The following is a 57,671-nucleotide window of genomic DNA, read 5'->3' as shown; positions in this document are numbered from 1 at the left end:
ATATGGTTGGGGCGGAGCGAATCGATAACTGGCGACGCCTTTTAAGTGCTCAATGCGCTCGATGCCATGACAAGTCATGCAACTGACGCCTTCCTGCAGATGGCCTGGCGTATCGAGCTTACCGCCCGTGGTTAGTTGTCCGCTCAACAATGCCGCCGGCGCGTGGCAGCCTTCGCAATAGCGAGTGGCTTCCATGTTTTTGCGCTCTGAAAGCAGCTTGATATTGGTTTGGTAGGTTTTGTCGGAAGCGGCCTGGGAGTGAATCGATGCCTTCCACTGTTCCGCGATCTCGCGATGACAACTGGCACACCGCTCGGAAGCCCCTATCCGCCGGGGATCGAAAAAACCGCCGGTACTGGTCTCGGTTTGACTGGGCCGAAAAGGATGTTCGCCGTAGCTGTAGAGATAAGGCTCGACGGCCGGCGCGTCCCGATAAGGGCTTGTGCGCCATTGATAAGCCGCGCTAGCCACCAGCACCGCTATCGCCGCGACAACCACCGAGCCGATGACCGCCTTTGTCATTCCGCCGATTAGCGAGGGAAATCGGCTAGGTTCGTTTCTCTTTCTGCGTTCCGGCAAAGACACCACATGAAACGACACATGTCCAAGCGTCATTAGCAACACACCGACCGACAAGCCTACGTGGGATTCGAAAATCCAGCGTCCGGCTTCCGACTGGCCTTGCCAAGCAATCTGAACTCCGGTCAGCGCAAGCGCCAAAAACAGCAGCGCGGTCAAGATGCCGGAAAACGCAATCCAGGAGCGTCTGAGACCTATCGTGCGCCGAAAATGCAAGATCAAATATGGCGCCAGCAACGCCGCGACCACCAGGCCCAACAAGGTATGCAGCAAATACAGCCATTGCTCGGTTACCGAGAACCCAGGCCAGCACCAACTGATATATCCGCTCAACGCCAACACGGCCGTCACGGCGACCAAGGGCCGGGCGAAGCGGCGCTCGGCGATCATTTGGCTATTCGAAACGTTCATAAGCTTCCCCGCGTGGTGTTATCTGTACAGTATGTCCAGCGCAGCCTGATCACCGTTGCGCAGTAAAAACTCGACGGCCAGGAATCGAATTTCAGGGTCTTCGCTAGGATTGTCGGCGATTTTCCGCGCAAAGGCGACCAACGATTCCCCATCAAACGTCAACAACTTCTCTATTGCCGCGTGGCGTAACGGATCTTTTTTGGCCTGAGCCAGAGCAAACACGACATTCAGCGCATCCGGCTCGAAGACCGGCGTCAACCGCGCCAACACCGCCTGACGTGAGGATAAGGCCGTCGAACGGTCTGCTAACAATTGCCCGGCAAGCCGACGGCTTTCGGCGTTCGAATCGGCGAGCAACAATACCGGGCAAAGCGCTTGAATTCGCATGTCGGGACTGCCGCAAACCGATGCCAATGTCGCCGGTTTGCCGGCCATTGGAAACACCACCGACAGCGCCTCTAGCAAGCGCGACGAATCTCCGGGCAAACCCTGCTCCATCCAGGCATCCACAGCCACTTCTCGCCAGTCCGAATTCTTTAAAATCGACTGGTACTCGTCGCGAGTCAAGTCGATTTTTCGCTTCAAAAGTTCGATGAGCGCCCATCGGCGAATCGACTCGTCCGGGTCGCGCCAGGCTTGTCGCAACAACTCGCTGTCCCGCGGGTTTTGAATCGATAGCGCCGAGAAAGCCCTTGCGCGGAAATCCGCTTCGGCGGCCCGGGTTTGAGCCACCAACCAAGCCGAACCCACCGGGTCGGCCACATACCGCCAAATAGAAATCCAACGCGCGCGCAACGCGGTTTCAGTCGGCTTCGTTCGCCCGAAACTTTCTCGAACCAACGAATTGATTTCATCGGCATTAAATACCGCCGCTTCGTCGCCAAGCGCCAGCAAACATTCGAGCGTCGCCAACCGCTTGTCTTGCGCCAAGCCCGAGAAATCGCCACGTCCACCAATGTAATCCGACAATCTGCCGGCATTTTCCGTATCGCCCAATCTCTTCAAAGCTACGAACACATTGGCGACGACCTGTGATTCCTGCGTTTCATCGGTTAGTAGCTTAGCCAGTTTTGGACTAGCCTCGGTCTGCCTTATCAATCCCAAGGCGCGGACGAATTCCGCCCGGACAGAGGCATCGCTGTCGCTCAAGCCGGCAAGCAAGGCATGCACACCCCGAAAGCGTTCAGCATTCGCCAAGGCCCGCGAGGCGGCGACGCGCGCGCTCGGCTCGGCGTCCTCCAGCAGGCGAATCAAATACGGCACCGCCAAATACTTGCGGTAAACCACCGCCTCTTCTTCCTGAAAGAAATAGGCAAAGGTATCGGCGAGTGCGATTTTGACCTCGGCGCTGTCCCGCGAGAACGCCCTGAGCAGCCAGCGCACCGACGCTTCGTCCTCGAGACTTCGCAGGCCGGCGACCGCGGCGACCGCATTGGCTGGCTCGGAATCTTCCAGGGCCTGGATCAGCAGGCCTAATCCCCGCCCATTGCCGGCTCGAGCCGCGATATCGATAGCCGCGCGTCGCACTGCGGGCTCCGGATCGCGCACGCCGGCCGTCAATTCCGGCCAAATATCGGCTTCGGACTGGCGATGCTCTAGCAGGTGCAAATAGCGAATCCGCAGTTCCGGACGGTCGGCCCCCAATTTCAATCTCAGTTGCGGCCGCACCGGTGGACCGGATTGCGATCCGCCCAATGCGACGAGTTCTTCGCTCCCCTCGCGTATCAACCAATAACGATCGATAGCGGTTGGACGCAGAGTCTGGCGAAGGCCGCTCGGCCACGCGATTTCCAATCTTTCGACCGCAGCGGTGTCTCCCAACCCAAACACCAAACGCTTGTCGCTATCGGACAAAAATCCTTCACCGCTAAGCACCGATTTGATTCGAACGCGTCCGGCCGCATACACACGGACAACCGCACATAGCGCATCGCGGTTGGATTTTTCGCCGACCAATTTCAAGCCTAACCAATGCCGAGGCGGCGACTCGTTCGCTAAAAACTGGCCCAAATCGTTGTTATGACTGACGTAGACGTCGATATCCCCATCGTTGTCGAAGTCCGCGGCCACCGCGCCGCGCGCCGACTGAGCGTCTTTCAGAGCCAAACCCGCTTCGCTACCCGCGTCTACAAATTGACCGTTGCCGTCGTTTAGCCAAAGTTGTTTGGCTTGCCCTTGGCTGATTCGGGTGGTGTCGGGATCGGGCTCCAAATGTCCGGCGGCCAGAAGCAGGTCGTCAAACCCATCGTTATTGAAATCGTGAATCAACGGCGACCAACCGGACAGACTGAGATAGCGATTGGCGCCGATGCCGTTTTCCTTGGCCTTATCCTTAAAATGCTCGCTCCCATCCGCCGCCGTTTCCCGGATTAACGCAACCGTATTTTCACCGGCGGCGCTGGCCACCGCCAGATCACCACGCCCATCGCCATCCAAGTCACCGGAGGCGATACCGCGATTGCCCAACGCCGACCGCAAGCCCAAGGCTTGGCCTCCGGCTTCGAACCGCTCACCACTCCGGTTCAGATAAGCGCTGTTAGAGCCGGTGCCGCGATCGTTACTCACCAACAAATCCGGCCAACCATCGCTATCCAAATCTTGCCAGCTCACATCCAGGGTGCGGCCGTCGGCATCCCGAACTCCCGCGGCCTCGGCGATTTCCCGGAATTTAAAGCCGCCGTCATTCAAATACAGACGGTTGGGTAGCGCCGGATACAGACTGGCGTCGAACACGCCTTTTTTTTCGCCGACAAATTGGCTGTTGGCTTCGAAGGTTTTCTTACCTTTCTCGAAATCGACGAATTGGCCGACGTAGAGGTCCAACAGACCGTCGCGGTTAAAGTCGGCCGCCGCGGCCGACGTCGCCCACCCGTCGCCGGCAAACCCGGCATCGGCCGTCACGTCGACGAAACGCCCCGCGCCGCTATTGCGGTAGAGCAGGTTGCCGTCTTTGCCGGTCACCAATAAATCGGTGTTGCCATCGTTATCCAAATCAACCGCCAAACAGCCCATACCCCAGATTGTCCTGACCAATCCGCTCTCTTCGGTGGCATTTCTAAAACGACCGCCTTCATTCAAAAAAAGCGCATTGCCCTCGGCCTGTTGCCACCAATACGCTTTGCCGTAATAACGGGTTTGCCCGGAGCCGTTCACCAGAAACAAGTCCACATAGCCGTCGTTATTAAAATCCGCCGCGCACGCTCCCGAACCTAAAGACTCGTCGATGCCGGCCAGATGTTCGTCGCCTTGTTGATGGGAAAACATCAATCCCGACTCCCAGGTCCGATCGGCGAACGTCGCCGCCGACGGATGCGCCGCCTTGACCAATTGGGATGTCGGTATGGCCTCGGCCCGGAATGGAAAGCCATCCGGTATGTCGACCGGCGTCAAAAAGATCACCGCGCCTAGCAATGCCACCAATAAAACGGTACAAAATACATCGAGCGGCGTCAAAACTGAGCGGACTGGCATGGGGCAACTCTCGGTCGATGGAGATGGGAGTGAGGTTCGACGCTACTATCGCAACCGAATGAAACATCCTAAGTGCTCCGGCCGATAAAGACCGATAAAATCTAACCTAACCGGACCGAAAAAGAAATGAAGTTACTCACCCGTCTGCGGCAGCTTTTACCAGAAGCGCCGACGAATAGACGATGGAATATCAAAAAAGCGCTTGACGGCCGACTGAACCACTCGCCGGTTACCGAAACCCCAATACCAAAGGCTTATGCCATCCAATTTATCCGCGCCGATCTCCATAACGACTCTCCGCGATCTCAGCCAGCAATTCAGCGCCACGGGCCGTATCGAAGCGATCATCTTACGCCCGTTGCGCCGGGAACCGGCGCTATCGGTCGGCGAGGCCATCGCCGAACCGGGACGAGGCTTGCTCGGCGACCACCGAGCTACCCGCCGGCAGGCATCGAAGCGCGAATTGACGTTGTTCCAAGCTGAACACTTGCCTCTCGTTGCCAACTGGTGCGATCTTGCGACATTGAACCCGATTCGCTTGCGGCGAAATCTGCTGGTGTCCGGCATAAATCTGATCGGAATGCGCTCACTGTTTCCGGGTGTCTGGTTGGAATGGGCGATAGGCGAGGAAGTTCGCATGCAAGTGACCGGTCCTTGCGATCCTTGTTCAAAGATAGCGGCCGAGTTGGGCATGGGGAGTTATAACGAGCTGCGAGGGCATGGCGGCGTCACGGCGCGGATCTTGACGGGCGGCAAAATTCGCGTCGGCGATTCGGTTAACTTGATCCAGGTGCGGACCGAATCGGCGAATCAATAAATTCGGCTAGACGTTCGCGCCGAACTACGTCAAGCTCGTTGCCGCTGTAAGGCTTGCGCGGTCTTGCCGAATAGTTGCAGTACCGGCCCGGCGCCGGCAATCGCAACCGCATCGACCAGACAATACCAAGCCGCGACGCCGCTGGGCGGATTACCTTGGGGCAAATGCGAGGCCGGGTCGATCTCGGCCCAAGCCCAGGTGCCCGCGCCGGTACCGACAATTTCCAGCCATGAGGTAATAAAGAACGCGCCGAGATAAACCATCGGCGAGCGACCTTTAAACAGATAAGCTAAAAACACCAAAAACAGCACTGCGCCGATGATGTCCAGCCGTACCAAGCCGCTCAGACCGACCGCCGCCCAACCGCCGCAAGCAGCGACCACCAACACGGCGATCCGACGAGCGTGGCGTTGAAACAATCCGGAGCGCCCCAAAGCCACGGCAGTCAAGTAGACCAGACCGTGCCCGGCCGGCACGTAAGCCGGTACGTTGCCGAAACGGTAGATGTAGCCCTTCATGTAGACCGACGCGAAATATTCGCCAATCACCGCAAACGTCACGGCGACCGCAACCTGGGTCCGCACGTATTTACATTCGCCGCGCAACCAGGCAAACAAAAACAGCCAGCCGAAAAACGCCAGTAGATATTGCATGAATTGCGGCGCGAAGCCGTCGGTGGTCAGACAGATCGTGGTAGTCACGAACGTGAATGCGGCGATCTGGTAGTCGCGCGAGCGGTGTTCAGCCTGACAGTCGACCGACGGAAAATGAGGGAGCGAGAAAAAACTCATAGGCGATCAAACGAAAACGTAAGCCACGGCAATATAGCGCAGCACTTTACCGAAAAATATCGCGGTCAGCGAGGCCAAAAAGGATAACCTCAACCAGCCGGCGGCAAAACACAGGCCATCGCCAATTAAAGGCAACCAAGAAAGCAGCAAGGCCCAAGCCCCCCAGCGCCGGATCGTTTGCAACGATCTTTGCCGATCTTTGACCAGGGATTCAGCCGGGTATTTTTGCGCCCCCCACTGTCCTAGCCACCAGGTGGTCAGCGCCCCCAGGGTATTACCGACACTCGCGATCGCTACCAGCTCTAGCACCGAGTGGCCGTGCCGGCTCACCAAATAGGCCAGTACCGCTTCGGATCCGCCCGGCGCGACGGTCGAGGAGATAAAGGCGCTAGCGAATAAACCGATCAGGCCCCAGGAATCGAACGGCATGGTGTTTTGTCCCGCAAAAAAGCCCCTGAAACCGCAAGTTTCAGGGGCTTGATAAGTAACGAATTATTTATCGGGGAGCGGAATCGCTTTTTTGCCACCGACCAATTTGATCAATTTAGCGATAAACTCTATCGCGACACTCACTAAATGAGCGGCTTGCTCAATCAATGTCGCGACGATTTCGCCGGCCGACATGCCTTTAAAGCGCTTGACCAGCCAGGGGGCCAATACCAGACCGATTGCCAAGCCGATCACGGAGCCGCCGGAGATAAAGCCGGGCTCCGGAGCGGGCGCGGCGACTGGCGCGGCAGGCTGTGCCGGCGGCTGAGCGACGGCAACCGGCGTCACAGGAGCGTCGACTTTAGGATCGTAAACCTTTCCGCTGTAATCGTCCGGAAACACCGCTGGCGTCACGCCGGGAATACTCGGCAAATCTTCACTGCCCTTGCCGACTTTCAACTGGCCTTTCATGCCTTTTTCCATATGCTGGGCAATGTCGCAATGCACCAGATAGGTTTTATCGCCGGGCGGCAAAATCAAAGTGCCGGACACTTTACCGGGACCACTGACCTCCAGGTGAAACATGCCTTTCGGGTACAAATACTTAGGCAGACCGTGCATCATCCATTGATGGCGAATTTGGTCCTCATTGATGAAGTGAACGGTGAGTTTGGTACAAGGCTCGAAGTGAAACTCCTGCTGATCGAACGCGTACATCGTTCCAGGAAATTTCTCCGAATACTTGTGCCCAGCCCGAACCGTAATTTCTTTGGTAGCGGCGATTTTTTCGCAGCCGCCGGGCAGTGTATCGGTGTTTTGTCCCATCACCATGGCGCCTTCCATGTCCATCAGATGCCCGTCGCCGTGATTCATCATCTGGTTGTGATCCTCGATCTCGACCGCGCGGGCCGTGGATAGCGAGAGCAGGCAGATTAACGGGGCTAGGAATGCGAGTTTGTTCTTTTCGAACATGGCGGGTTTACCTCTGAGGGGCGAATCTTAATACTGTCCATCTACTGTTCCGACGCGGGCATACTCGTGTGTAATGCCCAAGCCATTCCGCCGCGTAGCACCGACGGAATGGCGGATACCGCAAGCCTTAAAACTCCTTGGCTTTACCCAACAATCCGTCGATTTGACGTTTGAAACCGGCGTTGGACAGATAAAGAATGTACAGACCGGCAAACAAAACCAAGGCGTACAACCCCATGCTACCTTTGCTAGTCGGTTGACCTGCTCCGGCTTTAAAGCCCATGTGAGCATCCAAACGCTCGCCGTTATCTTGCAGCAGCGTGATATGAATCAGGTATTTGCCTTGCTCGGGCACGCCCTGCGGCAACGACAGAACGACGGTACCGGATTTGTGTTTCTCGGCGCCTTGGAAAAACACCCGTTTGCCTTCCGGCTCCTTGGTGACTTCGAATTCCACCGCCATACCGCGATAGCGTTGATCTTGATAGTCAAATACCAATTGAGTCAACGTAGCAGTATCGGGGATATTGCCGCAGAATTCTTCGGCGGGATAAGCTTGGGGCTGATAGGCTGTGTAGTGGATCCAGTGGTCTTTCTCCAGCTCGAATTTACATTGGTCCGTATCGGTACCGGCCGCGCCACCGTGCGCCCAAAGCGCGGAGGAAAAAAACAGACCCCACAATACCAGCAAGCCTTTTCTAACTATGCGTGAGTTTCTCATATACACCCTTCCCGTGTTCTAATATCATTTTTTATTATAATTCATGCGCTTAGGCACGAATATCGTTAAAGCCGCCGTGCAAGAAATCCGCTCGAATCGGCCTTAAACCGGCGCTAACTCTAGCACATCACCCTATCCAAAGAAAGGCAATAGTTGGCGACCGGCTATGTTCAATTTTTTTTGTCAGCAATCAAAGACAATCTTTATAATGGGGTTATGAATTCTCTCCCAAACTGCGCCGATCTGTTCTGATCAGCTGAAAGAATCTCTCATCCTGTCTCACTAATATATGTCCAAACTAATCGAATCCGCCGAATGGAAAGCCGTCAAACAACACCACCAACAAATTGCCGGCAAATTTTGCATGAAGGATGCGTTCGACAAGGATAAACATCGCTTCGACAACTTCTCGGTGACCTTCAATGATTTACTGTTTGATTACTCCAAGAATCTCATCACCGAGGAAACGCTGCCGCTGTTGATTCAGCTTGCGGAACGCGCCAAGCTGAAGGAAAAAACCGAGGCGATGTTCTCCGGCTCCATCATTAATACCACGGAAAAACGCGCTGTCTTGCATACCGCGCTACGAAATCGCAGCAACACGCCGGTTTATTTTCGCGGCGAGGACGTCATGCCCGAAATCAACGCCGTGTTGTCGCGCATGCGGGTATTCACCGAACAAGTCCGTTCCGGCGCCTGGACCGGCTATACCGGCAAGGCGATTACCGACATCGTCAATATCGGTATCGGTGGCTCCGATTTAGGGCCAAAAATGGTCGATACCGCGTTAACCCCCTACGGCAAGGAAGGCTTGAAAGCCCACTTCGTTTCGAATGTCGATCAAACCGACATCGTCGAAACCCTGGCGCCGCTAAACCCGGAAACCACCCTGTTTTTGATTTCATCCAAAACCTTCACGACCCAGGAAACCATGACCAACGCACGTTCGGCGCGCAACTGGTTTCTCAAAACCGCGCGCGACCCCGGACACATGGCCAAACACTTCATTGCGATTTCCACCAACGAAGAAAAGGTCAAGGAATTCGGCATCGACCCGCGGAATATGTACGAATTCTGGGACTGGGTCGGTGGCCGCTATTCGCTGTGGTCGGTGATCGGCATGTCGGTCGCGTTGTACATCGGGATGGACAACTTCGAGGAGCTGTTGATGGGCGCGCACTTGGCCGACCAACATTTTCGTACCGCGCCCTATCAGCAAAATATCCCGGTCATCATGGGCCTACTTGGGATTTGGTATAACAACTTCTTCGAAGCCGAAACCTACGCAATCCTACCGTATGCGCAATCGCTAAAATACTTCGCCGACTATTTCCAGCAGGGCGACATGGAAAGCAACGGCAAGAGCGCGACGGTCAATGGCGACAAAGTCGATTACAACACCGGCCCCATCATCTGGGGCCAGCCCGGCACCAACGGCCAGCATGCGTTTTTTCAGTTGATCCACCAAGGCACCAAACTGATACCCGGCGACTTTTTGGCGGCGGCTCAGAGCCAGTACGATTTGCCGGATCATCACGACATCCTGATTTCCAATTTCCTGGCGCAGGCCGAAGCGCTAATGCGCGGCAAGACCGAAGCCGAAGTCCGTAACGATCTAAGTCACGAACCTAATCTGGACGACGCGCTGATTGCCTCGAAAATTTTCGAAGGCAATAAACCGTCCAATGCCTTTTTATTCAAAAAGCTGACGCCGAGAACGCTAGGGATGCTGATCGCGTTTTACGAACACAAAATCTTTGTGCAAGGCGTGATCTGGAACATCAATTCGTTCGACCAGATGGGCGTGGAACTCGGCAAAGTGCTGGCTCGCGCCATTCTTCCGCAATTGAAGAATGAGGATGTCATCGACGACCACGACTCTTCTACCAATGGTTTGATCAACGCTTACAAACGCTTACGGAAAGCTTGATACAAAAAAGGCTCGCCAAACTGGCGAGCCTTAGATCCTCAACCGACGCCGCAATTTACCGATACCAATCGCGCAACCGATAGGGTTCGTTGCGGCAAGTCAACTGGTTGGCGCAACGCTACTCCAGAACCTCCGCCGTTCGTCGCCCGATGCCGAAGCTCTCCAACACCATCAAGCCAACGCCGACGCAGATCGCCGAATCCGCAATATTAAAGACGGGCCAGTGCCAATCCCGGTAAAAAACATCGAGAAAATCGATCACATAACCATAGGCCACTCGGTCTATGAGGTTGCCTATCGCGCCGCCCAACACCAGCGACAAGGCCCAGGCCATCATGGTTTCGTGCCGTTTCAGCCTGTACAGCCAAATGCCGATAATACCGCTCATCACTACCGCCAGTCCGGCGAACAGCCAGCGCTGCCATCCCCCGACCTGGGCCAGAAAACTGAACGCGGCGCCGGTATTGCGGGCGTAAGTCAAATTGAAATTCGGCAACAGCGGAATTGATTCGTAGAGCTGAAAGTGGGCGTCGATCGCCAGTTTGCTGGCCTGATCGAGCACCAACACCAATACGGAAACCCATAACCACTTAAGCATACAATCGCGTCTCGCCTACGCCCGCCACATTCTCGACGCATCGGCCGCACAATTCCGGATGCTCCGGATGCTCGCCAATGTCGTAGCGCTGGTGCCAGCAGCGCACGCATTTTTGTTGTTCGGAAACGCCGACCTTGACCTTCAAACCGTCGATGTCGGTCGCGACCGCATCGTCCGGGCAGAATCGCATATCGGAAACGCCGGCGTTCGACGTAATGAAGATGAAGTGCAGCTCCTTGCCCAGCTTGTTCAATTCCGCGCCGTAGACCTCGTCGCAGTAAAGTTCGACTTCGGAATTCAACGACGCACCGATGGCTCCTGCTTTACGCAGAGCTTCCAGCTCCTTGGAAACCGCCGCTCGCACCGCCATGACCTTGTCCCAGGTGTCGCGGTTGATCGTCGCGTTCGCTTCCAGCGGGAACAGCCCTTGGTACCAGGTTTCCAGGAATACCGACTCACTGCGTTGGCCGGGAATGACAGACCAGATTTCGTCGGCGGTATAGCTGGTGATCGGTGCCAGCCAGCGTACCAGCGCCTCGACGACGTGATACATCGCGGTTTGGCCGGAACGGCGCGCCAGACAATCTTCCTTGGCCGTGTATTGCCTGTCCTTGACGATGTCCAGATAAAAGCCGCCCAAGTCGATGCTGCAGAAGTTCAGCACTTTTTGATAGATCACCTGGAATTGGTAATCGTCGTAAGCCGTTTTGATTTCTTCCTGCAACTGCCAGGCCTTGTCGACCGCCCAGCGGTCCAGTGCCAGCAGGTCGTTTTTACCGACCAAATGCTGAGCCGGGTCGAAGCCGTCCAGATTTGCCAGCAAAAAGCGCGCGGTATTGCGCAAGCGGCGATAGGCGTCGGAAGTGCGTTTCAAGATTTCGTCGGAGACCGACATTTCGTAACGGTAATCGGTGCTGGCCACCCAAAGCCGCAGCACGTCGGCGCCCAGCGATTTCATCACCGTCTGCGGCAGCACCACGTTGCCCTTGGATTTGGACATTTTCTTGCCTTCGGCATCGACCGTGAAGCCGTGGGTCAAGACCTCTTTATAAGGCGCGACATCGTTCATCGCCACGGAAGCCATCAGCGACGACTGGAACCAACCGCGATGTTGGTCCGAGCCTTCCAGATACAAATCGGCCGGAAATTTCAGTTGCTCGCGCCGTTCCAACACGGCGGCGTGGGTCACGCCGGAGTCGAACCAGACATCCAACGTGTCAGCGACTTTTTCGTAGTCTTCCGCTTCGGCACCCAATAACTCAGCCGCATCCAGCTCGAACCAGGCATCAATGCCGTGTTGTTCGATACGCTGCGCGACTCGTTCGATCAATTCGGCACTGCGCGGATGCAGCTCGCCGCTTTCTTTATGCACAAAAAAGGCAATCGGCACACCCCAGGTGCGCTGGCGCGAGACGCACCAGTCCGGGCGATTGGAAATCATCGCCTCGATGCGTGCCTGGCCCCAATCCGGCACCCAATCGACGCGCTTGACTTCGTTCAATGCAGTGTCGCGCAGACCATTTTGGTTCATCGAAATAAACCATTGCGGCGTGGCGCGGAAGATGATCGGGGTTTTGTGCCGCCAGCAATGCGGGTAGCTGTGTAGCAAGGCATGGTGGTGCAACAGCTTTCCGCGTTCGCGCAACACGTCCAGTACTTTGTCGTTGGCACTGAATACGTGTAGGCCGGCGAATAACTCGGTACCGGGCAGAAACACGCCGTTACCGCCGACCGGATTATCGACCGGCAGGTCATATTTCATGCCGACCACGTAGTCTTCCTGGCCGTGGCCGGGGGCGGTATGCACGGCGCCGGTACCGGCATCGGTGGTGACGTGTTCGCCGAGGATGATAGGCACTTGCCGGTCATAGAACGGATGCTCCAACAACAAGCCTTCCAGCGCGTTGCCCTTGCAGTAGCCGACGATGTGGTGCTCACCGATACCGTAACGCAACACGGCGTCTTTCAACAAGGCCTCGGCCAATAGCAGGCGTTCGGTTTGGCCGTCGATCTCGCATTGCACCACGGCGTATTCCAGCTCCGGATTCAAAGCCACGGCCTGGTTGGCGGGCAAGGTCCACGGCGTGGTAGTCCAGATCACCACCGACAGCGGGCCTTTACCTTCGCGGTCGCCGGCGTGATGGCATTTTTCCATGAAGGCATGCTCGTCGACGACGGCAAAGCGCACGTCGATCGCCGGCGAATGCTTGTCCTCGTATTCGACTTCCGCCTCGGCGAGCGCCGAACCGCAATCGGTACACCAATGCACCGGCTTGAAACCCTTGCTGAGATGGCCCTTGGCGGCGATGCGACCCAAGGCGCGGACGATGTCGGCCTCGAACGCGAAATCCATGGTCAGATAGGGATTGTCCCAATCGCCCAATACCCCGAGACGAATGAACTCTTCTTTTTGAATGCCAACCTGTTTCTTGGCGTAAGCGCGGCATTCCTTGCGAAATTCGGCCGGCGAAACCTTGACGCCGGCCTTGCCGACCGACTTTTCAACCATCAATTCGATCGGCAAGCCGTGGCAATCCCAGCCCGGCACATAGGGCGCATCGAAACCGGCCAGGGTCTTCGATTTGACGATGATATCCTTCAGGACCTTATTGACGGCATGACCGATGTGGATCGCGCCGTTCGCGTACGGCGGGCCGTCGTGCAACACGAACTTGGGCCGGCCGGCGCAAACCTCGCGAATTTTTTGATACAGCTGGTTTTCGTTCCACTGTTTCAGCATCTCCGGCTCGCGCTGGGCCAGATTGGCTTTCATCGCGAACTCGGTCTTGGGGAGGTTCAGGGTTTGTTTGTAGTCCATGCTCGTATCTGGATGGGCGAATCGACGCCGAGCGAGCGAAAAGCGCCGGTATCGATTAGCCTGATGAATTAAATGGCATAATTGAACGAGCGATTCTAGCATCATTAACTGACCGCTAGAAAGCGTGGACTGCGGTTATCCAGCCGAATGACGGCCGGAATCCGACGGGCGCTATCCGCTTGACGCGGATGTCAAAGAGAGAGTCGTGTCAGACCCTGTGTCGCAACCAGTACAGCCAGTAGACGCCCGCAATCAAGGCGCTGACGGCGACCGCGGTAAACGGATGGTCGTAATCCAAAAGGTTGGACATTCGCAATGCGGCGGAATCCCCCGTTATCGCGATGGCGGATTCGGCAAACTGCGCCACAATAAAGGCCATACCGAAATAAATCATGGTCCAAAAGTGAGTGCTTTTTGGCATGATGAACCCCCTTCTCGTTATTATAATTTTGATTCGCTATTATATTAGCGCTAATTTCGGTTTTTGCAAGTCACTTCCCTACACCTGCAGCAAGGAGTCGAGATGTCCAACAAACCCGCCCTCACCTCGGTCGCCATTCACCCACTGATCGCCCAACGCTGGAGTCCCAGAGCTTTCGCCCCGGATCGTCCGGTATCGGCCGAAGACCTGACCGCGTTACTGGAAGCCGCGCGCTGGGCGCCCTCCTGCTTCAACGATCAACCCTGGCGCTTCGTGGTTTGCGACAAATCCACCCACCCGGACGCTTGGGCGCGGGCTTTGGAAATCATCAACGACAAAAATCGGCTATGGGCCCGCCACGCGCCGGTACTAATCCTATCGGTCGCGATGGCGAACTTCAACCACAACGGCCAAGCCAACCGTTGGGCGATGTACGATACCGGGGCGGCGGCCTTAAACCTATGCCTGCAAGCCGGTGCGCTGGGCCTGGCGAGCCATCAAATGGGCGGTTTCGACGCGGCGGCGGCCCGGCAAGCTTTCGGCCTACCCGAGCAATGCACGCCGATGGCGATGCTGGCGATCGGTTATCAAGCGGACGCCGAGGAACTTCCCGAGGAATTTCGAACGGCCGAACTGGCGGTTCGGAGCCGCGCTGAACTGCGGCAACGTGCATACTTCGGCCACTGGGACGAATAATCCCGGCGCCAGGCGGGTAAAATCGCCGTTCGAAGAATCTAACCTCAAGGATTTCGCGCGTCCAGACCAAGCGCGCGTCTAGCCGCCTTATGTCGCGCGTCGCAGGGAGCGCCATATCGTCGTCGCCGGAGCCCATGCCATGAAACATTCTAGAAGCTCTTACGCCCGCAGCCTGATAGAAGCCAGTTTGGACCCCTTGGTAACGATTAGCGCCGACGGCAAAATCATGAATGTAAACCGAGCTACCGAAAAAGTCACCGGCGTCCCACGAAAAGCCCTGATCGGCAGCGATTTTTCCAATTACTTCACCGAGCCACAGAGAGCCCGAGACGGTTATCAGCTGGCCTTCTCGCAAGGCACGGTGATGGACTACCCGCTAGCAATCTGCCACGCCTCCGGCAAAATCACCGAGGTGCTCTATAACGCGTCGGTATACCGGGACGAGGAAGGCAATGTTGCCGGCCTATTCGCGGCGGCGCGCGACATCACCGCGCTGAAAAAAGCCCAACGGGAACTCGAATCGGCGATCGCCCAAATGCAATTGATTCGGGAAATGACGGACTTGTTGCAGAGCTGCCAGAAAACGGACGAAGCCTACCCGATTATCAAAACGGCGCTGGTCGCACTGTTTCCCAACACCGAAGGCGGGGTTTACATCATGGAACCGCAATCCCGCGCACTGACTCTGGTGGATCAATGGGGCCGGACGGACTTGGAAAAACTGTTCATGCCGAACGATTGCTGGGGCATGCGGCGCGGCCGAATTCATATCGCCGGCGACGGACGCGCCATCAATCCAATTTGCCGGCACGTTAAGCAAACGACCGCCGCTTATATTTGCATTCCGCTACTGGCCCACTCTCACGGATTAGGCCTGATTCACATCGAGTACCACTTAGGCGGTATGGACCCGGAAGAAATTCAGCGCAAATTCTCGATTGCCGAAACCGCGGCCGACAGCGCCCGTCTGGCGCTCGCCAATCTGACCTTGCGCGAGGAATTGCATGCGCTATCGATACGGGATCCGTTGACCGGACTGTTCAATCGCCGTTTTCTAGAAGAAGCAGTGGATCGGGAGCTGGTCCGTATGCACCGAGCCGACCAAACGCTGGCAATCGCCATACTGGACATCGATCACTTCAAGAGGCTGAACGACACTTACGGACACGACACCGGCGACGAGGTATTAAGGCAAGTCGCGCAATTGATGAGTCGCTTCCGGCGCGGCAACGACATCGTCTGCCGATACGGCGGCGAGGAATTCGTCATCGTCATGACCGAAATCGCCGTGGACGCCGCCGTCGAACGCCTGAATTCGCTACGGTCGGCGGTGGAAAGCCTGTCTTACAAAACCGAAGCCGGGACCAGAACGAGCGTCACGGCCTCGATCGGTATGTCGCTCTATCCAGAGCACGGCGATAACCGCCTGAATTTGATTACCCGCGCGGATCAGGCCCTGTATCTGGCCAAAAACGGCGGCCGCAACCGGGTTGTCGTCGCGGATTGACGCAAAGTACTCAATGCTCCGCGCCGACGCGCGGCGGGTAGGCAAACGGTTTGGCCAGCGGCTCGCCGACAAAAATGCCTTGACCGGGTTGCGCGACGCTCTTCCAATAAGCCTCGATCAGGCTGCTGCCGCGTAAATAAAAGTACATTAGTACGCCGGGATTGGAAAACTTGGCCGGAAAATTACACGGCTCGACCACCGCGCCGTAACTGCCGGTCGCCCCGGCCCGCAACCATTCCTGAATATTCATTTGATCGCTGCCCGACATCACGCCGCCCGACGACGTCAAATGATCGGCCACCGCGCCGGGCAAATAGCGGTTATCGGCAATATGCGGCACTTTGGTCAAGCCGGTAAAATAGAACATCACATCCTGCCGACCGGCAATGTAATCCTGTTCCAAATAATACACCGGCCAAAACTGGCTCAAACCCTTGGCGATTTCCGGAAACAAAACGGCCCGCGAGCTGCGCGCCTTATCCGAGGTTTTCAGCAAATAGGCCGCGCCCTTGGGCTGACTGTAGTCGGCGGCGACACCGGTATCGATCAAGCGCTTGGCCTCCTCGAACGTCGCACCGGCCACCGCCATCGTCGGTCGCCAACCGTGCGCCTTAAAAGGACGATCGGTTTCGGACGCGTAATACGGATTCCCACGGGTTTGCTGACAGCCTTTCGCGCAAAACGCCGGATCGAAACCGGCCGCCAGCGCGGTCGTGATCGACATGCATTCAACCCGGAACGGTTGCAACCAAGTGATCGCGTAAGCTTGCACGGCTTCCGGAGTCCGCTGGTCCAGCTTTTGTTTCAGCGCCGTGAATTCCTGCTTAGACATGACCGGTCGATTCGGCGCGAAGCTGACATGAATGATCTGATCGGCCGGGATACGCCGCTTGACCTGATAATATTCGCCAATGCGCCGGCTCAACGGATCGGCGTCATTTACAATGACCGCCAAATCGGCCGCCTCCAGCGCCGGCGACGGCTGATAGAGCGGCGAAATCGCCGCCAGCCCGGCCCGCGAGCATACGCCGCTCGCCAATAAAGCGATTAACGCCAAGTTGAGGATTCGAAGATAGGACACCGGGGAACTCCAGAAAAGACGACTGCCGACGAGTAAAGCTAAACCGCCAATGTAGTCGGCACTGGCCTAAATGCAACCAGGATTTGTAAAATCCCCAAACCAATGCGCGGGCCACAAGATAGCTGTTCGATCGCTTAGCCGACCGAATAGTTCAGGCCCCACCTTCGGTCAAAATACAATTCATTCGCGGAAAAAATCAGATGGACGCCATAGACAATATCCCCACCGTCGCCCACGTTATCCAACAGGCGGTTGCCCCGGTGTTTCTGCTGACCGGTGTCGCCGGCTTGTTGAGTGTCCTAACTAACCGGCTTGGCCGAGCTGTAGACCGGTTTCGGACGCTGTCCAAGCTGGCCGGAGAGGAAGGCGACAAACACTATGCCGAGATGCAAACACTGGCCAGACGCGGCCTCTGGATTCGCTGGGCGATTACGTTGTGCACGGTGTGCGCGCTATTGATTTGCTTATCGATCGTCACGATGTTCCTAGGCGTCCAGGTCACGGTGGATCTGTCGAATTTGGTGTCGACGCTATTCGTCGCGGCGATGCTGGCATTGATTGCCGGATTGTTATGCTTTTTGCGGGAAATTTCACTGGCGACCGGCATTATCGCGCCGCGCCGCCGGCAGCGGCATCTGAATAAATAAACGGACTAATGACCGTTCTCGGTCACAATCACGCCGATGCCGTTTTTCTGCAGCAATTCCTTGATCGTCGATACGCTGGCCGGGTTATCGTAGGGGCCAATCTTGACACGGTGCCAAATGGTTTCGCCGACCTTCGCTTTCTCGACGCGAGATTCTATCCCCAACAAAGCCAGCTTGGCCTTATGCCGCTCCGCTTCCGCCGCCTCTCGAAACGAGCCTGCCTGCATCACGTATTTGGTCGCCTTGGTCTTGCCGACCAACTGCTCGCGCACCCGTGTCTTGATTTCGTAATCGGGGACCACGACTTCGGCCTGCGGCAGGATGGTATAAAACTCGTAACGCGGCTCTTCCGGCTCCGCCGGCGCGGCCGTTTCGGCTTTAGCCTCCTCGGGCTTGGTCTCTTTCGAATCCGCCTTGGCCGGCGTCGGCGATTGCACCGGCAATTCGCGCTTGACGATCTCGGCGGCCGGCGGCGTCGCCGATTCCGGCTTGGCGGCGGTCAGTTCCGGCACCATTTTGCGGATCATATTCAAAAACACCACAAAAGCCGCCACCAAGCCGATCACAACCAACCAACGCCACGGCGCTATCCCTTTTTTCTGGGGGCGCCTGCGGCTATTGGCATAACTGGCCGACTGGACGCGATGTTTGTAATCTCTGGCCATTTACATCGCTTCTGGAGCGTTAATTTTCAGCAAGGTCAAACCATTAACCAGCACCTGCTTGACCGCGCAAATCAAATTCAGGCGGGCATTGCATAAGCGCTCGTCATCGACCAGGAATTGGTGGGCGTTGTAATAAGCGTGGAACTGGTTGGCCAACTCGCGTAGATACTGAATCAATTGGTGCGGTTCATATTGAACGGCGGCCTTTTCCAGCACCTCCGGATACTTAGCCAAGGTGGTCAACAACGCGCTTTCCTGTTCCTCGGTCAGCAAGTTTAGATTGGCCAGGCCCAATTGCGGATCGCGGCGGCGGCCTTTCTCGTCCAACTGCCGTAACACGCTGCACACCCTGGCGTGCGCGTATTGCACGTAGTACACCGGATTTTCGTTGGTTTTCGAGGTCGCCAATTTCAGGTCGAAATCCATATGCTGCTCGGACTTACGCATGACGTAGAAAAAGCGGCAGGCATCCCTGCCGACTTCGCCGCGAAGCTGGCGTAGCGTGACGAACTCGCCGGATCGCGTGGACATTTGCACCTTCTCGTCGCCGCGATACAACACCGCGAATTGCACCAGCAGCACTTTCAATTTGGCCTCGTCGGCGCCCAGCGCCTGCATCGCCGCCCTCACCCTCGGAATGTAACCGTGATGGTCGGCACCCCAAATGTTGACGATCCGGTCGAAACCTCGATCCAGCTTATTCATGTGGTAGGCAATATCGGAGGCAAAATAGGTGGTCTGCCCGTTATCGCGCACCACCACTCTATCCTTCTCGTCGCCGAGCCGACTGGACGCGAACCAAGTGGCGCCGTCCTGCACGTACAAATACCCGGCGTCTTCCAAGCGCTTCAATGCGGTTTGCACCGACTGGTCGTCCATCAGCGAGCGCTCGGAAAACCAGTGCTGGTAACCAACGCCGAATTCTTCGAGATCGTCCTTGATGTCAGCCAGAATCTCATTCAGGCCGGCATCGAATACCGCGCCGTAAGCCTCGGCACCCAACAAACTTTTAGCGCGTTCGATCAGCGCATCGATATGCTTTTCCTTATCGCCGCCTTGCGGCTCGTCGGCGGGCAAATCCGCCAGCACTTGCTCCACTGGCCGACGGTAGGCCTCGCCGGCATTTCGCTGCAGATTCGCCGCGATGTCGCGAACGTATTCGCCGCGATAGCCGTTGCTCGGAAACGTCAAGACTTCGCCTACGGCCTCCAAATAGCGTAGCCAGACGCTGGTGGCCAAAATATCCATCTGTCGGCCGGCATCGTTAACGTAATACTCGCGTTCGACCTCGAAACCGGCCGCTTCGAGCAGATCGGCCACCGCCGAACCGTAGGCGGCTCCCCGTCCGTGCCCGACATGCAAGGGCCCGGTCGGATTGGCGGAAACGAATTCGACCTGTACCCGCTGGCCTGCGCCGATCGTGCTCAAGCCGAAACCGGCGCCGGCGTCCAGGACTTGTTTGACGACTTCGAACTGACTGTCGGGATTAATGAAAAAATTGATGAAGCCGGGGCCTGCGATCTCGACTTTGCTAACCAACGTATCGACAGGCAACGCTGCCACGATTTTCTCGGCCAGAACTCTGGGAGAGGATTTGGCCGGCTTGGCCAACAACATCGCTAGATTGGTCGCGAAATCGCCATGTTGGGCGTCCTTGGTCCGCTCCAGATTGATTTGAGCTTCAAAATCGCTGTCGAGTAGGCCTTCCGCTTTCAGTGCGTTAACGGATTGTTGTAACAGAGATTCCAGCGTTTGTTTCATTGCGTCGGTCGATGCGGATTCGTCGAAAAATGTTCGCCATTATCCACGAAAACCCTAGCGAAGGCTAGAACGCTCGCCGAACAGCGCCGTGCCGATCCGCACCAACGTCGAGCCTTCGGCGACCGCGGCCCGCAAATCGCCACTCATGCCGTAAGACAAGGTATCCAACCCAGGCAGATTCAACGCCTGAACCGCCGAGCAAAGCGAGCGGTAAGGCTGGCATTGCGCGGCATAGTCGGATTGCGGCTCGGGTATGGCCATCACGCCGCGCAACCTCAACCGGGGCAACTTCGCCACTTGTTCGACCAACGCCGGCAGCTCGGCCAGCGCCACACCGGATTTACTGGCTTCACCGCTGATGTTGACTTGCAAGCAAACATTCAACGGCGGCAGATAATCCGGGCGCTGCTCGCTGAGCCGCTCGGCGATTTTCAGTCGATCGACGCTATGCACCCAGGCGAAATGCTGGGCGATCGGCTTGGTTTTATTGGATTGAATCGGACCGATGAAATGCCAGGAGATCGCAAACGCCGACAATGCCTGCTGCTTTATCAAAGCCTCCTGTAGGTAATTTTCGCCGAAATGGCGCTGCCCCCAACGATAGGCGGCGGCCACGTCGGCGGCGGGTTTGGTTTTACTGACTGCCAACAAACGCACGCACCCGGTCGCCCGGCCGACGGCGATCTCGGCGGCACGCAATTCGGCGGTCACCGCCGCGAAACGCTCTGCTATCGTCGTCATGACGACTCATCGCTCCGCTTACCCACGAACAAACGGGAAAACAACAAGCCGGACTCGAACAGCATCCACATAGGCACGGCCAACAAGGTTTGCGACAAAGCATCCGGCGGCGTCAAAAACATCGCAACCACAAACACACCGACGATGACGTAAGGACGCTTTTCGGCCAAACTTTCCGGCGAAACGATGCCGGCCCAAACCAGTACGATCGTAAAAATCGGCACCTCGAAGCAAACTCCGAACGCAAAAAACATCCCCAATACAAAATCGAGATAGGTGGCGATGTCGGTCATCACAGCGACCCCGGCCGGCGCGGTCGCGGTCAAATAACCGAACACCAACGGAAACACCAGAAAATACGCAAATGCCGCGCCGCCGTAAAACAACAAGGTACTGGCAACCAATAGCGGCAATACCATCAGCTTTTCATGACGGTATAAACCCGGCGCGACGAAGCCCCAAAACTGATAGAGAATAAACGGAATAGCGGCGAACACCGCGACGACGAAGGCCAGCTTGAACGGCGTGAAAAACGGCGAAGCGACGTCGATAGCGATCATCGAGCTGTTTTTAGGCATGTGCGCCAACAGCGGCTCCGCCAAATAAGCGTAAATCTCGTTGGCATAGCTGGCGGTACCGATGAACACCAACAGTACGCACAACACCACCTTAAGCAGGCGGTCGCGCAATTCGACGAGATGACTGAAAAAAGATTGTTCGCTATCCTGCGGATTTGTGCGGGTCATTGGGCTGATCGGTCTCGGTCGGCGCCTGCAAGCTAAAGTTGATGTCGTCCACGGCGGACTGGGTGTCTCTCAAGGCCTGTTGCAATTCGTCGGCTCCGATTCGCTGTTGCAACAATTGCCGCATTTCCTCGGCCTGCAATTCCTGTTTGATTTCGGCCTTGGCGGTCGAAATGATGCCGCGCGCCTTACCCACCCATAAACCCGCAATGCGCGCGGCCTTAGGCAGCTTTTCGGGCCCCAGCACCAGCAGGGCCACTAGCCCTATCATCAGCAACTCGGAAAAACCGACTTCGAACATGGCTTAGACCTGATCTTTTTCTTTATGAGTCACTTCGCCTTCCAGGGTTTCGCCATTTTCCTTGGCTAACGACTTATCGGATTCACCTCCTTCCTTGACCGCCGAACGAAAACCCTTGATCGCCTCGCCCAGATCGGCACCGACGTTTTTTAAGCGCTTGGTACCGAAGACCAGAACCACGATCACCAACACCACTAACAAATGCGGAATACTGAAGCCCATGACTCGCTCCTAATTAATTCGTTTGGGAAGATTGACGCTGCGCTTTTTCTTGAAGTCCGGACAAGCCGAAACGCCGGCGCAACTCGTTCAACACGGCATCCGGGCCCAGCCCTTGATGCGCCAGCAACACCATGCTGTGAAACCAGAGGTCGGCGACTTCGTAGACAATCTTTTCCGGATCGCCGTCTTTAGCGGCCATGACCGTCTCGGTGGCCTCCTCGCCGATCTTTTTTAGGATTTGATCCAGACCTTTGGCGTAAAGACCCGCCACATAAGACTGATCGGCGGATTGTTGCTTGCGCTGTTCGAGAACTTCGGCAAGTTGGTGCAGAACGTCGCTCATTCAACCGGGGACAATGGTTAATAAAGTCAAAATCATAACACGACCGCCGCAAAAACCGACGGGCAAAAAAAACCTCCCAGCGCTTGCGCGGTGGAAGGCAAAAAACCAAGCGGAGTACTTAAGAAGGAGGTTACCGCTCGTTATTACAACACCAGGAGGTAGTTACAAATTCGGGATCAGCCGTTGGACTGAGCTTTGGACATATTGCTAAACATCGACGTCGCCGCAAACAGAACCGTCGAGACCAAAAACAAACCGGACATAAAGTTCCAAATCCCGGCAAAAAACAAAGTACCGATCAGAATATCTTTTTTCATGTCTTGCATCGCTTTCATCTCCTCTCAACCTTGCCCTTGACAAGATTCCATCTGTTTGCTTTTCAGTTGCCGCATACTATACAGTACAAAAAAAAGTTTACAATTCGGAATTTATTAAATAAATTGTATCCATTAGAGAAACAATTAGCGTATTAGCACGCCTACCCCCCCCAGACGACCAAGGAGGTTTCGATGGATAAACTGACCAGCATGAATGTGTTTGTACGCGTCGCCAAAGCCGGTAGCTTTGCCGGCGCCGCCAAGGACTTGGACATTTCCAGGGCGATGGCCACCAAACACATCATGCAGCTCGAAAGCGAATTGAACACCCGCTTGTTCAACCGCACCACCCGCAGCCTAAGTCTAACCGAGGCCGGCGAAGCCTATTTGGAACGCTGTCAGCAGGTGCTGTTGGACGTCGCCGAGATGGAGTCGGCGGTCACCCATTTGCAAACCGAACCGCGCGGCATGTTGAAAATCCTGGCGCCGCCGGTCATTGGCGCCAGCCACATTTCGCCCGGACTGACCGAGTATCTGAAAAACTATCCGGACCTGTCGGTCGATATGGTGCTAAAAGGCGGCCAGGTAGACCTGATCGACGAAGGCGTCGATTTGGCGATTTACCTGGGCCAACTTAACGACACCAGCTTGGTCGCCCGCAAAATCGCCACCTCGTCGCTGGTGGTTTGCGCTTCGCCGGAATATTTGAAGCTGCACGGCACTCCTCAAGACCCGGAAGACCTGGAGGATCATAGCTGCTTGATCAACTGGGCGATTCCACCACGCAATAAATGGCGTTTCAAAGGCATTCTCGGCGAACGGACAGTTACAGTGACCGGCCGGATGCAGGCCAATATGGCCGACCCGATCCGCAATGCCGCCGTCAACGGCCTTGGCCTGATCATGCTGCCGCGCTACATCGTCGGCCGCGACATCGAACAAGGTCGCTTGCAAGTGGTGATGGAGCAATACGGTATCACCCCGCTGGAAATTTACGCGGTTTATCCGCACCGCAAATATTTGTCGGCCAAAGTGCGATCGTTTCTGGACTTCATCCAAGCTTGGCTGCCGCATCGCATCGGCATGGATCCGCCGTGAACGACCTGCAAGCAAAATGGGACGCGATCTATCAAGCCGCCCACCAACCAGGACCGCCGACCGAAGTGCTGGCTGAACACCCCTTCCTGTTACCGGCCGAGGGCTCTGCGCTGGATCTGGCTTGCGGATTAGGCGGAAATGCTTTGTTTTTAGCCCAGCAAGGCCTGCGCGTCCAAGCCTGGGACATCTCCTCGCGCGCACTGGAAATACTAGCCTCCCACGCCAAGCTAAGATCGCTCGACATCACCTGCCGGCAACACCGTATCGAAGCCGACAGCTTGCGCAATCAGCTATTCGATGTAATTGTCATCAGTCGTTTTCTTGACCGCACCCTGTGTAATGCGATAATGACGGCCTTGAAGCCCGAAGGCTTGTTGTTTTATCAAACCTTTATCCGCGACAAACCGGAACCGATCGGCCCCAGCAACCCCGCTTTCCTGCTGAACCGCAACGAATTGTTACAACTGTTTGCCCCGCTGACGCCGGTATATTACCGGGAATACGCCCGCACCGGCGACTTGCGGCGCGGACCACGCAACGAAGCGGCCTTCATCGGACAGAATACCAACCTTGACTCGACACCATGATAGACAATCTCGACCCCAAACAAGCCTGGGCCTTACTGCAGAACAACCCATCCGCGGTACTGATCGACGTTAGAACCGCGATCGAACACGGTTTCGTCGGCCATCCTCCCAAAGCGATACACATCGCCTGGAAGGAATTCCCCGGCATGCAACTCAACCCGACCTTCGTGGAGCAGGTGCAACAACACGCCCCGGACCCATCGGCGCCGATTTTGTTGTTATGCCGCAGTGGCGTCCGCTCGGTCGAAGCCGCCAAAGCTCTGGAAGCGGCCGGCTACCGGCATTTGGTCAACATCCTGGAAGGCTTCGAAGGCCCGCTGGACGAGCAAAAACACCGCGGAAAACTCGGCGGCTGGCGTTTCCACGGCCTGCCCTGGGAACAAAGCTAAGCCGTCGCAAATATTTTTCAGTATCGAGGCAAGCGCCTCTACCTACATCGATTTCCCTATTCTCTAAAAATCCGACAATCCTGTGATAGAAAAACTTAGAAACATCGCCATCATCGCTCACGTTGACCATGGCAAAACCACCCTCGTCGATCAATTGCTGCAACAATCCGGCACCTTCGACGCCCACGAAAAAGTCGACGAACGCGTGATGGACTCCAACGCGCTGGAAAAAGAACGCGGAATCACCATTCTGGCGAAGAATACCGCGATCGACTGGAACGGCTATCACATCAACATCGTCGACACACCGGGCCACGCCGATTTCGGCGGCGAAGTGGAGCGGGTGCTGTCCATGGTCGATTGCGTATTGTTGCTGGTCGACGCCGTGGACGGCCCTATGCCGCAAACCCGCTTCGTGACTCAGAAAGCCTTCGCCCTGGGCTTGAAACCCATCGTCGTCATCAACAAAGTCGACCGCCCCGGCGCCCGCCCGGACTGGGTCATCGACCAAACTTTCGATTTGTTCGACCGGCTCGGCGCCACCGACGAACAATTGGATTTCCCGATCGTCTATGCCTCGGCGCTGAAAGGTTACGCGGGTCTGGAACTGGAAAGCACCGTCGAGGGCGGTGACATGACCCCGCTGTTCCAAACCATCGTCGACAAGGTGAGTCCGCCGCCGGTCAATATCGACGGCCCGTTCCAAATGCAAGTCATCAGCCTGGACTACAACAGCTATGTTGGCGTGATCGGCATTGGCCGCATCCAGCGCGGCAGCGTCAAAACCAACCAACCGCTGACCTTGATCAACCGAGAAGGCGCCACCCGCAACGGCCGAATGCTGCAAATCTTCGGTTTCAAGGGGCTGGAACGTATCGAAGTGCCGCAAGCGCAAGCCGGCGACATCATCGCGTTCACCGGTATCGACAAACTGGAAATTTCAGACACGTTATGTCAGCAGGACGCGGTCGAAGCCTTGCCGCCGCTGAAAGTCGACGAACCGACCGTCAGCATGACGTTCCAGGTCAACAACTCGCCGTTCGCCGGCAAGGAAGGCAAATTCGTCACGTCGCGGCAAATACGCGATCGGCTGCACAAGGAATTGCAGCACAACGTCGCATTGCGCGTCGAGGACACCAGCGATCCGGACAAATTTAAAGTGTCCGGCCGCGGCGAATTGCATTTGTCGATTTTGATCGAAAACATGCGTCGCGAAGGCTTCGAATTGGGCGTGTCGCGTCCGGAAGTGATTTTCAAGGAAGAAGATGGCGTCACCACCGAACCGTTCGAAATGGTCACCATCGAAGTGGAAGATGAACATCAGGGCGCGATCATGGAAAAACTCGGCGAGCGCAAGGGCGATTTGCTGAACATGGTCCCTGACGGCAAGGGCCGTATCCGCTTGGAATATATGGTACCGTCGCGCGGCTTGATCGGCTTCCAAACCGAATTCATGACCGCCACTTCCGGGTCCGGTTTGTTCTACCACGTCTTCGACCATTACGGCCCTGTCAAACCCGGTACCTTCGGCGTGCGTAAGCGCGGCGTATTGGTCTCGATGGTTCAAGGCAAGGCATTGGCCTACGCGCTGTTCGCCCTTCAAGAACGCGGCGAATTGTTCATCGTTCACGCCGACGAAGTCTACGAAGGCATGCTGGTTGGCATTCATTCGCGCGCCAACGATTTGGTTGTGAACCCGACCAAGGCCAAACAGCTCACCAACATCCGCGCGGCCGGCACCGACGAAAACCTGATCCTGACCCGCATCCAAAAAATGACGCTGGAACAGGCCTTGGAATTCATCGACGAGGACGAACTGGTCGAAGTCACGCCGCAATCGATACGCCTGCGTAAAAAGCTGCTATCCGAGAACGACCGCAAACGCGCCTCGCGTTCAGCTGAATAAACCAGCACGCGCAAACCTGAAAATCGCCGGTTTCTCGCTTCGAGGCCGGCGATCTGATCGAGTGGTCCGGAACCCCGCTATTGCCGGACCGGCGAATCCACGACCCGCCACGCCGTCTTGCCGCACTCAGTCAATCCAGCCAAACAGCATCATCGACAAAAATCGGCACGCGCCAACCGGTATTGCCGCACGCGTTGAACCTCGGTTTATTGCAGCACAAACTTCAAACCGATCACGAGCAACAAGGTTGCCAGGGCCGGACGGAGAAATTGCTCCGGAATCTTCGCGCTCAAGTGGCTACCCAGCCAGATACCCGGCAGAGAACCGGCCAACAAGCTCAACAGCAATTGCAAATCGAAGTTTCCGAGACTCAAGTGCCCAAGCCCGGCCACTGCGGTCAATGGAATCGCATGGGCCAGATCGGTGCCGACAATTTTCAGCGTCGTCATTCTCGGATATAGAAATAGCAGCGCGACGGTACCCAGCGCACCGGCTCCCACCGACGACAGGGTCACCAACACGCCCAATATCGCGCCGGTCAACACCGTTGCAAATCGCTCCCAACTCGGCGAAAACCGGCCACTGTTATCCTGATTGCTATGCTCGTCGTCGATTTCTTCTTTCGCCGAATGACGTAGCATCCAGCTACGAACCAGCAACGCGCAGGCCGTCAGCAACAAAGCCACGCCCAACGTGAAAGTAATCATACCGGTGGTTTCCTTACCGACCGCCATCAGATTTTTCAGCACGTAAAGCGTCATACCCGCGAACGGCAAGCTACCCAGCGCGAGCCAACCGACGATGCGCCAATCCACGGACTTGTGCTTGCCGTGATGAACAAAAACGCCGGCGGTTTTGGTAATCGCCGCGTATAACAGATCGGTACCGACCGCGACGGCTGGTTTGAAACCGAAAAGGAACACCAACAACGGCGTCATCAAAGAGCCGCCGCCGACGCCGGTCACGCCCACCAGCAAACCGACTACAAAACCCGACAGCGTATACATTAAATTCATAATTTCCGGCCTTCTATTTCGTTAATTCAGATAAGCGCGGACATTATGCCAGTGTTACCGGTCGGCATTTTAATGATAAAAATGAATACTATTATGCCTTTTTCAGATACAAAAGCCCGCAGCCTCGATTGCCACCATCACTGTGGCAATCCAGCCAAGTCGCCGGCGGACTCCAAGGTCACACGCTCCACCTTTTAGAACCGCGAGCGCGGTACTTAGCGAAATAGCGATTTCCGGTAAAGATATAAATGCACGCCTAAATTGGCGACGAACAGGTAGCCCGTCGCCGCATGCCAGTGCCGCCAGCGTTTTCGGCGCACCGCAGTAAGTGCCAGCGAGGCCGCCAGACTCCCCAACATGGCGATTTTGTTGTAACGGTTAATGCGCTTCTTGGTCAACAGCGGCGGCGTTAACGCGTCGCCCAAGACATTGTCGACGGCGGCATCGAGTTTGGCTTCCAGCTCTGCCATCGGTGTATCCCCGGGATCGAAACTCACGACGACACTGCCGGTGCGTGGATTGGCTTGCCATTGGGTAATCGCCGTGATGTTTGCCAACTCCCGGCTAAGTTGAGTTTGTCGAGCCGGGTCCCGCAAGCCTTTGTCGCGTATTCTGATTCGTCCAGGCAACGAAGATACAATTCTGCTCATGCAATCGGTTTATCATTGAAAATTGAAAGGATCGCCGCACACGGAGATGCGACGACTAATCGCTCGCTTCCGGCATTTCGACTCGAAACCAGGCGGCATATAGGGCTGGCAAAAACAATAGGGTCAGCAACGTGGCCACAGTGAGCCCGCCCATGATGGCGACCGCCATGGGGCCGAAAAACGCGCTGCGCGTCAGCGGAATCATCGCCAATATCGCCGCCGCCGCCGTCAACACGATAGGGCGAAAACGCCGCACCGTGGAATCGACGATGGCATCGAAATCGGCGCGGCCGGCCGCTTTATCCTGATCGATTTGATCGACCAGGATTACCGAATTACGCATGATCATGCCCGACAACGCGATCGTGCCCAACATCGCCACAAAGCCGAACGGCTGATGAAACAGCAACAAGAACAGTGTCACGCCTATCATGCCAAGCGGCGCGGTCAATACGACCAACGCGACTCGGGAAAAACTTTGCAACTGAATCATCAACACCGTCAAGACGCTGATGACGAACAGCGGCATACCGGCAGCCACCGACTCGCCGCCTTTCGCCGACTCCTCGACCGCGCCGCCGGTTTCCAAGCGATACCCGACCGGCAGCTTACGTTTGAATTCGGCCAGATCGGCCTCGATCCGGGCCGAAACCATCGGCGCCTGGATGTCGCCGTACAGATTCGCCCGCACGGTCACGGTCGGAATCCGATTCCGGCGCCAGATCACGCCCTCCTCAAAGCCGTATTCCAGAATCGCGATTTGCGACAGCGGCACGCTATGCCCGCTCCTGGTAGGCAACATCAGATGTTGCAATAGCGATAAATGCTGGCGCTCAACCTTGGTGCCGCGAATCAGCAAATCGATGCGCTCGATGTCCTCGCGAAACTCGGTGACGTACAATCCCTGCAAAGCGCCGTTGATCAGATTGGCAATGTCGTTGGAGCCAATGCCGAGCAGACGAGCCTTGGATTGATCGACATCGACCCTGACGACTTTGACCGGTTCCTCCCAGTCCAATTGCACATTGGACAAATAAGGGGTGGCGCGCATCGTATCGGCCACCTGTCGAGCCAGACGGCGCAATTCGCTCAAATCCGGTCCGGATACCCGAAACTGCACCGGAAAACCGACCGGCGGGCCGTTTTCCAAACGCAGAACGCTGCCCCGCAAATTGGGGAAATCCTGTTCGAACAATTGAATCAAGCGAAGCCGCAGCGCCTCGCGTTCCGCGGGTCCCTGAGTCAAAACCACGAATTGGGCAAAATTGCGCTGCGGTAACTGTTGATCCAACGGCAGATAAAAGCGCGGACTGCCGTTGCCCACATAGGCCACGTAGTTTTCGATGCCGGATTGCCGGCTCAACCAATCTTCCAGTTTTTTCACCTCGGCTTCGGTCGCCGCGTAAGATACGCCTTCGGCCAAACGTAGATCCACGACGAGTTCGGGCCGGGTCGAATCCGGAAAAAATTGTTGTTGCACGAATTTAAAACCGACGATCGCCCCGACGAACATTGCCAACGTAATCGTAATCACCAACCAACGATGCGAGACGCAGCCGGCCACCAACCCGCGAAACCGGCGATAAAAAGGCGTCTGGTACAAATCGTCGTGACCGGTCGCCTCGCTGCCGATGCCGGCGCGCGCCAACCAGCGGGCAAACACCGACGGTCGGGCGTGGCGATCTCGGTAATTCGGCAGTAGCCGAAATCCCAAATAAGGCACAAACACCACCGCAGCGACCCAAGACACCAACAACGCAATCACCACCACCTGGAAAATCGAGCGGGTGTATTCGCCGGTCGAAGATTCGGCGGTGGCGATCGGCAAAAAACCGGCGGCGGTGACCAAGGTACCGCTGAGCATCGGCATCGCGGTCGAGGTATAGGCAAAGGCCGCCGCCCTGGTACGCTCCCAGCCCTGCTCCATTTTCGACGCCATCATTTCGACCGCGATGATGGCATCGTCCACTAGCAAGCCGAGCGCCAAAATCAACGCGCCCAACGAAATCTTATGCAAACCGACGCCGAACAAATGCATGAGCCAAAAGGTGATCGCCAATACCACCGGTATGCTAATGGCCACGACGATGCCGGTACGTAATCCCAGCGACATCAAGCTAACCGCCAACACGATCACGACCGCTTCCGCCAGCGATTTGACGAATTCGTTGACCGATCGCTGCACGGCTTTAGGTTGAGACGAAACCGGATGCAGTTCCAGACCGACCGGCAACTGGCTTTGAATTTGGGTGACCGCGGCGTCCAGAGCCTTGCCCAGCCGAATGATGTCGCCGCCGTCACGCATGGCGACACCGAGCAATAAGGATTCTTGACCGTTAAAACGCACCTTGTCCTTGGGCGGATCTTCGTAGCCCCTGCCGACTGTCGCGACATCGCCGAGGCGAAATTCCTGATTGTTAACCCGGAGTCTCACATCCCTCAAGGCCTCCACCTGGTCGTAGCGACCGGATACGGCGATCCGGACGTGCTCGTCGGGCGAGTCGAAACTGCCGCTGCCGGTGACCAGATTTTGGGCCTGTAGGGTCTGCAGCATGCTGACCACATCGATACCCATCGTCGCCAACTTGGCATTCGACAAATCGACGTAGATACGCTGTTTTTGCTCGCCGAAAAAATCCACCTTGACGACGTCCGGCACCCGCAACAATTCGGCGCGTACCGTTTCGGCGTGCCGTTTCAATTCGGCGTAGTCGTAACCCGGCCCTGTCAACGCGTATAAATTGCCGTAGACATCGCCGAATTCGTCGTTAAAGGTTGGCCCTTCGACGCCGTCGGGCAGGGTATAGCGAATATCGCCGACCTTTTTCCGCGCCTGATAAAAAATATTGGGGACTTCGCTGGGCGGCGTCGAATCGAGGGCCGACAGAAATATCAATGATTCGCCGGCTCGCGAGTAGCTGCGCAAGGTATCCAGCCACGGCACTTCCTGGAGTTTTTTCTCGAGTTTATCGGTGACCTGCCGCTCGACCTCTTCCGCGCTAGCTCCAGGCCAACCGGTTCTTATCACCATGATCTTGAACGTAAACGGCGGGTCCTCGGATTGCCCCAGCTTGGTATAAGACGCCATCCCGACCAACGTCATTACCAGCATCGCGTACAGTACCAGCGCCGGGTGGCGCAAGGCCCACTCGGACAGGTTGAATCCCTTCATGGCCGACTCCGCGACGGCACCGCTCTGACGATCTGGCCCGGCACCAAGGTCTGAACACCCGCCGCGACGACTTGCTCCCCACTTTGCAAACCCTCTAGGATCAGCACGCCATCCTCACGGTAATCGCCGGCCCGCACCGGTCTGGGCCGCACTTCGCCATTGGCTGGATTGACGACCCAAACCACCGTCCGTCCGTCCCGCTCGGTCAACGCCGGCGTCGGCAGCAAATAGGCGGCGGTATCTTGCCGATAAAAACGCACCCCGGCCGTCATGCCCAAGCGTACCGCCGCATCGGGATTCTGAAGCGCCACCCGCACCTGGAAGGTGCGGGTGGCGCTATCGGCGGCCGGCGCCACCTCCCTGACCCGGCCCTGATACGTCACCCCCGGATACGCCCATAAGCGGACTTCAGCCGGCGTATCGACCGCAATTCCAGCCATCCGCGACTCGGGTACCGCGATCGCTACCTCCTTGGCTTCGGCCACCGCGATCCGAACGATGGGTTCGCCAGCCGCGACAACCTGCCCCGGCTCGGCGCGGATCTCGGTCACCACGCCGTCGCGTTCGGCCAATAGATGGGTATAGCGCGACTGATTACCGGTCACGGCGGCCTGAGCGCGTGCCTGCTTGGCGCGGGCGGCGGCGGCCTTGTACTGGGCTTCCTGAATATCCAAGGCCTGATTGGAGATAAACTTGCGGGCGTACAATTGCCGCTGCCGGTCCAATTCGGCCTGCGCCAGCGCCAGATCGGCTTCGGCGGCCCGCACTTCGGCCTGGGCGGCCTGAGTGGACAAGCCGGTATCGACCGCATCCAACTTCGCCAACATCTGACCGGCCACGACCACGGCGCCGACGTCGACGTTGCGTTCGATAATCTTGCCGGCGATCCTGAAACCCTGCACACTTTCGTATCGCGAACGAACCTCGCCGACCAGCGTGGTCGGCGCTTCGGCAGTGCGTTCCCCCACCGTCGTCACCAATGCCGGCCTGGGCGGCGGCGGCGGCGGCACCGGTTGCTCGCAGCCGATCAACATCAGCAGCGGCAACATCGCAAACAAAAACTTCATTGAATTTCCTCGAGAGGTGAAATGGCGTTGGACGGGATACGGCTTCAAGCGGAAGCGGCCATGGCCTGCAAGATGGTTTCCAGCGGCACCAACGAAATTTCGGCGCTGAACAACAAGGCGTTGTCCGCGCGAAACAGCCCGTAACATTCGTAATCCAGCGGTGTGGCGCGCAGATCGCCGAAATCGTGTTCGGCGCAATTGGCGGCCGGTTTGATCAGAATATGTAAAGCGTCGTTACTGCGTAATTCGGCCAACAGCCGCCGGTCGATGCTGATTTTGTGAGAGGTGTACACCATCGGATTACGCTCGAAGTCGTGCTGCCATTTCAACGCTTTTTCCAATAAGGCACTGGACAACAGCGCGCAAGGAAACAACTCCGGAAAACCGACGACATCCTGAATTTCGTCGATGTATTCCGATTGATCCCGCAATGAGCCGCACAGAAAATTCTTGGCATTGCTGTTCATCATGAACTTGCGTTTCAGGAAATAGCCGTTCGGCAGAAAGCAGCGATCCGGCTGGATCCGCATCTCGCCGATGCCTAGCAAATCCGGCTTGCCCGTCACCAACGGCCGGGCGGTTTCCTTTTTAAAGCCCATCAACGCCAGGCCGCCATCGGCCTTGACCGCGATCCGGTTGCTCAGTACCGGCTCGGGTTCGAGTTTGAATTGCGACTGTTTGATCTCGACCGCCACGTGTTGACCCGGCTTGACCGCGTTGGCGAAAGTAAACTGGTAATTGCTGAAATGCAGACCGTGCTCGGCAATCAACCGCTCTTCACCCAGCTCGCGGCGGAAATCCGCCACTTTGCCCTCGACCAGCGATTCCAACTGAAACCCCATCACGATCGGGCCGGCGAACGGATTCCGACTGATCCGACCCCACTTCTTACTGTCGTGAAACAGGTTGAAGTCGTCGGTGGAGTTGCGGGCGACGTCGATATGCAGCTTGCTGAAAATTTCCGAATTCATGACATCCTTGGGTTCGAGTTGGCAACGATGACTAAGCGCCGACATGCTAGCACCGATCACATCGCCGGAAAATTGGCCGGAATTGTCGCCGATCAAATCGCCGGCACGATTCCGCTAGTCGCGATCCATGGCATCGGTACATGCGAAATCCGCGATAAGAGTACCGACGCAAGTCAAGTCGGACCGGGTAAGTTTAGCGCGAGACGCGACTCTCGTTTGTCGTTGCCGTTATTCCTCGAGGCAGCACACCTTGTTACGCCCGGTTTGCTTGGCTTGGTATAGCGCTTGGTCCGCCAGATTCAGCAAGGTATCGATGTTGACGCTGGATTCGCGCAACGTAGCGATACCGATGGACACGGTGAACCGTAACGGCAACCCCGACGCCAGCGCAATTTTGCTGGCGGCGACGATGACCCGCAAGCGGTCGGCCACTTCGACCGCTTTTTGCAAACCGGTTTCAGGCAACAACACCGCAAATTCCTCGCCGCCCAAGCGGCCGGGAATGTCGATTTCGCGGAGCGTCTCGATGAAGATTTGCCCCATTTTCTGCAAAACCCTATCCCCGATCGCGTGGCCGTAAGTATCGTTAATGGCCTTGAAGCGATCGATATCCAGCATCAACACCGACAAGTGGTTGCCGTAACGCTGTACCCTGGCCAGTTCCAGTTCGGCCTGCTCCATGAAGTACCGCCGATTGGCGATACCGGTCAGATAATCCAGATGAGCCTGTCGTTCCAATTGTTCCAGCAAATGTCGGCGATCGGTGATGTCCTGTACTTGCGACACGAAGTACAAAATCCGGTCTTCGCCGTCCCGAACCGCCGAAACGCTCAGCAAAATCCAAATCAGCCGGCCGTCCTTATGAAAATAACGTTTTTCCATCTGATAGCCGGTACCGTCACCGTCCAACAGCGCTTGAACTTGACTCAAATCGCTTTGTAAATCGTCGGGATGGGTGATGTCTTGAAAAGTCAGACCCAGCAATTCCGCCTCGCTGTAACCGACGATCTTGCACAACGCGGCGTTGACTTGCATGAAATGACCATCCGGTAAAACCAACGCCATGCCGATGGCGGCGGCGTCGAAGGTGGAGCGGAAGCGGGCATCCAGTTCCTGACGCACGGTTTCGCGCTCGCGAAGTTCGGTCACATCGTCGTAAATCGCCACCAATTCGCCGCTGGGCAATTGGTAAACGTAGTTGTCGCGCCAGCCGTCGACTCGTCCGTCCCGGTAATGCGCGGATGGAAACGCCTCGGCCCGACCCGTCGCGGCAACCCGGCGCAATACCGCCGCCAAACCGAATTCGGCGGCGCCCGGAAACACCTGACTCAACGGGCGACCTATCACTTGGTCACGCTGAATCTTGTCAATTGCCTCGGCCGCTTTGTTAAAGGCCAGAAACACGAAATCGCTGGCTTCGGCGTCAATCGGCAAATACACGGCAACACCGCTGCTCATGTTTTCGAATAAGGCCTGCAAGCGCGCCTCGCTATCCGTCAATGCCTGCTTCTCGCGCTGCAACTGACTATTGCGTTCGTGCAACTCCAGGGTACGTTCCTCGACTTTTTCAGCCAGCCGCTGACTTAACGTCACTAATTCCTCGGCGGTCTGCCGCTGGCGCAAGCGATCCAGTCCGTATGCGCCGAGAATTTGCGCCAGATCGGCGTACATGCGGGTGATTTTCTCCAAACGCTCTCGAGGCACCACCGGAATCTTGGCGATGGCACGCAAATACGCTTCTTCATCGAATTTCAGATTCTGTGCTCGCTCCCGGAAATAATCGGAGTCGGGCGGCTCGGTAAAACACTGGCCGGTAAAAATATTCGCGACATGATAACCGTCGACGATAATCGGCATCGCGCAGTCCACCAAACCGTTCAGGCAAGCGTAAATCGCAAACGCCTCTCCCTTCAGCAAACTGGCGGCCAATACCGTATCGCTGTCCAAACAATTGCCGCGAGTGCGGGGATCGACGCGATGATAGAGCGCGCAGGCGTCTTGCCAACCGGAGTGGGTGATAACGACGCCGTCGGTATCGATGACGGCGTTGGCGATGCCAATCAGCTCGCATAACCCGTCCATCAATGTCTGCAAACTCGCGACATCGACAAGATCGGCAAATTTTAGATTGGCAACGGCCATGGCAAAGCACCAGGAGTCGTGGATTTCGGACCGAGACCAATGCTGCGCGCGGTCCGGGGCGGCGTATCTTACTCCCGCGGTGACGCCAAAGAAAAAAAATCGCCCGGCGGGAACCGGACCGAATCAGGACAGGGCTTTGGCCGCCGCTCAAGCGAATTCTAGGCCACTTTACGGTCATAAACGCGCCGCCCCAACACGGCATCCCTGACGGATTCCGCCAGCATGGTCAGGCGGTAGGTGCCGGCTTCGCTAACCTTAAGCTCGCCCAAGACGGCAGCCAAATGCGCCATCGCTACGTCGTAATGCGCGTCGTCCGGATGGAATTTCATCAAACACCGATGTGCCGGACATAACAAGTTGTTCGCGCTTGCTTCCTCCGCGCGGACGACGTCCGGCAAAGGCACGAAATTCTGACCGGCCGACGTCCTGGACTTGGGACTGTCGCGTCCGAAAGCCACCGCGAAATAAGCATCCAACAGCTTGGACGCGTCAAAGTCGCTGGATAAGGCTACGTTCAAATAGGCCTTTAGTGCCTTGGCGTGTTCGGCAACCGGGCGATTGTTGAAAAATCGGTTGATCCGATAATCGTCGAGCATCTTTTCGCAAACGCGATCGACGATAGCGCCGACAAGCACGGCGTCGGAGAATTCGGAACGGGCGGAAGGCAGTCCGGAAACCACGGTAGTTGTCATAATCGTCTCCTGGCGGATTGTTGACATAAACCAGTGTTCCCGCGCCTTGCGGATTGTCAAACCGTCCCGCGACGCGCTTTCGAAATGCTGCTTTCCAACGCCGCGCGCTGCTCGGCGATGCTGTCGCACAGCCGAAACTGCGCTAGGGCGCGCCGCAAGTTGTGCAACGGATCGCTCACCTTGAAATAGCGACTGCCGTCCAGATAATCGCTGAAAAATCGCAAACCCAGCTCGAACGGAATCAACCAGATGGCCGCATACAGGCTTTCGTCGGCGGCGGCATCGATAAGATCGCCGCAGACCGTCAAATAACCGCCGAGAACGCGCCTCGCGGTGGACAGATCGAAACGGTCGCCGTCCGTATGACAACAAGAGCGCAAACAATCGCCGATGTCGTAGTGCGGCAGGCCGGGTTTGACGGTATCCAGGTCGATCAGGCCGATAATGCTATCGCTACCGGGCCGGAACAGAAAATTATTGAGCTTGGGATCGCCGTGGATTACTCGCTCGACCAGCTCGCCGCGCTGTTTGGCTTGTTCCAGCACCGGAATAGCGGCGGCGTGGCGCTCGATATAAGCAACGCATTCACCAAAGTCGGCGTCGGCGGCCACCCGTAACGGCAGCTGGAGACGTTGCAGATACGTCTCGTAATAGGTCGGCGTAATGTGAAAGCCGGGCAAGGTATCGTGCAGCGCTTCGCCCGGCAAATCGGCGCATAAGCGGTGAAACCGGGCCAGCGCCTCGCCGACGGCTGTCGCTTCGGCCGGACGGCTGAGCGCCTCTCGGCTTTCCGACGGGCCAAGATACTCCAGGGCTCGCCAGCTAAATCCCTGATCGTCGATTAGAACGTCGGCGCCGTTCGCACCGGTCAACAAGCCCGGTACTTGCAAGCCGCTAGTTTCGGCGCACCGTGCGGCGTGAGCCGTCAGGCACCGCAAGTTGGCCATCACCCAATCGGGCCGAGCGAACACCTCGGAATTCAAGCGCTGCAGCACGAACCGCCCGGTTGCGGTTGCCGCCGCGTAAGTATCGTTGATCAGGCCATTGCCGAGCGATTCGACGGCCAACACCGACTGCCCGCCGGCAAAATGCTCGGCGATGCCGCGTAGGTTATTCACAAGCCGCCGAGTTGGCGGCGCAGGTCTTGCAGGGCCTGGCCGCGATGGCTGACGGCATTTTTTTGCTCGGGCGCCAGTTGCGCCGAAGAACTTGCGAAGGCCTCCACCCAAAACAACGGATCGTAGCCAAAGCCGTTGCCGCCGAGCGGTTCGCGTAGGATACGCCCTTCCCAAACGCCCTGAGCGACGATCGGGGTCGGATCGTCGGCATGACGCATGAACACCATTACGCAGACAAAGCGGGCCGTGCGCTGGTGGTCGGGCACAGCCGACAGAGCATCGAGCAACTTGGCGTTGTTGTCGCTATCCGACGCAGCCGCGCCGGCGTAGCGGGCCGACAGCACACCGGGCGCGCCGCCCAGCGCATCGACGACCAAGCCGGAGTCATCGGCGATGGCCGGCAACCCGCAATGCCGCGCGGCATTGCGCGCCTTGATGATGGCATTTTCGACGAAGGTCGAACCGGTTTCCTCCGGCTCGACGACCTGAAATTGCGATTGCGGCAGAATCAAATCGTTTTGCAAAATCGCCTGAATTTCCCGAATCTTGCCGGCATTACCACTGGCCAGCACGATGGAACTCATGCGGCGGCCGGCGTCTTGGCGGCTTGCAATGCCGCTGCTTGCTTGTCCAGTAACTCGCGTATGCCGAGTTCGGCCAGCTCCAGCATCGCATTCAGTTCGTCCTTGCGGAACGCATGCCCCTCGGCGGTGCCCTGAATTTCAATGAAAGCACCGGCATCGTTCATCACAACGTTCATGTCGGTTTCGGCCTGACTATCCTCGGCATAATCCAAATCCAGTACCGGCACGCCGCCGTAGATTCCGACCGAAACCGAGGCCACTTGGCCGTGCAGCGGATTTTTCTTGATTCGTTGGGTTTTCAGCATATGTTCGATGGCGATGGACAAGGCCACGAAGCCGCCGGTAATCGACGCAGTGCGCGTGCCGCCGTCGGCCTGCAACACATCGCAATCGATGGTGATCGTGTTTTCGCCCAAGGCTTTCAGGTCGATAGCGGCACGCAGCGACCGGCCGATCAAGCGTTGAATTTCCAGGGTACGCCCGCCCTGCTTGCCGCGACCGGCTTCGCGCTCCATCCGGCTGTGCGTGGAACGCGGCAACATACCGTATTCGGCGGTGATCCAGCCCTCGCCCTTGCCTTTCAGAAAGCGCGGCACGCTAGTGTCGACACTGGCGGTACACAAGACCCGAGTATCCCCGAACTCTACCAACACAGAGCCTTCGGCATGCTTGGTGTAATTGCAGGTAAAGCGTATTTCTCTCAGTTGCTCGGGGGTGCGTCCGCTGGGTCTCATCTGGATCTGCCTTGTCGTAAAATGGCGGGATTATACGCGCTGCTACCGAAGATTTCTTAGCGCCGCCCGGGCAGCAGAAGGTAGCCGGCCAACATTCCCGAGCCGAGTCTGTGATAATAGCCGCCTGTCGAATCGCTCAACGCCCTGTCCCGTTCATGCAACGCATCCATTATTACTACGCCGGCCTGGCCGGATTTTTCGGCCTGTTTTTGTTATTGATGGCCTGGCCCACGCTGCTGGCGCCGCCCAAGCACATTCCAACGGCACTGGTATTGTTGGTCAGCGCCGGTCCATTGCTGTTGCCGATGCGCGGCTTGTTAAACCGCGACCTGAAAAGCTGCACCTGGATGAGCTACCTGAGTTTGCCGTACTTCGCGCATGGCATTATCGAAGCCTATGTCGATCCGGCTAGCCGGACCTACGCACTGGCCGAGGTCGGCTTCAGCCTGTTACTGTGTTTCGGCGCGGGGCTTTACGTCTATAAAGCCGAGAAAATCAGAGGCTAGCCGCGATGCAAGTGCCGCTTCAGTTCGAATTCCAGAGCCATCAGACCTTCGCGAGCTATTACGCCGGCCAGAACGCCGAAATCGTCGGACAACTGCAAAGCTTGGCGGCACCGAACGGGGAACAGCAATTGTACATTTGGGGCGATACCGGCAGCGGCAAGAGCCATCTACTGCAGGCATGTTGCCAACACGCCAAGGCGATCGGCATGGACCCATTTTACCTGTGCCTGACCGCGGCCCGTCTGCCGCCGCCGGCCGTGCTGGAGGGCCTGGATGACATGGCGTTGGTTTGCCTGGATGACCTGCCTGTTTTAGCAGGGCGTGCCGATTGGCAGCAAGCTTTATTCAATTTCTACAATCGCCACCGCCAAAACGGAAACAAGCTGGTATTAGCCGCCGATTGTCCACCTAAATTTCTGCCTTTCGAATTACTGGATTTGAAAACCCGAATGGGTTGGGGACTGACGCTAAAAATCCAGAGTTTGCGCGACGATCAATTAATCGCGGCGTTAAATCACAAGGCGCATTTTCTGGGTTTCGACATTCCGGCATCGGTCGGACGGTTTTTACTGAACCACTACGTCCACGATTTGCCCGCGCTTTGGCTGCTATTAGACAAAATCGACCAAGCGACGCTGGCGGCGAAGCGCAAACTGACCGTGCCGTTCCTGAAACAAATTTTGGCGGGTGAGCTATGAGCAATAAAGTATTGGTGGTGGGCAGCGGCGCGATCGGCGGCTTTTACGGCGCCTTACTGGCCAAGGCCGGTGCCGACGTGACGATGACCTGCCGCTCGGATTTCGAGACCGTCAAACGGCGAGGCTTCCGAATCGACAGCCGGGAGCTGGGCAGTTGGCGGTTTTTTCCGCGGCGCCTGGTGCAACGCGCCGGCGAATACGGCGGCGAGCCGGATTTCCTGCTGCTGTGTACCAAGGTCAAACCCGATTTGGACCGGGCCGAATTGATTCGCGACGCGGTTGGCCCAAATACCGCGATCGTCTTCATTCAAAACGGCATCGACATCGAAGCGGAGTTGCAGGCCGCGTTTCCCGATAACGAACTGATCAGCGGCCTGGCCTTCGTTTGCTGTAACCGGATCGCACCGGGCGAAATTCAACATCTGGCCTACGGCCGGCTGCTGTTAGGCAATATGCCGAGCGGAGTCTCGGACAAAACCCGCCGCCTGGCGGACCTGTACCGGACCAGCGGCATTGAGGCCGAAACTTGCGAAGACATCGTCGGCGGCCGTTGGCAAAAATGCGTCTGGAACGCGCCGTTCAACCCGCTGTCGGTGCTGTCCGGCGGATTGGCGACTCAGACCATCCTGCAGAATCAGGAATCACTGGTCAGACGTATCATGACGGAAGTCCAAGCCATCGCCGAAGCCGCCGGCCATCCCCTGCCTGCCGACATTATCGAGCGAAATATCGCGATGACTCGAAGCATGCCGCCCTACAAAACCAGTATGTTGCTGGATTTCGAAACCGGCCAGAGTATGGAAACCGAGGCGATACTCGGCAATACTGTCCGCGCCGCCGAACGTTTGGGTTTGGATGTGCCTTGCCTGCAATCCTTATATGCGTTGATGCGCTTACGGGAACAACAGTCGGCGACGGGCCTGGGCGGAAAACACCCGTCACACAATTGACATTCCGTTTTTACCGATTTTTCGGTTAGAATGTGAAGATTTTCATTGACCTTGTCTTTGAAGAAGCCGCTCGCTGACTTCCAAGTTGCTTGGAAAGTGGAGTCCGGCCGCATACTTCGCTAGAACAGCAGCTATGTGACCCACTAAAACCGTGGCAATGGTGCTGGGGTTAAAGAATTTTTATGTCCATTTTTAGAGTATAACCATGACTGATCTATCGCTTTATAGAAACATCGGGATCTTCGCTCACGTCGATGCCGGTAAAACCACCACGACCGAGCGGATTTTGAAGCTGACCGGAAAAATCCACAAAATCGGCGAAGTACACGACGGTGCGGCGACCACAGACTTCATGGTGCAAGAGCAAGAACGCGGCATCACCATTCAATCGGCCGCGACCACCTGTATGTGGCCGGGTAGTACCAACCAATTTCCGCCGCACCGCTTCAACATCATCGACACCCCGGGCCACGTCGACTTTACGATCGAAGTGTATCGTTCGCTGAAAGTGTTGGACGGCGGTATCGGCGTATTCTGCGGCTCCGGCGGCGTTGAACCGCAATCGGAAACCAACTGGCGCTATGCGAACGACTCCAAAGTCGCTCGCGTTATCTATGTCAACAAACTGGACCGTTTGGGCGCGAACTTCTATCGCGTCGTCAAGCAAGTCGAGGACGTATTGGGTGCCAAACCAGTGGTTATGACCCTGCCGATCGGCGAGGAAGAAAACTTTGTCGGTGTGATCGACTTATTGACCCGCAAAGCCTGGATTTGGGATAACTCCGGCGACCCGTTGAAATATGAAATCCAAGACGTGCCGGCCGATATGGTCGAGCAAGTCGAAGAATGGCGCGCCAAACTGATCGACCAAGTCGCCGATCAAGACGACGACATCATGGAAAAATATCTGGAAGGCGAAGAGCCGACCATCGAAGAAATCAAAAAGTGTATCCGCAAGGGCACCATCGCGATGGATTTCTTCCCAACCTTTTGCGGCTCTTCGTTCAAAAACAAAGGCGTGCAATTGGTATTGGACGGCGTCGTCGAATACCTGCCGAACCCGACCGAAGTCAATCCGCAACCGGAAACCGACATCGAAGGCGTGCCAACCGGCGAACACGCGATTGTCGACCCCGAGCGCCCATTCCGCGGCCTGGTGTTCAAAATCATGGACGACCGTTTCGGTGCGCTGAACTTCGTACGTATTTACTCCGGCAAACTGAAAAAAGGCGACACCGTCTTGAACACCTACACCGGCAAAACCGAGCGGGTAGGCCGGATGGTGGAAATGCACGCCGACGACCGTAACGAAATCGAAACCGCGCAAGCCGGCGACATCGTCGCGCTGATCGGTTTGAAAAGCGTGCAAACCGGTCACACCTTGTGCGATCCTGACAAACCGGCCACATTGGAGCCGATGGTATTCCCTGACCCCGTTATCTCGATTGCGATTTCGCCGAAAGACAAGGGCAGCAACGAAAAAATGGGTATCGCGATCGGCAAAATGGTCGCCGAAGACCCGTCATTCCGCGTCGAAACCGACCAGGAATCCGGCGAAACCATCATCAAAGGCATGGGCGAGCTGCACTTGGATATTAAAGTGGACATCCTGAAACGGACCCACGGTGTCGAAGTGAACGTCGGTAAACCACAGGTGGCTTACCGCGAAACCATCACCAAACGTATCGAAGACGAATACGTCCACAAAAAACAATCCGGCGGTTCAGGCCAATACGCGAAAATCAACTACATCATCGAACCCGGCGAACCCGGCAGCGGCTTCCAATTCGAATCCTCGGTTGTCGGCGGTAACGTACCTCGCGAATACTGGCCAGCCGTCGAAAAAGGTTTCAAAGCCAGTATCGAGAAAGGTGTATTGGCGGGCTTCCCTTGCTTGGACTTCAAAGTCAACCTGACCGACGGTGCCTTCCACGCGGTTGACTCGTCATCCATCGCGTTCGAAATCGCCGCCCGCGCCGCGTATCGTCAATCGATTCCGAAAGCCGGTCCGCAATTGCTGGAACCAATCATGAAAGTCGACGTGTTCACACCGGAAGCACACGTGGGCGACGTGATCGGCGACTTGAACCGCCGCCGCGGCATGATCAAATCCCAAGATCCAGGCGTCACCGGCGTTCGCATCAAAGCGGACGTACCGCTGAGCGACATGTTCGGTTACATCGGCGACTTGCGGACGATGACCTCCGGTCGCGGCCAATTCTCGATGGAATTCTCGCATTACATCGCCTGCCCGAAAAACGTGGCCGACGAAGTGATCAAGGAAGTCAACGAACGCAACAAAAACAAAGACAAGTAAACAGTGGGGCTGCCCCGAGACCGCAAGGTCTCCGAGCAGCCTTTTTTGCGATTTGGCCGCCTGTCTTTCAGGCGTCTCTTTAACGATAAAGCTTGCGCGATGTACGTCAGCTTAATCCCGCACCCCACTTTGGGAGAACACTATGGCATTTGTAATTACCGAAAACTGCATCAAATGCAAATATACCGATTGCGTCGACGTATGCCCTGTCGACTGCTTTCACGAAGGACCCAATTTTCTGGTTATCGATCCGGACGAATGCATCGATTGCACGCTGTGCGAACCGGAATGCCCGGCCGGTGCGATTCACGCCGAAGATGAGCTGCCGGAAGGCCAAGAGCACTTCGCGGCGTTGAACGCCGAATTGGCCAAAACCTGGCCGTTGATCACAGAAGTCAAGGACGCGATGCCGGACGCCGACGAATGGAACGGCAAGCCGGACAAATTTAAATTGCTGGAAAAATAATCCGTTACGGGATACAGGGAGCGCCGCGACATCGCTGGCGCTCCCCGCCAACAACGTAGGCTAACGCTTTAAAGCATCAAATCTCGCCTTTCTCGACGACCGGCATGATCCAATAATGGATACCCGAGCCGGCGAACTCCGCCTTTAAGCGCTCCAAAAGCGCGGAAATCACAATTTTTTCCGAGTAAATCTGAAAACTGGTATTTCTGGGCTCTGCTTCGTCATGCTCGCTGGGCAGCTTGACGATTTTGTGACTGGCCGCGTCCCCGTTCAAGCGCATGGTTTCGAACTCGTCCAAACACTCCATCACCGCCGCTTCCATATCGCCGGGCACGACAAACGAAATCGAAAATTGCTGATGCTGTAGCGTGTTGACAAAGTCGTCCTCGCTATTGAATCGATCCGACGCATTTTTGACGACTTGCAGAAATTTGCCGCGCCGCCGGTCTCCCTTGCGTTTTTCGACAAATTCATTATCGGCTCGCTGATGCTGCCGGGGATCGTTATACCAACTGCGATGGTAATAAGGTCTAACGACCACCATCCGGCCGTTAAAGCGCCGGTTTTTCAAACCCTTGATGACCCGCTGCACGGTCAACTCCGAATCCAGCGTCACCAAGCCGTGATACTCCATGGAACCGAAGCGACTGTCTTGCAGTGCCAGAATCTGCACGTCCACTATCCGGCCCGGCTTCAGGAAAAAGCCGCTTTTCAAGGCCGGACTAATGAATTCGGTAATTTCAGAGTGTCTGGTGTTGGCCGGAATTCTTCTCAGAAATATGTTCATCGGTTCGCTTGCAAAGTGACAGGGTCGGTTTTTTAAACATACGAGACAACTGTAGCATTCCGTACTGAATTCTGCATACCTCGCGGTCAGATTTTTCCGCGCTCCAATGCCGGCAACAACCAATACTTTAAGCCGGCGCCCGCGAAGTCCGCTTTTAGCTTAGTCAATAACCCGGAAATGTTGGTTTTTTCGATAAAAATTTGAAAGCGGACCTTGCGCCGATAACCGCTGACCTGCTCGGCCAGCGACAGGCCCTGGTCGTCCGCGTCGTGGATATTCGCCGGCATACAGGAAAAACTTTGCCGCCACGCCAACGCCAATAAAAAGTCCACGAATTGCTCCTCCAAATCCGGTGGAACGTCGACCATTAGCAGATAAGCCTCATGATTCATTCAGCGGTCTCCTCGCCGCGCCCGTAAGCACGATACAGTATTGGCAACAAAATCAGCGTGAGTAGCGTCGACGACACCAGCCCTCCGGTGACCACGATGGCCAAGGGCCGTTGCACTTCCGAGCCAGGCCCCGAGGCGAACAATAGCGGAATCAAGCCGAACGCGGCGATACTAGCCGTCATTAGCACCGGACGCAGCCTACGGCAAGAACCGACAATCACGACGCGCGACAATTCCATACCGGTCGCGCATAGCTGATTAAAGTAACTGACCATCACCACGCCATTCAATACCGCGATACCGAGCAGCGCGATAAAACCCACCGAGGCCGGCACCGACAAATATTCCCCGGATAACCACAGTCCGAACACGCCGCCCACCATCGCCAACGGAATGTTAGACAACACCAGTAAGGCTTGCCGCACCGAACCGAAGGTCGAAAACAGTAATAGGAAGATCAAGCCAAGGGCCAACGGGATCACCAAACCGAGCCGGGCTGCGGCGCGTTGTTGGTTCTCGAACTGACCGCCGAATTCGACGTGAAAACCGGTCGGCAGTCGGACACGTTCCGCGACCGTCTTGCGAGCCTCTTCGACGAAACCGACCAGATCGCGCTCTTCGACATTGCAGCGAATCACGACAAAGCGCTGGCCTTTTTCCCGATCTATCGACACCACGCCTTCTACCGCTTCGATTTTCGCTACCGCCGAAATCGGTATGTGGCTGCCGCTCGGCAGCGTGATTTGCAAATTATCGAAATTCGCGGTGTTGCTGGCGCCGCGCAGTAACAGAGGTGTGCGCTTGACGCCTTCTTGAACGATGCCGAGCTGCAAACCTTCTATCTGCGCTCTGAGCAGATTCTCGATGCCTTCGGCATCCAAACCGTAACGACCGGCGGCTGACCGGTCGATTTTCAATTGCAGAAATTGCATGCCTTCGTTCTTGCGAGTGAAGACGTCGCTGGCGCCGGGTATTGTCTTCAATACCGCTTCGATTTCCTCCGCCTTATGATTCAACACGTTCAGATCACTGCCGAACAACTTGATCGCCACGTCGCCGCGCGTGCCGGTCAACATCTCGGAAACCCGCATTTCGATGGGCTGGGTAAAGCCGAACGCGATACCCGGCGTGTGCGGCATGACCTTGCGGATTTCCTCGATCAGCGCTTCCTTGGTATGCATCCGCCATTCGGCTTTCGGTTTCAGAATTAAAAAGGTATCCGTGTCGTTGAGGCTCATCGGATCCAAACCCAATTCGTCGGTGCCGACCCTGGACACCACGTGAGCCACTTCCGGAACATGCTCGAGAATGTTTTTCTGCACCCGCACATCCAGCGCCACCGAATCCGCCAACGTAATCGACGGCAATTTTTCGAGTTGCACGATAATGTCGCCTTCGTCCATCGTCGGTATGAAAGTGCTGCCGATTCGACTGAAAACCAGTAGCGTTGCCAGCAACAATCCTCCCGCAACGATAAACACCGTTTTGGCGTTCGCCAAACACCACGCCAACACCGGCTGATACAAAGCCAGTAATTTACGCGGCAGCCAAGGCTCTTCGTGCGACACATTCTTCAACAGAAACGAGGCCAACACCGGAATCACCGTCAGCGACAACAACAAGGAACCGCTCAGCGCGAACACGATCGTCATCGCGACCGGGCCGAACAATTTGCCTTCCAGCCCTTGCAGCGTCAACAACGGCAAAAATACGATGACAATGATCAGGATGCCCGACGTCACCGGCGCGGCGACTTCCCGGGTCGCCCGATAAATCAGGTGCAGGCGCGGCAAACGCTCGGCTTTACGATGGTCGGCGAGTTGGGTAATGATGTTTTCGACAACCACGACGGCACCGTCCACCAGCATGCCGATCGCAATCGCCAAGCCGCCCAGACTCATTAGATTGGCCGACATGCCGAAGGCCTGCATCAGGATAAACGTAATCAGCGCCGCCATCGGCAGTGCCAAGGCCACGGTCACCGCGGCCCGCAAATCGCCCAGAAACACAATCAGCAGAATTACGACCAGGACGATCGCTTCGAGTAGCGCCTGGGATACGGTCGCGACCGCCTTGCCGACCAACACGCCCCGGTTGTAAAACACATTGATCCTGACGCCTTCAGGCAAACTGGGCTGCAATTGCCCCAATTTTTCCTCTAGCAGCGCGATGGTCTGCCGAGCATTGGCGCCGCGCAAGCCCAGCACCACCGCGGTGACCGCCTCGCCGACCCCATCCTTGCTGACCGCGCCGTAACGAGTCAGCGCGCCTATCCTGATTTCGGCGACGTCTTCGATTTTGACCGGCAGACCGTCGCGCTCGGCGACCACGATCGTCGCGATGTCGTGCTCGTCGCGAATCCGGCCTTCCGCACGGACGATCAGTGCCTCCTCGCCCTCGGTCAAGCGCCCCGCGCCATCGTTGGCATTGTTTTTCTTCAAGGCCGCGCTGAGTTGTGCGATGTCGATATGGCGTGCCGCCATTCGAATGTTGTCCGGCACCACTTCGAAACTGCGAACCTCGCCGCCCAAGGCGTTGACATCCGCCACGCCCTTAACGGTCCGCAAGGCCGGCCGTATCGTCCAATCGAGCAGCTCGCGGCGCTGCATCAGAGTCAAATCGCCGCCTTCGATCGCGAACATGAACATCTCGCCGAGCGGCGTCGTCATTGGCGCGATACCGCCCTGAATCCCTTCCGGCAAGTTGCCCCAAATCCCGTTCAGCCGCTCCGCCACCTGTTGCCGCGCCCAATAAATATCGGTGCCTTCCTCGAAATCGAGCGTAATATCGGTGATCGCGTACTTGGCTAGCGAGCGCAGCATGACTTGGTGGGGAATGCCCAGCAACTCGACTTCGACGGGCGCGGTAATTCTGGCTTCGACCTCTTCCGGTGTCATGCCGTTGGCCTTGACGATAATTTTGACCTGAGTTGGCGACACCTCCGGAAACGCGTCGATCGGGATATTGGTGAACGCGTAATAGCCGCCGCCGGTCAGCAACGCGACCGCCAGCATGACCAACAGGCGCTGGATCAGCGCAAAGCGGATCAAGCCGGCCATTATTCGTCGCCCCCTAAACCCAACCAGTTAGCCTTCAACGCCACCGCGCCCTTGACGGCTATTTGCTCGTTACCGGTCAACGGGCCGTTAACCAAAGTCACATCGGCTTGTTTACCAGCCACGCTGACCTCGGTCACCGCGAAGCCTTCGGCATTGCGCACGAATACATAACTATGGCCTTCGTTTTGCGCCAACGCGGTATTCGGTACCCGGAAACCGGTCTGACCACCGCCCAGCAGTTTGACGTTGACGCTTTGACCGACGCGTAAGCCCTCGGCCTTGCCATCGAGCACGGCCCGGGCGGCGACGGTTTGGTTATCTCGGTTGACGCTTTGGCCCAGCAAAGCAACGCGGGCGACGATACCGCTATCTTCGACGCCGACGCTGTCGCCAATCTTGACCTGCCCCATCCGTTCTTGCGGAATATTGATTTCCAGCCACAATTGCGAGAGATCGGCGACCCGGAACAGCGGCGTCTGCATATCCAATCGACTGCCCAACACCACCAGCCGTTCCAATACCACGCCATCCAGCGGAGAGCGGATCGCCAGTTGGTTATTCAAGCGCTTGGTTTTCGCCAGTTGCTTAATTTCGCCAACCGACATGCCCGCAAGCTCGAGCAATTGTCTGGTTTCATCGGCCTTGGCCGATTTGCTGCCATGCAACACTTCGGTTTCTTGCAAACGCCGTTCGGCGATCACGCCTTCCTGCAATAACTTTTGGTCGCGCCCTTGCTCGATATCGGCCAAATTATGCTCGCTACCGGCCGTCAAATAAGCCTGTTGCAAACCAACCAACTCCGGGCTGTTCAACGTGGCCAGCACCTGCCCCTTGACCACCCGATCGCCGATATTGACGTGAATTTTAGTGACCAGACCCGCCACGCTGCTGGCGACCAGCGCTTCGCGATCGGCCGGCACAGTCACGCGCGCCGGCGCGTAAAACAGCGGGATGTCCGAGCCGGCGGCAAGAGGCGCCACTCGCACATCCAGATTGTCGATTTGCTGTTGGGACATGCGAATTTGCGAGAGTTCCGCGCTCGCTTGTCCGCAAAACACGATAAAAAGACCGTACAAAAACATCAATCTCACGGTGCTACTCCTACTGCCTGATTATAAAAGGCGATATTGCGTTCCAACTTGACCTCTTGCAGCTTGGCGTTACGAATCGCCTCCAAGGCTCTGGCTTGAATTTTTAACAAATCCAGCAGGTTGATCTCGCCGGCCGAGAAACTGATCTCGGTCATCTTCAAATGGGTTTCGGCGATGTCTTTCAGTTCGTTGGCAATGGCCAATTCCGCGCGGGTCACTTCCAGGGCATGCTCGGCTTCGTGCAAATTCTTTTCGAGCTGCCGGTACAAATGTTCGCGTTGGGCCATCGCATTGTTCAACTCCAGATTAGCCTTGGCGATTTCCGGCGCGTTGTAAGCATCGCCACCAAACAGCATGACGACGTTCACGCCCACGCTTTCGACATTCTGCCCGCCCCGGCCGTCGCGTTGGCTCTTTGCGCCTACGCCTAGTTTCGGCTGGTTGATCGGATCGGTCGTGCGTATCCATTCAACCTCGGCGCGCCGCCGCTCGATGATGGCGTTGATGGCATCCAACATCGGATGATCGTTGGCGACCGTGGTAATCTCGCTCTGGCGTTCGCGATAGCTACTCGGCACCTTGGTCAGTGTCGTGAGATTGGTGTAGGCCTTGCGGCTGTGCATGACTTCGGCTTCCGCCTGCGTCACCAGCGCCCGATTTTGCAAATATTCGCCCTTGGCCAAAAGCAAGTCGGCGCGCGGCAAATCGCCCAGCTCGACCCGGCGCTCGACCTTTTTCATCAATTGCTCGGAGATCGACAGCGCGTTTTGCGCCTGCTGCAAGCCGATGTTGGCAATTTCCATATTCCACAAGGCATCGCGCACCAGCCGAACGACTTCCAACTTAACCGCTGCCAGTTGTTTTTGCGCGGCCGCGCCGGCGCGATCCGCCACGACCTGACCCGCTTCGCGCTGCCCCCATTTCCAGGTGGTGATCTCCACTTGGGCCGACGCTTCCCGCGAACCCAGATCGTCGGCGATCCGGTCGTCCATGTAACCCAATTGCAAGGCGGTGGAACCCGCCACCCAGCTGTCGCTACGCTCGGTCAGAGCCTCGGCCTCCTGGCTCAAGGCCTCGCTGATCAAGCGGTCGGGGTATTTTTCCAAGGTTTGTTCGATCAAGCCCGGTAAACTCAGTTGAGGATCGGTTTCTATCGGATCGAGATGCTCGACGATCATCGGCCCCGCCGACATTGCGTGAACGGGCGGCGGTAACTCAGTGGCCGGCGGCTCCGCCCAACACGCGCCAGCTGACAACAACGCGCCGAACAACGCGTTTGGAATATGACGAAATCCGGTCATATTTTTCTCCGAAAATGTAGGTATGCAGAAATCCAGAATACCCGATTTGAAACGGGTGAGCGCCAAAATACCGAGCTTGGCCGAAGCAAGCCGGACGTCAGCGCGACGTTTGACTAATCAACAGGGAGGCGCGCGAGAAGAATGGAGACTAACACCGGGCTGGATGAGTTCCGGAGGGGGATCGAGACGACGGAATACCAAAGTCGCAGACGCTAGCGGTGCTGGGCCGAATATCGACGTGTCGAACGCATGGGAAAGGTTATCGGCGTAAAATAACGGTAAATTGAGCTTAATTGCCGAACCGACTTCAACCACGGCACTTTGCGCATGGAGCTCGTGATGGATATGGGCCAGCACTTCGTCGGCGTTCGCGGCACGCCATTGCTCGAATTCATGCAAATGCCAGCCGCCGACACCGCCTTCATCGCCGACATGCGCATGCACCAGCGGGGCTACCAATTGCAGCAACACCAAAAACACCACGAGAAACCGACGCAAGAATGCAACCATTTTAATGTTTAATACTCTGTATGATGGCGGATTCAGGTAAGCTCGGGTTGTTGCCGTTGGCACGAACCGTTATTCTACTTGAAAAAGACGATCTTACCCCGACTATCGGCATAGACTTCAATCAACACCAGGTAAACCACAACATGAACAACAAAACGCGTACTTTAGCCGGCTTGCTGATCGCAATGGCCTTGGCGTTCGGCGGCATTGACGCGGCCCACGCCAAGCGCATGGGCGGCGGCAAATCGTTCGGCAGTAAACCCAGTTACAGCACGCCGTACCAGCGTCCCACACCCAGCGCGCCGACCAGCCAACCTATCCGCTCGCCGGCTCAGCAACAAGCCGCCGCGCAAAATCAGGCCGCCCGGCAAAACTGGGCCGGACGTGGTGGCCTGATGGGTATGCTGGGCGGATTGGCGTTGGGCGGCTTGCTCGGTTCGATGTTCTTCGGAGGCGCCTTCGAGGGTCTCAATTTGATGGATATCGCGCTATTCGCCGGCTTCGCCTTCCTCCTGTACCGGCTGTTCGCCGCCAAATCCGCGCGCCAGCCCGCCGTTGAAGGCGCGCATGCCCGCGAAGCTTACCCGCCCCAAGCAGATCCGGCGGACTACCGACAACCCGCGCAAAGCACGGCCGGTTTCAACACCGATTTATTATTCGGCAAGGGCAAGGCAGTCGGTAGCGCTCCGGCGCCGCAAGCCTTCGACGCCGGCAACCTGCCGGCCGGTTTCGACGCGAAAGTCTTTCTGAACGGCGCGCAAAACGTCTATCGACATTTGCAAGCGGCCTGGGACAACCGGGATCTGGCGGAAATCCGCAGCCTCACTACCGATAAAGTGTTCGCCGAGATACAGGAGCAGCTGCGCGCTTCCGGCGAAACCCACAGCACCGAAGTGCTGGCGCTGACCGCTGAATTACTGGATGTCCGGGAAGTCGGTAGCGAACTGGAAGCCTCGGTGCTATTCGATGCCACGATCCGCGAAAACGGCGGTCAAGCGAACCCCGTAAGGGAAGCCTGGCATTTTACCAAACCGAAATTCAGTAATGAGCCGCGCTGGTATCTGGACGGTATCCAGCAAATCGAGAATTGAGCATGGCGGCCGACAGTCGCGAGATTCGGCGGCGCTACGACCGGCTGGCGCCGTGGTTCGACGGCCTGGAGAGCGTCCTGGAAGGGCTTTTCTTCCGCCGCTGGCGCAAGCGACTTTGGGCCGAGGTCCAAGGGCAGCACATACTCGAAGTGGGCGTCGGTACCGGCAAGAATTTTCCGTTTTACCCGGCCGACGCTCGCGTGACCGCGATAGACTTCAGCCCCAACATGTTGACGATCGCCCAACGTAAGCGCGAACGCAAGGGCCTGAGCGCGGAACTGGCGTTGATGGACGTGCAGGCTCTGGATTACGCCGATAACTGTTTCGATACCGTGATCGCCAGCTTCGTGTTCTGCTCGGTACCGCGTCCGCGCAAGGGCTTGAAGGAACTTTACCGAGTCTGCAAGCCCGGCGGTCAAGTGCTGCTTTTGGAACACGTATTAAGCGCGAACCGGATCATGGCAGCACTGATGCGGCTGTGCAATCCATTAACCGTCCGTCTGTTCGGTGCCAACATCAACCGAGAGACCGTCAAAAACGTCCAATCCTGCCCCTTCCGGCATATCTACGTCGATCCGGCCAGCGGCGACATGATCAAACTGATCCGCGCGGTCAAGTAGTCCAACGGCATCCCGGTTTTACCATTTGCGCCCCCCGGTCTAAAATGGCCGGACGCTAACGCAATCGGCTTTGGGTTTATGCCACTTTCACATATCATCGCGCGAGCGCGCCTCTTACTGCTGTTGGCGGTCACCGCCGAACCGACCCATGGCGAGGAAGCGATTTCGGAGCTTAAATCGCTGTCTCTCCAGGCGCTAAGCAGCAGTACCGTGGCGATCGCCGCCAAGCGCAGCCAGGCGGTCGGCGAAACACCCTCCGCGGTATTCGTGGTCAATCAGGAAGAAATCCGCCGTTCGGGTTTGCAGTCTATCCCGGAGATTCTCCGCCGAGTGCCCGGCCTGGAAGTCGCCCGAGTGGACGGAAATCATTGGGCTATCACCAGTCGCGGTTTCAACGGACTTTACGCCAATAAATTGTTGGTGATGGTGGACGGCCGCACCGTCTACGATCCTCTCAACTCCGGCGTGTTTTGGAACGAACAGGATTATCCGCTCGAGGATATCGACCGTATCGAGGTGATTCGCGGACCCGCCGCTACAATGTGGGGTTCAAATGCCGTTAACGGCGTGATCAATATCGTCACTCGCTCCGCGCAGGAGACCCAAGGCACGCTGGTCAGTACCGGCACGAGCCAGGAAGAACCCGGCTTCGTCAGTGTCCGCTACGGCGGAAAACTCGACAACGACTTGCATTATCGCGTATACGGCAAATACAACCACCGCGACCGTTTGCATCTGAACGGCGGCGATCTGGCTTACGACGCATTGGACATCGGCCGTGCCGGTTTTCGTAGCGATTGGAGTTTGGACGCTCGCCATAGCTTGATCGCCCAAGGCGACTATTACAACGGTAACACCGACCAGACTCTAAGCAATCCGCTGGACGGTATGAGCATCTCGGCCGATCCCGGTAAATCCTACGGCGGCAACTTACTGCTTCGCTGGCAGCAGGCGCTGGCCGACGACGCTCGCCTGCAAATTCGCGGCTACTTCGACCATGCCACCCGCGACCAGTCATTACTCGACTACAGCCGCGACTCCCTCGACTTGGACATGCAGCACGATTTCCCCTGGCATGACCATCTGTTGACTTGGGGCGCCGGCTATCGTTACGTCGGCGACATGCTCCAACTTAAGTCGCCGTCGTTGACGATATGCCCAACGCATCGAGACCGGCATTGGTTCAACCTGTTTGCTCAAGACGAGTGGCGCTTACTGGCGGAAGAACTGCGCCTGGTTTTGGGCGGCCGTCTTGAACATAACGATTTTAGCGGTTACCAGTTGCAACCCTCCGCCCGCCTACTTTGGCAACCGGCACCCCATCACAGTGCTTGGGCCGGCGTTTCGCGGGCCGTCCGCGTTCCGACGCGCGTCGAACATGACCTGAATACCTTTTTCTCGTTGGGACCGGGCACGACCGCCAACATTCGCGGCAACCCGAACTTAGCTGCCGAAACGGTCGTCAATTACGAGATCGGCTATCGCTTCTTTCCCAATTCGGCGTTTAGTCTGGACACCACCTTGTTCTACGGCGACTATAGCCGACTGACCACGACCGAACCGCTCGATCCCATCAACGGGAATCGGACCATAACGATCCCGCTATTGATCGACAATCAGGCTTATGGCGAAACCTACGGCTGGGAATCGGCTGTGAATTGGCGACTCGCGCAAAGTTGGCGGTTGCAAGCCAGCTACAGCTTGTTCGGCATGGCGCTGCACAAGCGTCCGGCCAGTTTGGATAGCGCCGCAGAAGCCGCCGAGACCGCTAGCCCCTCCAACCGCTTCAACATCAGCTCGTACTTGAACCTGCCCCATCAACTGGAATTGGACCTACACTGGTACTACACCGGCCGCTTGCGCAGCCAAATTGACGGATACCACCGCTTCGACGCGAGACTGGGCTGGCAGCCTAATTTACATCTCGAACTAGCACTCGGCGCCCAGAACCTGCTGGACAACCGGCACTTAGAGTTCGCACCCAGCCCGGACAATGCCCTGGTTGCCAGCGAAATCGAACGCAATTTTTATCTTAAAGCCACGGTGCGCTACTAAATGCCGGCGAAGCAACGCTTCCGCATCCGCAAGCCCGGACTTCCGGGTCCCGCCAAGGGGCCGCGACGCGGCTGGCTGCTGGGCTGGCTGCTTTCCGGCATCGTTTGCGCCACCGAGCAACACCAGTTTAGCGAACACGAACTAAAAGCCGCGTTCTTATACAACTTCGCGTATTTCGCCAGCTGGCCCGATGACGACATCCATGCGAACTTCAACATTTGCAGCTATTCCGCCTCGCCGGTGACGCCGGTGTTGGCCCGATTGGTTGACGGCGAACGATTGCACAACCGTCCGTTCCGGCTAATTGTCGACCCGGGTTCCGATCGACTGAGCGAATGCCAGATTTTGTTCATTCCGCTGCAACAGGAGCGCATAACGGCCGCCGCGCTGGAACAAATCAAGCCATACCCGGTGTTGACGGTTAGCGACATACCGGATTTCGAACAACGCGGCGGCATGATTCGACTCGCTAGCGAAGGTCGGCGGATAGTACCCGTGATCCAACTGCGCAATGTCTCGAACGGCAACCTGCGGATCAGTTCCAAGTTGTTGCGCAGCTCCCATCTGGTCGAGTAGGCGGCATTATGTTCAGCGGCACGCCATCCATCAGACAAAAAATTCTAGCGATGGCGCTTGCCACTGCCTTGCTGACCGGAATCCTGTCCTTGTCGTTTTTTTTGGTTACCGATTTTCATCAGCAGCGACAAACCCTGCTGGAGCAAAGCAAATTACTCTCGCGCATCCTAGCCAGTAACGTGGCCGCCGCCGTGATTTACCACGATCCGGCCACCGCGACCGAGGTATTGGCCGCGCTGAAGGAAAAGTCCGACGTGATCTCGGCCCACGTATTCACACCGGACCGCCAGGTTTTCGCGGAATATCGCAGCCGCTTAAGCCAACACATGGCGTTATTGGCTGAAATCGACCAAGGGATTTCAGCGGGTTCCCACACCGTCGACACGCTATCCAGCGACGACGCGACCTACCGCTTTAACGACGATTGTCTGGCCGTCGTCGTACCGATTCGACTGGACAGCCGATGGGTCGGGTTCATCGACCTGCATCTGTCGCTGGCGGAAACTTCGGAACATTTCAGACGCACGGTCCACGAAGCCGTTTCCGGCTTAGCGATCGCCATTCTATTTTCGGTATTACTAGCCCGCTGGCTGGGGCGGCGGGTCAGCCGTCCATTGCAACGTCTGACCCGTAGCATCGAACAAGTCAGCCGCAATCATAGTTTCAACACGCGCCTAAATACCGACAGCCGCGACGAAACCGGCGTTTTAATCCACAGTTTCAACAACATGCTAGACCGACTCGAACAACAGGAACACAACAAGAATGCCCTGATCGTCAAACTATCTCACGCCAAATGGGAAGCCGAGCGCGCCAGCCGCGCCAAATCCGAGTTTTTGTCGAGGATGAGCCACGAACTACGCACACCGCTGCACGCCATTATCGGTTTCGGCCAATTACTGGAATCGGACCCCGAACACCCGCTAAGCGAGGAGCAACACGACTCGGTGCGGCATATCCTGAATTCCGGAAATCACTTGCTGGCGCTGATCAGCGAGTTGCTGGACCTCGCTACCGTGGAAAGCGGCAAACTGAATCTGGTACCCGGACCGATCGATTGCCGATCGCTGGTCGAGGAAACCGTCCGACTTGTCACCCCGCAAGTTCATCAAGCGGGACTGCAAATCGGCCTCAGCGGCGGCGAAGCGCTACCGCCGGCGAGCGCCGATCGTTTGCGTTTGAAACAGTGCTTGTTGAATTTGCTGTCGAATGCCGTGAAATACAACCGCGCCGACGGCACGATCCAGGTGTCGATCTTCATGGCCGACACCAAAGTCGCAATCGCCGTCGAAGATAGCGGCCGCGGCATCGCCGCCGAGAATATGCCCCTGCTGTTTCAACCCTTCACCCGTTTTCATTTGGAACAGGAAACCATCGAAGGCACCGGGATCGGTCTTTTGATCACCAAACACATGGTGGAGTTGATGACCGGCGAATTATTGGTCGAAAGTAGGCCCGGCGTGGGCAGTCGCTTCACGATTTTACTGCCGGTCGCCTCCACCAACGCCGACCAGTCGGAGCCAGGGGTTTATACCGGATACGGCGTGACCCCTGAGTCCAGTCAAGGGTAGGCCGGGAACTTCCCTTCACCGGTAACCGTAAGGGCACAAGGCCGGCCCCCTGGCTCGCGGGTTCCGGCCGAGCTCGGTGCTAACGCACGGAATTGATGGTGCGTTCCATTTCCTCGCGGCTGAGATGGCGGACATCCTTGCCCTTGACCATGTAAATCACATGTTCGCAGACGTTGCAAGAATGGTCGCCGATCCGCTCCAGGGCGCGGGCGGTCCACAGCATATCCAACGCGCGGGTGATATTGCGCGGATCTTCCATCATCTGGGTGATCAGCTGGCGGGTGATGCTGTTGTATTCGCGGTCGACCTTGGCGTCTTGCGCGGTGATCGCGATGACTTCCTCGACGTCGTTGCGGGCGTAGGCATCCAGCGCGCCGTTCAGCATACCCTTGACCAGATTCAGCAAATGCTCGATTTCGTAGTATTTGTCCTGGTAGTAGTCGGTGCCTTCCAGACGCATCACCATCCGCGCGATCCGGGTAGCTTCGTCGCCGATCCGCTCCAGGTCGGTAATGATCTTGATCGTCGCGATCAGCATCCGTAAATCGTAGGCGGCGGGCTGGCGGCGCGCCA

The 57,671-nt window shown here is 56.9% G+C and carries 54 protein-coding genes (2 of these 54 only partly in view); 19 read left to right on the top strand and 35 right to left on the bottom strand.

Translation table 11 applies throughout. From position 1 onward, the window contains the following. A protein-coding gene (locus tag BJL95_RS19445) for a cytochrome c family protein (protein WP_083386166.1) crosses the window boundary here: on the bottom strand, window positions 1–990 show its 5' end (the start). Its footprint begins 1,047 nt before the window's first position; 990 of the gene's 2,037 nt are visible here — the first part of the coding sequence; the start codon lies at window positions 988–990; its stop codon lies beyond the left edge, outside the window. A gap of 18 nt (window positions 991–1,008) precedes the next feature. Further along, entirely contained in the window at window positions 1,009–4,461 is a 3,453-nt protein-coding gene (locus BJL95_RS19440; protein WP_083386165.1) for an FG-GAP-like repeat-containing protein, read from the bottom strand. 256 nt (window positions 4,462–4,717) lie between these two features. On the opposite strand from BJL95_RS19440, the gene BJL95_RS19435 reads away from it, so the two are divergent. Then, complete coding sequence (locus BJL95_RS19435) at window positions 4,718–5,278, top strand: MOSC domain-containing protein (RefSeq protein WP_071160296.1); 561 nt, start codon at window positions 4,718–4,720, stop codon at window positions 5,276–5,278. 29 nt (window positions 5,279–5,307) lie between these two features. Here BJL95_RS19435 and BJL95_RS19430 read toward each other — a convergent pair whose 3' ends face one another. The 4 genes from BJL95_RS19430 to BJL95_RS19415 form a co-directional block, all read right to left on the bottom strand. After that, the gene (locus BJL95_RS19430; RefSeq protein WP_064029065.1) at window positions 5,308–6,069 is read right to left on the bottom strand and encodes a hypothetical protein; all 762 of its coding nucleotides are present in this window, start codon (window positions 6,067–6,069) and stop codon (window positions 5,308–5,310) included. Window positions 6,070–6,075: 6 nt separating this feature from the next. Next, window positions 6,076–6,498, bottom strand: coding sequence for a YqaA family protein (locus BJL95_RS19425; RefSeq protein WP_071160294.1), 423 nt, complete (start codon window positions 6,496–6,498; stop codon window positions 6,076–6,078). 63 nt (window positions 6,499–6,561) lie between these two features. Next, window positions 6,562–7,470, bottom strand: a complete 909-nt coding sequence (locus BJL95_RS19420) for a cupredoxin domain-containing protein (RefSeq protein ID WP_064029062.1) — start codon at window positions 7,468–7,470, stop codon at window positions 6,562–6,564. A 127-nt stretch (window positions 7,471–7,597) separates the two neighbouring features. After that, on the bottom strand, window positions 7,598–8,191 hold the full coding sequence (locus BJL95_RS19415; RefSeq protein ID WP_064029060.1) for a hypothetical protein: 594 nt from the start codon (window positions 8,189–8,191) through the stop codon (window positions 7,598–7,600). 289 nt (window positions 8,192–8,480) lie between these two features. On the opposite strand from BJL95_RS19415, the gene pgi reads away from it, so the two are divergent. Continuing rightward, entirely contained in the window at window positions 8,481–10,121 is a 1,641-nt protein-coding gene (gene pgi / locus BJL95_RS19410) for a glucose-6-phosphate isomerase (RefSeq protein WP_064029058.1), read from the top strand. Between the two features lie 118 nt (window positions 10,122–10,239). On the opposite strand, the gene lspA is transcribed toward pgi, so the two are convergent. The 3 genes from lspA to BJL95_RS19395 form a co-directional block, all read right to left on the bottom strand. Continuing rightward, entirely contained in the window at window positions 10,240–10,719 is a 480-nt protein-coding gene (lspA, locus tag BJL95_RS19405; protein WP_071160292.1) for a signal peptidase II, read from the bottom strand. Beyond that, the gene (ileS, locus tag BJL95_RS19400) at window positions 10,712–13,537 is read right to left on the bottom strand and encodes an isoleucine--tRNA ligase (protein WP_071160290.1); all 2,826 of its coding nucleotides are present in this window, start codon (window positions 13,535–13,537) and stop codon (window positions 10,712–10,714) included. The genes lspA and ileS overlap by 8 nt, the downstream gene beginning before the upstream one ends. Window positions 13,538–13,745: 208 nt before the next feature. Further along, window positions 13,746–13,958, bottom strand: coding sequence for a hypothetical protein (locus BJL95_RS19395; protein ID WP_139306337.1), 213 nt, complete (start codon window positions 13,956–13,958; stop codon window positions 13,746–13,748). Window positions 13,959–14,060: 102 nt separating this feature from the next. Between BJL95_RS19395 and BJL95_RS19390 the strand changes: the two genes are divergently transcribed. Both BJL95_RS19390 and BJL95_RS19385 read left to right on the top strand, forming a co-directional pair. Beyond that, the gene (locus BJL95_RS19390; RefSeq protein WP_071160360.1) at window positions 14,061–14,654 is read left to right on the top strand and encodes a nitroreductase family protein; all 594 of its coding nucleotides are present in this window, start codon (window positions 14,061–14,063) and stop codon (window positions 14,652–14,654) included. 139 nt (window positions 14,655–14,793) lie between these two features. Beyond that, the gene (locus tag BJL95_RS19385) at window positions 14,794–16,161 is read left to right on the top strand and encodes a diguanylate cyclase (protein WP_071160285.1); all 1,368 of its coding nucleotides are present in this window, start codon (window positions 14,794–14,796) and stop codon (window positions 16,159–16,161) included. A gap of 10 nt (window positions 16,162–16,171) precedes the next feature. Here BJL95_RS19385 and BJL95_RS19380 read toward each other — a convergent pair whose 3' ends face one another. Further along, window positions 16,172–17,242 carry a TIGR03790 family protein gene (locus tag BJL95_RS19380; protein ID WP_083386164.1) on the bottom strand — a complete coding sequence of 357 codons (1,071 nt, stop codon included), beginning with the start codon at window positions 17,240–17,242 and terminating at the stop codon, window positions 16,172–16,174. A 200-nt stretch (window positions 17,243–17,442) separates the two neighbouring features. Between BJL95_RS19380 and BJL95_RS19375 the strand changes: the two genes are divergently transcribed. Further along, a complete protein-coding gene (locus tag BJL95_RS19375; protein WP_064029046.1) occupies window positions 17,443–17,889 on the top strand; it encodes a DUF2721 domain-containing protein in 447 nt (148 codons plus the stop codon). A 5-nt stretch (window positions 17,890–17,894) separates the two neighbouring features. Here the strand turns inward: BJL95_RS19375 and BJL95_RS19370 are convergent, their stop codons facing one another. From BJL95_RS19370 to BJL95_RS25295, 8 genes are all read right to left on the bottom strand, one after another. Further along, window positions 17,895–18,554 (bottom strand): SPOR domain-containing protein, encoded by a 660-nt coding sequence (locus tag BJL95_RS19370; RefSeq protein WP_071160283.1) that lies wholly within the window; start codon window positions 18,552–18,554, stop codon window positions 17,895–17,897. Then, window positions 18,555–20,315 carry an arginine--tRNA ligase gene (argS, locus tag BJL95_RS19365; RefSeq protein WP_071160282.1) on the bottom strand — a complete coding sequence of 587 codons (1,761 nt, stop codon included), beginning with the start codon at window positions 20,313–20,315 and terminating at the stop codon, window positions 18,555–18,557. It abuts the gene before it with no gap. Window positions 20,316–20,369: 54 nt separating this feature from the next. Then, window positions 20,370–21,056, bottom strand: coding sequence for a YggS family pyridoxal phosphate-dependent enzyme (locus BJL95_RS19360; RefSeq protein ID WP_064029040.1), 687 nt, complete (start codon window positions 21,054–21,056; stop codon window positions 20,370–20,372). Further along, window positions 21,053–21,802 (bottom strand): twin-arginine translocase subunit TatC, encoded by a 750-nt coding sequence (gene tatC / locus BJL95_RS19355; RefSeq protein ID WP_071160280.1) that lies wholly within the window; start codon window positions 21,800–21,802, stop codon window positions 21,053–21,055. The genes BJL95_RS19360 and tatC overlap by 4 nt, the downstream gene beginning before the upstream one ends. Beyond that, the gene (gene tatB, locus BJL95_RS19350) at window positions 21,777–22,100 is read right to left on the bottom strand and encodes a Sec-independent protein translocase protein TatB (protein ID WP_071160278.1); all 324 of its coding nucleotides are present in this window, start codon (window positions 22,098–22,100) and stop codon (window positions 21,777–21,779) included. The genes tatC and tatB overlap by 26 nt, the downstream gene beginning before the upstream one ends. Before the next feature lie 3 nt (window positions 22,101–22,103). Continuing rightward, entirely contained in the window at window positions 22,104–22,322 is a 219-nt protein-coding gene (gene tatA, locus BJL95_RS19345; RefSeq protein ID WP_064029034.1) for a Sec-independent protein translocase subunit TatA, read from the bottom strand. A 13-nt stretch (window positions 22,323–22,335) separates the two neighbouring features. Next, entirely contained in the window at window positions 22,336–22,665 is a 330-nt protein-coding gene (locus tag BJL95_RS19340) for a phosphoribosyl-ATP diphosphatase (RefSeq protein WP_064029032.1), read from the bottom strand. A 176-nt stretch (window positions 22,666–22,841) separates the two neighbouring features. Next, window positions 22,842–22,991, bottom strand: coding sequence for a hypothetical protein (locus tag BJL95_RS25295; protein WP_168030132.1), 150 nt, complete (start codon window positions 22,989–22,991; stop codon window positions 22,842–22,844). Window positions 22,992–23,174: 183 nt separating this feature from the next. Here BJL95_RS25295 and BJL95_RS19335 point away from each other — a divergent pair, with 183 nt between their 5' ends. The 4 genes from BJL95_RS19335 (at window position 23,175) to typA (ending at window position 26,962) form a co-directional block, all read left to right on the top strand. Further along, window positions 23,175–24,080 (top strand): LysR family transcriptional regulator, encoded by a 906-nt coding sequence (locus tag BJL95_RS19335; RefSeq protein WP_064029030.1) that lies wholly within the window; start codon window positions 23,175–23,177, stop codon window positions 24,078–24,080. Next, the gene (locus tag BJL95_RS19330) at window positions 24,077–24,667 is read left to right on the top strand and encodes a bifunctional 2-polyprenyl-6-hydroxyphenol methylase/3-demethylubiquinol 3-O-methyltransferase UbiG (protein ID WP_071160276.1); all 591 of its coding nucleotides are present in this window, start codon (window positions 24,077–24,079) and stop codon (window positions 24,665–24,667) included. Before BJL95_RS19335 ends, BJL95_RS19330 begins: the two co-directional genes overlap by 4 nt. Next, on the top strand, window positions 24,664–25,056 hold the full coding sequence (locus tag BJL95_RS19325) for a rhodanese-like domain-containing protein (protein WP_064029026.1): 393 nt from the start codon (window positions 24,664–24,666) through the stop codon (window positions 25,054–25,056). Before BJL95_RS19330 ends, BJL95_RS19325 begins: the two co-directional genes overlap by 4 nt. Before the next feature lie 82 nt (window positions 25,057–25,138). Then, window positions 25,139–26,962, top strand: a complete 1,824-nt coding sequence (gene typA / locus BJL95_RS19320; RefSeq protein WP_064029024.1) for a translational GTPase TypA — start codon at window positions 25,139–25,141, stop codon at window positions 26,960–26,962. Window positions 26,963–27,168: 206 nt separating this feature from the next. On the opposite strand, the gene BJL95_RS19315 is transcribed toward typA, so the two are convergent. The 10 genes from BJL95_RS19315 to rph all read right to left on the bottom strand — a co-directional run bounded on the left by BJL95_RS19315 (window position 27,169) and on the right by rph (window position 39,108). After that, window positions 27,169–27,978: a sulfite exporter TauE/SafE family protein gene (locus tag BJL95_RS19315; protein WP_064029022.1), complete on the bottom strand. Its 810-nt coding sequence runs from the start codon at window positions 27,976–27,978 to the stop codon at window positions 27,169–27,171. A gap of 215 nt (window positions 27,979–28,193) precedes the next feature. After that, the gene (locus BJL95_RS19310; protein ID WP_064029020.1) at window positions 28,194–28,628 is read right to left on the bottom strand and encodes an HMA2 domain-containing protein; all 435 of its coding nucleotides are present in this window, start codon (window positions 28,626–28,628) and stop codon (window positions 28,194–28,196) included. A gap of 55 nt (window positions 28,629–28,683) precedes the next feature. After that, window positions 28,684–31,800, bottom strand: coding sequence for an efflux RND transporter permease subunit (locus BJL95_RS19305; RefSeq protein ID WP_071160274.1), 3,117 nt, complete (start codon window positions 31,798–31,800; stop codon window positions 28,684–28,686). Beyond that, window positions 31,797–32,867 carry an efflux RND transporter periplasmic adaptor subunit gene (locus tag BJL95_RS19300; protein WP_064025301.1) on the bottom strand — a complete coding sequence of 357 codons (1,071 nt, stop codon included), beginning with the start codon at window positions 32,865–32,867 and terminating at the stop codon, window positions 31,797–31,799. Before BJL95_RS19300 ends, BJL95_RS19305 begins: the two co-directional genes overlap by 4 nt. 44 nt (window positions 32,868–32,911) lie before the next feature. Next, window positions 32,912–33,883, bottom strand: a complete 972-nt coding sequence (locus BJL95_RS19295) for a hypothetical protein (protein WP_083386170.1) — start codon at window positions 33,881–33,883, stop codon at window positions 32,912–32,914. A 183-nt stretch (window positions 33,884–34,066) separates the two neighbouring features. Beyond that, on the bottom strand, window positions 34,067–35,980 hold the full coding sequence (locus tag BJL95_RS19290) for a diguanylate cyclase (RefSeq protein WP_071160272.1): 1,914 nt from the start codon (window positions 35,978–35,980) through the stop codon (window positions 34,067–34,069). A 158-nt stretch (window positions 35,981–36,138) separates the two neighbouring features. Beyond that, window positions 36,139–36,672, bottom strand: coding sequence for a hypothetical protein (locus tag BJL95_RS19285; RefSeq protein WP_071160270.1), 534 nt, complete (start codon window positions 36,670–36,672; stop codon window positions 36,139–36,141). 56 nt (window positions 36,673–36,728) lie between these two features. Further along, window positions 36,729–37,790 carry a phosphotransferase enzyme family protein gene (locus tag BJL95_RS19280; protein WP_071160268.1) on the bottom strand — a complete coding sequence of 354 codons (1,062 nt, stop codon included), beginning with the start codon at window positions 37,788–37,790 and terminating at the stop codon, window positions 36,729–36,731. Continuing rightward, the gene (gene rdgB / locus BJL95_RS19275) at window positions 37,787–38,374 is read right to left on the bottom strand and encodes an RdgB/HAM1 family non-canonical purine NTP pyrophosphatase (RefSeq protein WP_071160266.1); all 588 of its coding nucleotides are present in this window, start codon (window positions 38,372–38,374) and stop codon (window positions 37,787–37,789) included. Before rdgB ends, BJL95_RS19280 begins: the two co-directional genes overlap by 4 nt. Beyond that, entirely contained in the window at window positions 38,371–39,108 is a 738-nt protein-coding gene (rph, locus tag BJL95_RS19270) for a ribonuclease PH (protein WP_064025309.1), read from the bottom strand. Before rph ends, rdgB begins: the two co-directional genes overlap by 4 nt. Window positions 39,109–39,263: 155 nt before the next feature. On the opposite strand from rph, the gene BJL95_RS19265 reads away from it, so the two are divergent. The 5 genes from BJL95_RS19265 to fdxA all read left to right on the top strand — a co-directional run bounded on the left by BJL95_RS19265 (window position 39,264) and on the right by fdxA (window position 44,045). Further along, the gene (locus BJL95_RS19265; RefSeq protein WP_071160264.1) at window positions 39,264–39,614 is read left to right on the top strand and encodes a DUF2069 domain-containing protein; all 351 of its coding nucleotides are present in this window, start codon (window positions 39,264–39,266) and stop codon (window positions 39,612–39,614) included. A gap of 5 nt (window positions 39,615–39,619) precedes the next feature. Then, window positions 39,620–40,312, top strand: coding sequence for a DnaA regulatory inactivator Hda (gene hda, locus BJL95_RS19260; protein ID WP_071160262.1), 693 nt, complete (start codon window positions 39,620–39,622; stop codon window positions 40,310–40,312). Next, entirely contained in the window at window positions 40,309–41,262 is a 954-nt protein-coding gene (locus BJL95_RS19255) for a ketopantoate reductase family protein (protein WP_071160260.1), read from the top strand. The genes hda and BJL95_RS19255 overlap by 4 nt, the downstream gene beginning before the upstream one ends. Before the next feature lie 205 nt (window positions 41,263–41,467). Then, on the top strand, window positions 41,468–43,579 hold the full coding sequence (gene fusA / locus BJL95_RS19250; protein WP_071160258.1) for an elongation factor G: 2,112 nt from the start codon (window positions 41,468–41,470) through the stop codon (window positions 43,577–43,579). Window positions 43,580–43,721: 142 nt separating this feature from the next. Then, window positions 43,722–44,045, top strand: coding sequence for a ferredoxin FdxA (gene fdxA, locus BJL95_RS19245; RefSeq protein ID WP_064025319.1), 324 nt, complete (start codon window positions 43,722–43,724; stop codon window positions 44,043–44,045). A 76-nt stretch (window positions 44,046–44,121) separates the two neighbouring features. Here the strand turns inward: fdxA and BJL95_RS19240 are convergent, their stop codons facing one another. The 6 genes from BJL95_RS19240 to BJL95_RS24860 all read right to left on the bottom strand — a co-directional run bounded on the left by BJL95_RS19240 (window position 44,122) and on the right by BJL95_RS24860 (window position 51,185). Further along, window positions 44,122–44,832, bottom strand: a complete 711-nt coding sequence (locus tag BJL95_RS19240; protein WP_064025322.1) for a DUF3240 family protein — start codon at window positions 44,830–44,832, stop codon at window positions 44,122–44,124. Window positions 44,833–44,918: 86 nt separating this feature from the next. After that, complete coding sequence (locus BJL95_RS19235; protein WP_064025324.1) at window positions 44,919–45,224, bottom strand: DUF3240 family protein; 306 nt, start codon at window positions 45,222–45,224, stop codon at window positions 44,919–44,921. After that, window positions 45,221–48,283 carry an efflux RND transporter permease subunit gene (locus BJL95_RS19230; protein WP_071160256.1) on the bottom strand — a complete coding sequence of 1,021 codons (3,063 nt, stop codon included), beginning with the start codon at window positions 48,281–48,283 and terminating at the stop codon, window positions 45,221–45,223. Before BJL95_RS19230 ends, BJL95_RS19235 begins: the two co-directional genes overlap by 4 nt. Continuing rightward, window positions 48,283–49,365, bottom strand: coding sequence for an efflux RND transporter periplasmic adaptor subunit (locus tag BJL95_RS19225; protein ID WP_071160254.1), 1,083 nt, complete (start codon window positions 49,363–49,365; stop codon window positions 48,283–48,285). The genes BJL95_RS19230 and BJL95_RS19225 overlap by 1 nt, the downstream gene beginning before the upstream one ends. A 5-nt stretch (window positions 49,366–49,370) precedes the next feature. Then, on the bottom strand, window positions 49,371–50,675 hold the full coding sequence (locus tag BJL95_RS19220) for a TolC family protein (protein WP_064025330.1): 1,305 nt from the start codon (window positions 50,673–50,675) through the stop codon (window positions 49,371–49,373). 117 nt (window positions 50,676–50,792) lie between these two features. Beyond that, on the bottom strand, window positions 50,793–51,185 hold the full coding sequence (locus tag BJL95_RS24860) for a hypothetical protein (protein WP_139306336.1): 393 nt from the start codon (window positions 51,183–51,185) through the stop codon (window positions 50,793–50,795). Between the two features lie 143 nt (window positions 51,186–51,328). On the opposite strand from BJL95_RS24860, the gene BJL95_RS19210 reads away from it, so the two are divergent. The 5 genes from BJL95_RS19210 to BJL95_RS19190 all read left to right on the top strand — a co-directional run bounded on the left by BJL95_RS19210 (window position 51,329) and on the right by BJL95_RS19190 (window position 57,098). Then, window positions 51,329–52,276 (top strand): Tim44 domain-containing protein, encoded by a 948-nt coding sequence (locus BJL95_RS19210; protein WP_071160353.1) that lies wholly within the window; start codon window positions 51,329–51,331, stop codon window positions 52,274–52,276. 2 nt (window positions 52,277–52,278) lie between these two features. Beyond that, window positions 52,279–52,896 (top strand): class I SAM-dependent methyltransferase, encoded by a 618-nt coding sequence (locus BJL95_RS19205; RefSeq protein ID WP_064025334.1) that lies wholly within the window; start codon window positions 52,279–52,281, stop codon window positions 52,894–52,896. A 78-nt stretch (window positions 52,897–52,974) separates the two neighbouring features. Next, a complete protein-coding gene (locus BJL95_RS19200) occupies window positions 52,975–54,951 on the top strand; it encodes a TonB-dependent siderophore receptor (RefSeq protein ID WP_071160250.1) in 1,977 nt (658 codons plus the stop codon). Continuing rightward, the gene (locus BJL95_RS19195; protein ID WP_071160248.1) at window positions 54,952–55,527 is read left to right on the top strand and encodes a YfiR family protein; all 576 of its coding nucleotides are present in this window, start codon (window positions 54,952–54,954) and stop codon (window positions 55,525–55,527) included. It begins immediately after the preceding gene. Between the two features lie 8 nt (window positions 55,528–55,535). Next, complete coding sequence (locus BJL95_RS19190) at window positions 55,536–57,098, top strand: HAMP domain-containing histidine kinase (protein WP_071160246.1); 1,563 nt, start codon at window positions 55,536–55,538, stop codon at window positions 57,096–57,098. Between the two features lie 79 nt (window positions 57,099–57,177). On the opposite strand, the gene phoU is transcribed toward BJL95_RS19190, so the two are convergent. Then, window positions 57,178–57,671: the 3' portion of a phosphate signaling complex protein PhoU gene (gene phoU, locus BJL95_RS19185; protein WP_064025342.1), read on the bottom strand. 226 nt of this gene lie beyond the right edge of the window; only the last 494 of its 720 coding nucleotides appear in the window; its start codon lies beyond the right edge, outside the window — the gene reads right to left on this strand; it ends in the stop codon at window positions 57,178–57,180.

The organism is Methylomonas sp. LWB (assembly GCF_001856095.1).
GTDB lineage: Bacteria > Pseudomonadota > Gammaproteobacteria > Methylococcales > Methylomonadaceae > Methylomonas > Methylomonas koyamae_A.
Note: the sequence above shows the minus strand (reverse complement) of the source record. Positions and strands in the feature narration are given on the sequence as shown.

Coding starts and splice junctions, on each gene's coding strand:
- BJL95_RS19440 (WP_083386165.1), bottom strand. CDS start 4,461: ATGCCAGTCCGCTCAGTTTTGACGCCGCTCGATGTATTTTGTACCGTT.
- BJL95_RS19435 (WP_071160296.1), top strand. CDS start 4,718: ATGCCATCCAATTTATCCGCGCCGATCTCCATAACGACTCTCCGCGAT.
- BJL95_RS19430 (WP_064029065.1), bottom strand. CDS start 6,069: ATGAGTTTTTTCTCGCTCCCTCATTTTCCGTCGGTCGACTGTCAGGCT.
- BJL95_RS19425 (WP_071160294.1), bottom strand. CDS start 6,498: ATGCCGTTCGATTCCTGGGGCCTGATCGGTTTATTCGCTAGCGCCTTT.
- BJL95_RS19420 (WP_064029062.1), bottom strand. CDS start 7,470: ATGTTCGAAAAGAACAAACTCGCATTCCTAGCCCCGTTAATCTGCCTG.
- BJL95_RS19415 (WP_064029060.1), bottom strand. CDS start 8,191: ATGAGAAACTCACGCATAGTTAGAAAAGGCTTGCTGGTATTGTGGGGT.
- pgi (WP_064029058.1), top strand. CDS start 8,481: ATGTCCAAACTAATCGAATCCGCCGAATGGAAAGCCGTCAAACAACAC.
- lspA (WP_071160292.1), bottom strand. CDS start 10,719: ATGCTTAAGTGGTTATGGGTTTCCGTATTGGTGTTGGTGCTCGATCAG.
- ileS (WP_071160290.1), bottom strand. CDS start 13,537: ATGGACTACAAACAAACCCTGAACCTCCCCAAGACCGAGTTCGCGATG.
- BJL95_RS19395 (WP_139306337.1), bottom strand. CDS start 13,958: ATGCCAAAAAGCACTCACTTTTGGACCATGATTTATTTCGGTATGGCC.
- BJL95_RS19390 (WP_071160360.1), top strand. CDS start 14,061: ATGTCCAACAAACCCGCCCTCACCTCGGTCGCCATTCACCCACTGATC.
- BJL95_RS19385 (WP_071160285.1), top strand. CDS start 14,794: ATGAAACATTCTAGAAGCTCTTACGCCCGCAGCCTGATAGAAGCCAGT.
- BJL95_RS19375 (WP_064029046.1), top strand. CDS start 17,443: ATGGACGCCATAGACAATATCCCCACCGTCGCCCACGTTATCCAACAG.
- BJL95_RS19370 (WP_071160283.1), bottom strand. CDS start 18,554: ATGGCCAGAGATTACAAACATCGCGTCCAGTCGGCCAGTTATGCCAAT.
- argS (WP_071160282.1), bottom strand. CDS start 20,315: ATGAAACAAACGCTGGAATCTCTGTTACAACAATCCGTTAACGCACTG.
- BJL95_RS19360 (WP_064029040.1), bottom strand. CDS start 21,056: ATGACGACGATAGCAGAGCGTTTCGCGGCGGTGACCGCCGAATTGCGT.
- tatC (WP_071160280.1), bottom strand. CDS start 21,802: ATGACCCGCACAAATCCGCAGGATAGCGAACAATCTTTTTTCAGTCAT.
- tatB (WP_071160278.1), bottom strand. CDS start 22,100: ATGTTCGAAGTCGGTTTTTCCGAGTTGCTGATGATAGGGCTAGTGGCC.
- tatA (WP_064029034.1), bottom strand. CDS start 22,322: ATGGGCTTCAGTATTCCGCATTTGTTAGTGGTGTTGGTGATCGTGGTT.
- BJL95_RS19340 (WP_064029032.1), bottom strand. CDS start 22,665: ATGAGCGACGTTCTGCACCAACTTGCCGAAGTTCTCGAACAGCGCAAG.
- BJL95_RS25295 (WP_168030132.1), bottom strand. CDS start 22,991: ATGCAAGACATGAAAAAAGATATTCTGATCGGTACTTTGTTTTTTGCC.
- BJL95_RS19335 (WP_064029030.1), top strand. CDS start 23,175: ATGGATAAACTGACCAGCATGAATGTGTTTGTACGCGTCGCCAAAGCC.
- BJL95_RS19325 (WP_064029026.1), top strand. CDS start 24,664: ATGATAGACAATCTCGACCCCAAACAAGCCTGGGCCTTACTGCAGAAC.
- BJL95_RS19315 (WP_064029022.1), bottom strand. CDS start 27,978: ATGAATTTAATGTATACGCTGTCGGGTTTTGTAGTCGGTTTGCTGGTG.
- BJL95_RS19310 (WP_064029020.1), bottom strand. CDS start 28,628: ATGAGCAGAATTGTATCTTCGTTGCCTGGACGAATCAGAATACGCGAC.
- BJL95_RS19305 (WP_071160274.1), bottom strand. CDS start 31,800: ATGAAGGGATTCAACCTGTCCGAGTGGGCCTTGCGCCACCCGGCGCTG.
- BJL95_RS19300 (WP_064025301.1), bottom strand. CDS start 32,867: ATGAAGTTTTTGTTTGCGATGTTGCCGCTGCTGATGTTGATCGGCTGC.
- BJL95_RS19295 (WP_083386170.1), bottom strand. CDS start 33,883: ATGTCGGCGCTTAGTCATCGTTGCCAACTCGAACCCAAGGATGTCATG.
- BJL95_RS19290 (WP_071160272.1), bottom strand. CDS start 35,980: ATGGCCGTTGCCAATCTAAAATTTGCCGATCTTGTCGATGTCGCGAGT.
- BJL95_RS19285 (WP_071160270.1), bottom strand. CDS start 36,672: ATGACAACTACCGTGGTTTCCGGACTGCCTTCCGCCCGTTCCGAATTC.
- rdgB (WP_071160266.1), bottom strand. CDS start 38,374: ATGAGTTCCATCGTGCTGGCCAGTGGTAATGCCGGCAAGATTCGGGAA.
- rph (WP_064025309.1), bottom strand. CDS start 39,108: ATGAGACCCAGCGGACGCACCCCCGAGCAACTGAGAGAAATACGCTTT.
- BJL95_RS19265 (WP_071160264.1), top strand. CDS start 39,264: ATGCAACGCATCCATTATTACTACGCCGGCCTGGCCGGATTTTTCGGC.
- hda (WP_071160262.1), top strand. CDS start 39,620: ATGCAAGTGCCGCTTCAGTTCGAATTCCAGAGCCATCAGACCTTCGCG.
- BJL95_RS19255 (WP_071160260.1), top strand. CDS start 40,309: ATGAGCAATAAAGTATTGGTGGTGGGCAGCGGCGCGATCGGCGGCTTT.
- fusA (WP_071160258.1), top strand. CDS start 41,468: ATGACTGATCTATCGCTTTATAGAAACATCGGGATCTTCGCTCACGTC.
- fdxA (WP_064025319.1), top strand. CDS start 43,722: ATGGCATTTGTAATTACCGAAAACTGCATCAAATGCAAATATACCGAT.
- BJL95_RS19240 (WP_064025322.1), bottom strand. CDS start 44,832: ATGAACATATTTCTGAGAAGAATTCCGGCCAACACCAGACACTCTGAA.
- BJL95_RS19235 (WP_064025324.1), bottom strand. CDS start 45,224: ATGAATCATGAGGCTTATCTGCTAATGGTCGACGTTCCACCGGATTTG.
- BJL95_RS19230 (WP_071160256.1), bottom strand. CDS start 48,283: ATGGCCGGCTTGATCCGCTTTGCGCTGATCCAGCGCCTGTTGGTCATG.
- BJL95_RS19225 (WP_071160254.1), bottom strand. CDS start 49,365: ATGTTTTTGTACGGTCTTTTTATCGTGTTTTGCGGACAAGCGAGCGCG.
- BJL95_RS19220 (WP_064025330.1), bottom strand. CDS start 50,675: ATGACCGGATTTCGTCATATTCCAAACGCGTTGTTCGGCGCGTTGTTG.
- BJL95_RS24860 (WP_139306336.1), bottom strand. CDS start 51,185: ATGGTTGCATTCTTGCGTCGGTTTCTCGTGGTGTTTTTGGTGTTGCTG.
- BJL95_RS19210 (WP_071160353.1), top strand. CDS start 51,329: ATGAACAACAAAACGCGTACTTTAGCCGGCTTGCTGATCGCAATGGCC.
- BJL95_RS19205 (WP_064025334.1), top strand. CDS start 52,279: ATGGCGGCCGACAGTCGCGAGATTCGGCGGCGCTACGACCGGCTGGCG.
- BJL95_RS19200 (WP_071160250.1), top strand. CDS start 52,975: ATGCCACTTTCACATATCATCGCGCGAGCGCGCCTCTTACTGCTGTTG.
- BJL95_RS19195 (WP_071160248.1), top strand. CDS start 54,952: ATGCCGGCGAAGCAACGCTTCCGCATCCGCAAGCCCGGACTTCCGGGT.
- BJL95_RS19190 (WP_071160246.1), top strand. CDS start 55,536: ATGTTCAGCGGCACGCCATCCATCAGACAAAAAATTCTAGCGATGGCG.